Origin of the sequence: Delftia tsuruhatensis NBRC 16741, assembly GCF_001571325.1 — a bacterium.
Lineage (GTDB): Bacteria > Pseudomonadota > Gammaproteobacteria > Burkholderiales > Burkholderiaceae_C > Comamonas > Comamonas tsuruhatensis.
The window spans coordinates 56,308-112,334 of the sequence record NZ_BCTO01000030.1 but is presented as its reverse complement, the minus strand read 5'-3'; the positions used below and the strand labels follow the sequence as shown (position 1 = coordinate 112,334).

At 68.7% G+C, this 56,027-nt stretch carries 50 protein-coding genes and 1 tRNA gene (2 of these 51 only partly in view); 28 read left to right on the top strand and 23 right to left on the bottom strand.

Annotated features, from left to right (window positions below; genetic code table 11):
• The 3 genes from ffh to DTS01S_RS15690 all read left to right on the top strand — a co-directional run.
• Positions 1-479, top strand: the 3' end of a protein-coding gene (ffh, locus tag DTS01S_RS15700; RefSeq protein ID WP_016447993.1) for a signal recognition particle protein. The gene continues 916 nt to the left of window position 1, outside the view; 479 of the gene's 1,395 nt are visible here — the last part of the coding sequence; its start codon lies beyond the left edge, outside the window; its stop codon occupies positions 477-479.
• A 93-nt stretch (positions 480-572) separates the two neighbouring features.
• Entirely contained in the window at positions 573-1,127 is a 555-nt protein-coding gene (locus DTS01S_RS15695) for a C40 family peptidase (RefSeq protein ID WP_016447992.1), read from the top strand.
• Positions 1,128-1,213: 86 nt separating this feature from the next.
• Positions 1,214-1,609 (top strand): helix-turn-helix domain-containing protein, encoded by a 396-nt coding sequence (locus DTS01S_RS15690; protein WP_061288084.1) that lies wholly within the window; start codon positions 1,214-1,216, stop codon positions 1,607-1,609.
• 22 nt (positions 1,610-1,631) lie between these two features.
• Here the strand turns inward: DTS01S_RS15690 and DTS01S_RS15685 are convergent, their stop codons facing one another.
• From DTS01S_RS15685 to modA, 9 genes are all read right to left on the bottom strand, one after another.
• Complete coding sequence (locus DTS01S_RS15685) at positions 1,632-2,306, bottom strand: DUF1266 domain-containing protein (protein WP_061288083.1); 675 nt, start codon at positions 2,304-2,306, stop codon at positions 1,632-1,634.
• Positions 2,303-3,520: a collagen alpha-1(I) chain gene (locus DTS01S_RS15680; RefSeq protein WP_082774921.1), complete on the bottom strand. Its 1,218-nt coding sequence runs from the start codon at positions 3,518-3,520 to the stop codon at positions 2,303-2,305. Before DTS01S_RS15680 ends, DTS01S_RS15685 begins: the two co-directional genes overlap by 4 nt.
• On the bottom strand, positions 3,517-5,805 hold the full coding sequence (locus DTS01S_RS15675) for a hypothetical protein (RefSeq protein WP_061288077.1): 2,289 nt from the start codon (positions 5,803-5,805) through the stop codon (positions 3,517-3,519). Before DTS01S_RS15675 ends, DTS01S_RS15680 begins: the two co-directional genes overlap by 4 nt.
• A 210-nt stretch (positions 5,806-6,015) precedes the next feature.
• The gene (gene miaB / locus DTS01S_RS15670) at positions 6,016-7,344 is read right to left on the bottom strand and encodes a tRNA (N6-isopentenyl adenosine(37)-C2)-methylthiotransferase MiaB (protein ID WP_016447987.1); all 1,329 of its coding nucleotides are present in this window, start codon (positions 7,342-7,344) and stop codon (positions 6,016-6,018) included.
• 156 nt (positions 7,345-7,500) lie between these two features.
• On the bottom strand, positions 7,501-7,902 hold the full coding sequence (locus DTS01S_RS15665) for a hypothetical protein (protein ID WP_016447986.1): 402 nt from the start codon (positions 7,900-7,902) through the stop codon (positions 7,501-7,503).
• Between the two features lie 73 nt (positions 7,903-7,975).
• Positions 7,976-8,896, bottom strand: a complete 921-nt coding sequence (fdhD, locus tag DTS01S_RS15660; protein ID WP_061288075.1) for a formate dehydrogenase accessory sulfurtransferase FdhD — start codon at positions 8,894-8,896, stop codon at positions 7,976-7,978.
• A 52-nt stretch (positions 8,897-8,948) separates the two neighbouring features.
• Positions 8,949-10,079, bottom strand: coding sequence for a molybdenum ABC transporter ATP-binding protein (gene modC, locus DTS01S_RS15655; protein ID WP_061288073.1), 1,131 nt, complete (start codon positions 10,077-10,079; stop codon positions 8,949-8,951).
• The gene (gene modB, locus DTS01S_RS15650; RefSeq protein ID WP_016453156.1) at positions 10,076-10,756 is read right to left on the bottom strand and encodes a molybdate ABC transporter permease subunit; all 681 of its coding nucleotides are present in this window, start codon (positions 10,754-10,756) and stop codon (positions 10,076-10,078) included. Before modB ends, modC begins: the two co-directional genes overlap by 4 nt.
• Positions 10,757-10,846: 90 nt before the next feature.
• Positions 10,847-11,608, bottom strand: a complete 762-nt coding sequence (modA, locus tag DTS01S_RS15645) for a molybdate ABC transporter substrate-binding protein (protein WP_061288071.1) — start codon at positions 11,606-11,608, stop codon at positions 10,847-10,849.
• Between the two features lie 103 nt (positions 11,609-11,711).
• Between modA and DTS01S_RS15640 the strand changes: the two genes are divergently transcribed.
• The 3 genes from DTS01S_RS15640 to DTS01S_RS15630 all read left to right on the top strand — a co-directional run bounded on the left by DTS01S_RS15640 (position 11,712) and on the right by DTS01S_RS15630 (position 13,538).
• Positions 11,712-12,539, top strand: a complete 828-nt coding sequence (locus DTS01S_RS15640) for a TOBE domain-containing protein (RefSeq protein ID WP_061288069.1) — start codon at positions 11,712-11,714, stop codon at positions 12,537-12,539.
• Between the two features lie 216 nt (positions 12,540-12,755).
• Positions 12,756-13,034 carry a hypothetical protein gene (locus DTS01S_RS15635; protein WP_034364236.1) on the top strand — a complete coding sequence of 93 codons (279 nt, stop codon included), beginning with the start codon at positions 12,756-12,758 and terminating at the stop codon, positions 13,032-13,034.
• A gap of 93 nt (positions 13,035-13,127) precedes the next feature.
• Positions 13,128-13,538 (top strand): hypothetical protein, encoded by a 411-nt coding sequence (locus DTS01S_RS15630; RefSeq protein ID WP_016447979.1) that lies wholly within the window; start codon positions 13,128-13,130, stop codon positions 13,536-13,538.
• Between the two features lie 81 nt (positions 13,539-13,619).
• Here the strand turns inward: DTS01S_RS15630 and DTS01S_RS15625 are convergent, their stop codons facing one another.
• Positions 13,620-14,912: an MFS transporter gene (locus DTS01S_RS15625; protein ID WP_016453158.1), complete on the bottom strand. Its 1,293-nt coding sequence runs from the start codon at positions 14,910-14,912 to the stop codon at positions 13,620-13,622.
• Positions 14,913-15,513: 601 nt separating this feature from the next.
• Between DTS01S_RS15625 and DTS01S_RS15620 the strand changes: the two genes are divergently transcribed.
• The 5 genes from DTS01S_RS15620 to DTS01S_RS15600 all read left to right on the top strand — a co-directional run bounded on the left by DTS01S_RS15620 (position 15,514) and on the right by DTS01S_RS15600 (position 23,025).
• Entirely contained in the window at positions 15,514-17,682 is a 2,169-nt protein-coding gene (locus DTS01S_RS15620; protein WP_016447977.1) for a TonB-dependent siderophore receptor, read from the top strand.
• A gap of 249 nt (positions 17,683-17,931) precedes the next feature.
• A complete protein-coding gene (locus tag DTS01S_RS15615; protein ID WP_016447976.1) occupies positions 17,932-19,128 on the top strand; it encodes an imelysin family protein in 1,197 nt (398 codons plus the stop codon).
• 105 nt (positions 19,129-19,233) lie between these two features.
• Positions 19,234-20,745 (top strand): di-heme oxidoreductase family protein, encoded by a 1,512-nt coding sequence (locus DTS01S_RS15610; protein ID WP_061288067.1) that lies wholly within the window; start codon positions 19,234-19,236, stop codon positions 20,743-20,745.
• A complete protein-coding gene (locus tag DTS01S_RS15605) occupies positions 20,745-21,839 on the top strand; it encodes an imelysin family protein (RefSeq protein ID WP_061288065.1) in 1,095 nt (364 codons plus the stop codon). Before DTS01S_RS15610 ends, DTS01S_RS15605 begins: the two co-directional genes overlap by 1 nt.
• Positions 21,823-23,025, top strand: a complete 1,203-nt coding sequence (locus tag DTS01S_RS15600) for a DUF1513 domain-containing protein (protein ID WP_061288063.1) — start codon at positions 21,823-21,825, stop codon at positions 23,023-23,025. Before DTS01S_RS15605 ends, DTS01S_RS15600 begins: the two co-directional genes overlap by 17 nt.
• Positions 23,026-23,131: 106 nt before the next feature.
• On the opposite strand, the gene DTS01S_RS15595 is transcribed toward DTS01S_RS15600, so the two are convergent.
• The 5 genes from DTS01S_RS15595 to DTS01S_RS15575 form a co-directional block, all read right to left on the bottom strand.
• Positions 23,132-23,208 (bottom strand) — tRNA-Met (locus DTS01S_RS15595).
• Positions 23,209-23,337: 129 nt separating this feature from the next.
• Positions 23,338-24,117, bottom strand: coding sequence for an enoyl-CoA hydratase (locus tag DTS01S_RS15590; RefSeq protein ID WP_016447972.1), 780 nt, complete (start codon positions 24,115-24,117; stop codon positions 23,338-23,340).
• A gap of 95 nt (positions 24,118-24,212) precedes the next feature.
• Positions 24,213-26,135, bottom strand: a complete 1,923-nt coding sequence (locus DTS01S_RS15585) for a M61 family metallopeptidase (RefSeq protein WP_061288061.1) — start codon at positions 26,133-26,135, stop codon at positions 24,213-24,215.
• A 121-nt stretch (positions 26,136-26,256) separates the two neighbouring features.
• Positions 26,257-26,967: a DsbC family protein gene (locus tag DTS01S_RS15580; protein WP_034364245.1), complete on the bottom strand. Its 711-nt coding sequence runs from the start codon at positions 26,965-26,967 to the stop codon at positions 26,257-26,259.
• 144 nt (positions 26,968-27,111) lie between these two features.
• On the bottom strand, positions 27,112-28,257 hold the full coding sequence (locus DTS01S_RS15575) for an FAD-dependent monooxygenase (protein ID WP_026062153.1): 1,146 nt from the start codon (positions 28,255-28,257) through the stop codon (positions 27,112-27,114).
• 175 nt (positions 28,258-28,432) lie between these two features.
• Between DTS01S_RS15575 and DTS01S_RS15570 the strand changes: the two genes are divergently transcribed.
• The 7 genes from DTS01S_RS15570 to DTS01S_RS15540 all read left to right on the top strand — a co-directional run bounded on the left by DTS01S_RS15570 (position 28,433) and on the right by DTS01S_RS15540 (position 35,269).
• Positions 28,433-29,299 (top strand): MOSC domain-containing protein, encoded by an 867-nt coding sequence (locus DTS01S_RS15570; RefSeq protein ID WP_034399449.1) that lies wholly within the window; start codon positions 28,433-28,435, stop codon positions 29,297-29,299.
• A gap of 69 nt (positions 29,300-29,368) precedes the next feature.
• A complete protein-coding gene (gene ychF, locus DTS01S_RS15565; protein WP_016447967.1) occupies positions 29,369-30,463 on the top strand; it encodes a redox-regulated ATPase YchF in 1,095 nt (364 codons plus the stop codon).
• 159 nt (positions 30,464-30,622) lie between these two features.
• A complete protein-coding gene (locus tag DTS01S_RS15560; protein ID WP_017404484.1) occupies positions 30,623-31,165 on the top strand; it encodes a CbrC family protein in 543 nt (180 codons plus the stop codon).
• On the top strand, positions 31,162-32,046 hold the full coding sequence (locus DTS01S_RS15555; protein ID WP_139223862.1) for an SMI1/KNR4 family protein: 885 nt from the start codon (positions 31,162-31,164) through the stop codon (positions 32,044-32,046). The genes DTS01S_RS15560 and DTS01S_RS15555 overlap by 4 nt, the downstream gene beginning before the upstream one ends.
• A 68-nt stretch (positions 32,047-32,114) precedes the next feature.
• Positions 32,115-33,065, top strand: coding sequence for an NUDIX hydrolase (locus tag DTS01S_RS15550; RefSeq protein WP_013804059.1), 951 nt, complete (start codon positions 32,115-32,117; stop codon positions 33,063-33,065).
• Between the two features lie 124 nt (positions 33,066-33,189).
• Positions 33,190-34,071 (top strand): carboxylating nicotinate-nucleotide diphosphorylase, encoded by an 882-nt coding sequence (nadC, locus tag DTS01S_RS15545; protein ID WP_016447964.1) that lies wholly within the window; start codon positions 33,190-33,192, stop codon positions 34,069-34,071.
• A gap of 193 nt (positions 34,072-34,264) precedes the next feature.
• A complete protein-coding gene (locus DTS01S_RS15540) occupies positions 34,265-35,269 on the top strand; it encodes a tripartite tricarboxylate transporter substrate-binding protein (RefSeq protein WP_061288059.1) in 1,005 nt (334 codons plus the stop codon).
• Between the two features lie 27 nt (positions 35,270-35,296).
• On the opposite strand, the gene DTS01S_RS15535 is transcribed toward DTS01S_RS15540, so the two are convergent.
• Positions 35,297-36,079: a 3-hydroxybutyrate dehydrogenase gene (locus tag DTS01S_RS15535; RefSeq protein WP_061288057.1), complete on the bottom strand. Its 783-nt coding sequence runs from the start codon at positions 36,077-36,079 to the stop codon at positions 35,297-35,299.
• A 157-nt stretch (positions 36,080-36,236) separates the two neighbouring features.
• Positions 36,237-37,166: a LysR family transcriptional regulator gene (locus DTS01S_RS15530; RefSeq protein ID WP_016453174.1), complete on the bottom strand. Its 930-nt coding sequence runs from the start codon at positions 37,164-37,166 to the stop codon at positions 36,237-36,239.
• A gap of 208 nt (positions 37,167-37,374) precedes the next feature.
• Between DTS01S_RS15530 and mdlC the strand changes: the two genes are divergently transcribed.
• The 10 genes from mdlC (at position 37,375) to DTS01S_RS15485 (ending at position 50,125) form a co-directional block, all read left to right on the top strand.
• A complete protein-coding gene (gene mdlC / locus DTS01S_RS15525; protein WP_217649275.1) occupies positions 37,375-38,943 on the top strand; it encodes a benzoylformate decarboxylase in 1,569 nt (522 codons plus the stop codon).
• Between the two features lie 28 nt (positions 38,944-38,971).
• On the top strand, positions 38,972-39,910 hold the full coding sequence (locus DTS01S_RS15520) for a ketopantoate reductase family protein (protein ID WP_061288053.1): 939 nt from the start codon (positions 38,972-38,974) through the stop codon (positions 39,908-39,910).
• Between the two features lie 42 nt (positions 39,911-39,952).
• On the top strand, positions 39,953-40,927 hold the full coding sequence (locus tag DTS01S_RS15515; RefSeq protein ID WP_017404490.1) for a Bug family tripartite tricarboxylate transporter substrate binding protein: 975 nt from the start codon (positions 39,953-39,955) through the stop codon (positions 40,925-40,927).
• A gap of 68 nt (positions 40,928-40,995) precedes the next feature.
• A complete protein-coding gene (locus DTS01S_RS15510; protein ID WP_016447958.1) occupies positions 40,996-41,994 on the top strand; it encodes a Bug family tripartite tricarboxylate transporter substrate binding protein in 999 nt (332 codons plus the stop codon).
• A 275-nt stretch (positions 41,995-42,269) separates the two neighbouring features.
• Positions 42,270-42,434 carry a hypothetical protein gene (locus DTS01S_RS31060; RefSeq protein WP_174538904.1) on the top strand — a complete coding sequence of 55 codons (165 nt, stop codon included), beginning with the start codon at positions 42,270-42,272 and terminating at the stop codon, positions 42,432-42,434.
• Positions 42,435-42,480: 46 nt separating this feature from the next.
• Complete coding sequence (locus DTS01S_RS15505; protein WP_026062913.1) at positions 42,481-43,689, top strand: efflux RND transporter periplasmic adaptor subunit; 1,209 nt, start codon at positions 42,481-42,483, stop codon at positions 43,687-43,689.
• Entirely contained in the window at positions 43,686-46,859 is a 3,174-nt protein-coding gene (locus DTS01S_RS15500) for an efflux RND transporter permease subunit (protein WP_017407493.1), read from the top strand. Before DTS01S_RS15505 ends, DTS01S_RS15500 begins: the two co-directional genes overlap by 4 nt.
• An 11-nt stretch (positions 46,860-46,870) precedes the next feature.
• Positions 46,871-48,190 carry a TolC family protein gene (locus tag DTS01S_RS15495; protein WP_016447955.1) on the top strand — a complete coding sequence of 440 codons (1,320 nt, stop codon included), beginning with the start codon at positions 46,871-46,873 and terminating at the stop codon, positions 48,188-48,190.
• A 203-nt stretch (positions 48,191-48,393) separates the two neighbouring features.
• The gene (locus DTS01S_RS15490; RefSeq protein WP_026062575.1) at positions 48,394-49,494 is read left to right on the top strand and encodes a sensor histidine kinase; all 1,101 of its coding nucleotides are present in this window, start codon (positions 48,394-48,396) and stop codon (positions 49,492-49,494) included.
• A complete protein-coding gene (locus DTS01S_RS15485; RefSeq protein WP_017406146.1) occupies positions 49,487-50,125 on the top strand; it encodes a response regulator transcription factor in 639 nt (212 codons plus the stop codon). Before DTS01S_RS15490 ends, DTS01S_RS15485 begins: the two co-directional genes overlap by 8 nt.
• A gap of 50 nt (positions 50,126-50,175) precedes the next feature.
• On the opposite strand, the gene DTS01S_RS15480 is transcribed toward DTS01S_RS15485, so the two are convergent.
• The 6 genes from DTS01S_RS15480 to DTS01S_RS15455 form a co-directional block, all read right to left on the bottom strand.
• Entirely contained in the window at positions 50,176-51,837 is a 1,662-nt protein-coding gene (locus DTS01S_RS15480; RefSeq protein WP_026062574.1) for an MFS transporter, read from the bottom strand.
• Entirely contained in the window at positions 51,827-52,270 is a 444-nt protein-coding gene (locus DTS01S_RS15475; protein WP_174538902.1) for a DoxX family protein, read from the bottom strand. Before DTS01S_RS15475 ends, DTS01S_RS15480 begins: the two co-directional genes overlap by 11 nt.
• 23 nt (positions 52,271-52,293) lie before the next feature.
• Positions 52,294-54,192 carry an amidohydrolase gene (locus DTS01S_RS15470; protein ID WP_061288051.1) on the bottom strand — a complete coding sequence of 633 codons (1,899 nt, stop codon included), beginning with the start codon at positions 54,190-54,192 and terminating at the stop codon, positions 52,294-52,296.
• 124 nt (positions 54,193-54,316) lie between these two features.
• Positions 54,317-54,583 (bottom strand): XapX domain-containing protein, encoded by a 267-nt coding sequence (locus DTS01S_RS15465; RefSeq protein WP_016447950.1) that lies wholly within the window; start codon positions 54,581-54,583, stop codon positions 54,317-54,319.
• A gap of 46 nt (positions 54,584-54,629) precedes the next feature.
• Positions 54,630-55,328 (bottom strand): hydrolase, encoded by a 699-nt coding sequence (locus DTS01S_RS15460; protein ID WP_017406142.1) that lies wholly within the window; start codon positions 55,326-55,328, stop codon positions 54,630-54,632.
• A gap of 108 nt (positions 55,329-55,436) precedes the next feature.
• Positions 55,437-56,027: the 3' portion of a pirin family protein gene (locus tag DTS01S_RS15455; RefSeq protein WP_016447948.1), read on the bottom strand. 114 nt of this gene lie beyond the right edge of the window; the window shows 591 of its 705 coding nt (coding positions 115-705); its start codon lies beyond the right edge, outside the window; the stop codon is at positions 55,437-55,439.

The following is a 56,027-nucleotide window of genomic DNA, read 5'->3' as shown; positions in this document are numbered from 1 at the left end:
AGGTCACCAAGGGCGTGGACATGGAGGCCGCCCAGAAGCTGGCCGAGAAGGTCAAGAGCGGTGACGGCTTCGACCTCAACGACTTCCTGGCCCAGATCCAGCAGATGAAGCAGATGGGCGGCCTGTCCAACCTCATGGACAAGCTGCCGGCACAGCTCACCGCCAAGGCCGGCCAGGTGGACATGGACAAGGCCGAGCGCGAGATCCGCCGCAAGGAAGGCATCATCTGCTCGATGACCGCCAAGGAGCGCAAGAAGCCCGAGATCATCAAGGCCACGCGCAAGAAGCGCATTGCCGACGGCGCGGGCGTGCAGGTCCAGGAAGTCAACCGCCTGCTCAAGGAGTTCGAGCAGATGCAGGAGATGATGAAGAAGATGAAGGGCGGCGGCCTCATGAAGATGATGAAGCGCATGGGCGGCATGAAGGCCATGAAGGGAATGATGGGCGGTGGCGGCGGCATGCCCAAGCTGCCGTTCTGAGCGGGCCGGGCCCCGCCGATGGACAGTCAAGCCGCAGCACAGCCTGCGGCTTTTCTTTGGCCGCTGCGGGGCTTTGTGAGAACATGCGGCGCCATGAAGGCTGGCGTTTCGACTTCCCTTGCGGCTTCCCGCGTGACTGCATCGCGGCTGTCTCGCCGTGACTGGGGCCTGCTGGCGGCGGCTGCGCTGCTGGCCGGCTGCTCGTCTGCTCCCCGCAAGGGCGCGGGTCCCGGGCCTGCTCCTTCGCCGCAGGCCCTGAACCTGGATGGCGAGTTGCGCGAGGCCCTGCTGGCGCGCACCATGCTCGTGGTCAACACGCCGTATACCTACGGCGGCAATTCGCCCGACGGCGGTTTCGACTGCAGCGGCCTGATCCAGTGGGCCGTGGGCGGCATTACCGAAAGCCGCCTGCCGCGCACCACGGCCCAGTGGGCGCAGTTCAGCAATCCCGTGGGCAGCCGCAGCTTGCAGCGCGGCGACTTCGTGTTCTTCAACACCCTGGGCTCGCGCTATTCGCACATGGGCATCTTTGTGGGCAACGGCCAGTTCGTGCATGCGCCGTCCAGCGGCGGCACGGTGCAGCGCGTGCGCATGGACAACCCCTATTTCGCCAGGCGCTTCACCGAAGCGCGCAGCATCTTCGCCTGAGCGCCTGCCAGGCAAGGCGCCGGGCTTGGCGCCGGCTCTTGAATCGATGGTCCAATGAGAGCTCCATAGAAATCCAGGGTTTCGGAATGGATAACAAGCTCGAATTCGCACAGCGCCTGCGCCAGGCCATCGAGGCTGCGGGTCTGGAGCCGCGGCCCAGCGTGCTGCTGAATCTGTTCAATTCCAGTTACTGGGGTCGGCCGATTTCGTTCCAGGCGGTTGCGCGCTGGCTCAACGGCGAGGCCGTGCCCGAGCAGGACAAGCTGGTGCTGCTGGCCGAGCTGCTCAGGATCGAGCCCGAAGTGCTGCGCTTTGGCGACCCTGCCCATCGGTCACTGCCGCCTCAGCACGAATGCCAGGAACCGGGCGTGGGCTATCTTGAACGCGAAACCTTCGACGCCTTTCTGAGGCTGCCCGCGCCGCAACGCCAGGTGGTGCGGGAGGTGATCCTGACCTTCGCCAAGGTGCACGGCGAAGGCTGAGGGCCGGGCCACCTGGCAGCCGTCACCGCACCGCCTGCGGCTGCCAGGGCATGGCATGCCAGGGATGGCGCGGATCGGCCACCCATTGCTGCACCTCCTCGGGCGTCACGCTGCGGCCCAGCACGTCGGCCCGGCCACGGGCCAGCCATTGGCTGCGGCCCCGCGCATAGGCCTGGCCGAAGGCCTGCCAGCTGTCAAAGCAATCCCGCGCGCGGCATGCGTTCAGGTGAAGGATCTGCTGGTGCAGGGCCTCGTCCAGCCAGCCCAGCAGCCAAGCACATCGCACGTGGAAGGCCACGCGCGCGCAGGCAAAGGCCATGGCGGCATGGGGATCGTCGCCGGCCTGCAGGCGCTGCAGGTCCAGCGTGAACCAGCGCTGGCGCAGGCCGTCGGGCAACTGGCGTGCGATCTGGGCATCGTCCAGGTCGGTGCGCAGGCCAAGGTGGTGCAGCACCATGGGGCGCAGCTGGGTGGTCAGGGCGTCGTCGGCACCATGGAGCTGCCGGTCTGCAAAGCCGCCCTGGATGGCGTGAAAGGCCATGGGATGGGCCAGGGCCAGGGCCCAGTCCAGCGCCGCATCGCCGCTGCGGTAGCTGCTGAAGTCGCCGCGCTGGCGCGCCGCACGCCTGCGGCGCAGGCCGGCGCGCACTGCCCACCAGACCAATGCAGACAGCACAACAAGAGTGAAGGCGGTCATCGCGGATTTCCTGTCCTGCCCGGCGATCCTGCCCGGCGCCGCGCCAGCTCCAGCGACTGCTGCAGGGCCGCGCTGCGCGGCATGCGCTCGAAGGCGGGCACGGGCACGGTGTCGCGGCGTGCCGCGACCAGCCATTGCATCAGGGGCGACCGGATATCCAGCTGCTCCAGCAGCGCCGGGTGGGACTGCAGCAGCCACAGCTGCTCGGCCTCGGTGTGCAGCTCGCCGGCCGCGCACCAGGCGCCGGTGTGGCCCGAGGCCAGCAGATGCGCCGGACGGCGCACGATGCCCATGGCCAGGGCATCCGCTGGCGCCTCGCCATCGGCATCGAGGTGGTTGAGCAGGGCCAGCACGTCGGCCAGGTAGCGCGCAATCGGCGGGCGGTTCTGCTTGCCCTTGATCTGGTCGATGCGCAGCCGCCCGCCGTCAAGCACCTGGGCGCTGACGGTGATGCGCGGCTGGGCCGTGCCCGTGCGGTAGCTGAACAGGCGCAGCCGGCCCTGCTCGCAGGCTTCGGCGTAGTGCTCGCCGTAGCCGCCGCGCAGTGCGCCGCGCTCGCTGAACTGGCCCAGGCAGTGGCGCATCATCTGGCTTTCATAGGCCATTTCGGCGCGCAGGTCCGGGCTTTGGGCATCGAATTCGACGAAGACACCCAGCTGGCCACGCAGCAGCGGGCGCACGGCGCCGGGTCGGTGCTCGGCCCAGCCGCTTTCGCTTTTTCTGGCGAAGGCCAGGTGCTCCAGCGTCCAGCGCGCCAGGGCCTGCGGGCAGTTGATGCGCTGCAGCTTGCCCTCAAGCGCCGTGCCGCGCCGGGTGGACAGGAACTCCAGCAGCCGGCTTTCCAGCGCCAGCAGCGGGGCGCTGTCAGGCTCCACCCACCACAGCGGTGCGCTGGCGCCGGCCGCAGGGCTGTCCTGTAGCGGTGGCTGGCGGGCCGCATGCGCGCGCAGGCGCTCCAGCGCCCAGGCGGCAGGCTCGGTGCGCCGGTGCAGGCGCAGCAGCTCGGCCTGCGTGGAGATGGGCTGAACGGCCGGCGGATCGGCGTCGAGGTTGCCGATCACGTGGCGGTAGAAGTGGTTGGCCAGCCAGGCCGCGATCTCCTGACTGTCGCCGCGCGCCGCGCTGCGCTCACGTATGCGCTGCTTGATGTCCGGCGCATTGACCACGTCGCGCGGGCGGTAGGCGCTGGCTGCCGTGGCGGCTCCCGGGTTCACCACAGCTTCCACCAGGGCTTGCTGTCCGAGTGCAGCTTGAGGCAGCGCTGGAGGCCGTCCCTGGCCATCTTGTGCTCGGCCTCGCTGTCATCGGGGGTGAGCTTGGCGATGGCCTCGCGGTGCAGGGCCACGGCCTGATCGATGGGGCCGCAGCTTTCCATGGCGCAGGCCAGGCGGCGCAGCGTGTAGCACTCGCCCAGGGCGCGCACTTCGGGCAGCAGGGCCTCCAGGCGGGGGCGCACCACGTCGCCATGGCTTTCGGAGAAGAAGTCGAGCAGGGACATCAGGGCCGCCAGGTAGTCGCGCCGCTGTTCGCGCTGCTCGTCTGCGTCCAGTTCCTCGAACCACTGGTCCAGGCGTTCCAGCCAGATGCCGATCTCGCCCGCGCGGCCGAGCTGGTAGAGCGCCAGCGCCACGCTGGGGAAGTAGTCGGTGGGGCAGTGGCGGCTGTAGCCGTAGTCCTGGGTGAAGTGCCACAGCTGCTCTGCCGCCGTGACGATGCCGGGTCGGTCGTCACGGCGGATGGCACACCACAGCAGGCCGTCATGGTGCTCGGCGAAGGGGCTGCTGGACAGTCCCTTGTGGTGCAGGGCTGCAGCCTCTTCATAGCGCTGCTGCGAGCGGTACTTGATGGCAAGGTTGTTGCAGAGCATGGAGTAGACGTGCAGGTGCGCATCCTTGTACCGGCCCTGGCCGGTGGCCCAGAAGGCTTCGAAGCGGGCCAGGCCCTCTTCGTAGTAACGCTGCACCAGCGGCTCGCGCACCTCGTCGCCCGGCACCTGCCGGCCTTCGCCCATGATGGCGGCCAGGTCGTCCTCGTCATCCAGCGTCACGCCCGCCGCATAGCACCAGTGGGCGCCGAAGCCCTGGGGAAAGGGCCGCTGCAGCGCCTGCGCGGCCGGCAGCGCGGCAAAGCGTGCGGCCCAGAGCATGGGCAGCAGTTCGGAGTTGGCGTGCCGGGGCTGCTCGCCCACGCCGCGCTCGAGCAGCGGCAGGGCCTGTTCCCATTGGTGGTTCCTGGCCAGGCGCCAGCCGTCGATCATGTCCAGCAGCGGATGGCCGGGCGCCTGGACACGCGCCAGGGCCAGGTAGTCGTCGGCGCTGCGCGCAGCAGCCGGGCTGTCTTCCAAGATCTCCTGCATGTCGGAGTCCAGGCCGGCCCAGGCCAGGATCAGCGCCCAGGCGGGGGCGTGGGCGGTGTCGCTGTCCACCATGCGCAGTGCCAGCTCATAGCCCTGGCGGGCCGATCCGGGGCGGCTGTGCAGCACGCTCTCCAGCGCCAGGTCCGCCGCATCGGCCAGGCGGCCCGCCTCTTGCAGCCATTGCAGCACCAGGCCGCTGAAGGCGTCGTCGGAGTCGTCCACCAGGCCGAAGCGGCCCAGCTCGGCCAGCTGCAGCGCGGCCTCTGGCTGGCCCATGGCATGGCAGGCCATGGCCTGCAGCCGTGCCTCATGGACCTTGCGGTGCGCGCGCACCGCCTGCGATGCGGCGGGGCTTTCCGTGCGGGCCAGGTGCTGCTGCGCCGCCATCAGCACGGCCGGGACGCTTTGCGGGGCCAGCGGCAGCACTTCGCGCGCAAGGTGCAGCCAGTCGTCGAAGTCCACGTTCTTGTCGGCGTCTGCCAGGGCCAACTGCGCCGTGGCGGCCTGCACATGGCGCACGGTGGCCGGCACATCGCCGCGCAGGCGGGCCAGCTCGGCCTTGCGCAGGCTGGCACGCGCGTCGCGGCGCGCGGGGGATGCCTCGCCGTCGGGGTCGCTGCGCTCGTGGTTGCGCTGCAGGTCCACGCCTTGCTCGGCCAGTTCCCAGGCCTGGGCCTCGCGGGCCAGGTAGTGCCAGCCATTCCAGTAGCGATAGGGCTCGCCGGTGTGCGGCAGCCGGCCCATGAGATCGGCGGCAGGCGCGAGCAGGGCCACGCCGCCTTCGCGGTCAAAGCGCAGCCGGCTCTGGATGTCGCTGAGCGCCAGGCTGGCCGTGGCCAGCAGGTGGTTGTCGCCCTGCAGGTGCTGCAGCGTGGCATCGCGGTGCTCGCGCAGCAGGGCGTTGGCGGTCTCGGGCCGTTCCAGGTCGAGCCAGAGATCGTGCAGACGCTCCAGCTCGCTCACCGTGGCCGGCGCGAAGCGCTGCTGCGAGAGCAGCTCCATGACGGCCGCCTGGCGTTCGGCCGGGGCGATGGGGCTGGTTTCATCTTCCTGTTGCAGCAGGTCGTGCGCCTGGTCCATGAAGGCATGCAGGGCTTCGCCCTCAAGGATGGCCTGGGCGTTGGCGGGCTGGGAGGTGTTCATGGAATCGATAGCAAGCAAGCGAAGCTGGAAAAGCCATGCAGGCCGACAGACCTCAGGGCGGCAACCCGCGATGCTAGCGGGCCGGCCCGCGCCAGGCCAGTGTGGCCGGGATGTTTTCACGTCCTGTTACATGCAAAAAGCCCGGCATTGCCGGGCTTTCGTTACGCAAGAGGTCGCTGGGCCACCGGGGCCGCCGGGATCAGGTTGGTATCAGTGGCGCACCACGACCTCGCCGCGCAGCGTGAAGGTGCGTGCCTCGGTGATCTTCACATCGATCATCTGGCCGATCAGGCGTTCGTTGCCCGGGAAGTTGACCACGCGGTTGCACTCGGTGCGGCCCATGAGTTCGCTGCCATCGCGCTTGGACAGTCCTTCCACCAGCAGGCGCTGCACCGTGCCCACGCGCTCGTCGCTGATGTCCTTGATGTTGTTGTTGATCACGGCCTGCAGCTCCTGCAGGCGGCGCAGCTTGACCTCGTGGGGCGTGTCGTCGTGCAGGTTGGCGGCCGGCGTGCCGGGGCGGGGGCTGAAGATGAAGCTGAAGCTGTTGTCGAAGCGCACGTCGTGGATGAGCTTCATCATCTTCTGGAAGTCTTCCTCGGTCTCGCCGGGGAAGCCCACGATGAAGTCGCTGCTCATGGCCATCTCGGGCCGGATGGCACGCAGCTTGCGGATGGTGCTCTTGTATTCCATGGCCGTGTAGCCGCGCTTCATGGCCATGAGTATCTTGTCGCTGCCGTGCTGCACGGGCAGGTGCAGGTGGCTGACCAGCTTGGGCAGCCGAGCGTAGGCCTCGATCAGGCGCGGCGTGAATTCGTTGGGATGGCTGGTGGTGTAGCGGATGCGCTCGATGCCGGGGATCTCGGACACGTATTCCAGCAGCAGGGCAAAGTCGGCGATCTCGGCCGTGTCACCCATCTTGCCCAGGTAGGCGTTCACGTTCTGGCCCAGCAGCGTGACCTCCTTCACGCCCTGGTCGGCCAGGCCCGCGACCTCGACCAGCACGTCCTCGAACGGGCGGCTGACTTCCTCGCCGCGCGTATAGGGCACGACGCAGTAGCTGCAGTACTTGGAGCAGCCTTCCATGATGGAGACAAAGGCCGAGGAGCCTTCCACGCGCGCCGGTGGCAGGTGGTCGAATTTCTCGATCTCGGGAAAGCTGATATCGACCTGGGGCTTGTGCCTGGCGGCGCGTGCATTGAGCAGCTCGGGCAGGCGGTGCAGGGTCTGCGGGCCGAAGACCACGTCCACATAGGGCGCGCGCTTGATGATTTCCTCGCCCTCCTGGCTGGCCACGCAGCCGCCCACGCCGATGAGCACGCCGCGTTCCTTCAGGTGCTTGTAGCGGCCCAGGTCGCTGAACACCTTCTCCTGTGCCTTCTCGCGCACCGAGCAGGTGTTGAACAGGATCAGGTCGGCCTGCTCCGGGTCGTCGGTGGACTCGTAGCCCTGGGCTGCGCCCAGCACATCGGCCATCTTGTCCGAGTCGTACTCGTTCATCTGGCAGCCGAAGGTTTTGATAAAGACTTTCTTGGACATGGTGGGGTTCCGTCAGGCAGCCGCCGCACTGCAAGCGGCGGTCTGCAAAAAAAGAAGATGGCCGGGCCAGGGCGGGCGCTGTGCTCCCTGGCCCGAGCCGCTGCGCCCCGCAAGCTGCGGGCCGCATCCATCGTGCGCGTGCGGTGTGCGCCGGCCTCAGTTGAAGAAGCGGTGCAGCATCGACTTGGGCTTGTAGTGCTTGTCGGCCTCGGCCTTGGTCAGGATCCAGGCCTGGTGCAGCCACTGCGTCTGCGGCTCGATCACATAGCCCACCACGAGCTTGCTGCCCTGGTAGTTGATGGCCTGCACCAGCGTGCGCTCGGGGCTGAACAGGCGAAAGCCCGGGCTGGTGCGAATGGTCTTGCCGTCGATTTCGACCACGGGAAACTGCGCGGTCACGACCAGCTCGCCGAACTGGGCCTGCGGCGGGAAGTTGCGTGTCTCGTTGGAGGGCAGGCCCTGCGCGGCCGCGCCCAGGCTGGCGCAGGCCAGGCCGGCGAGCAGGGCGCCGGCGCACAGGCGGCGGACGGCGGAGAAATGGGGCTTGCAGCGGTTCATGGTGTACATCCAGGGGCTGAACCCGCGATTCTACGAACTTGCCGCTGCGCGGGCGCGGCACTCGGGCATTGGGTCAGGCGCGGCCCGGCGCATACAGCACGGCCTTGGGCGGCCGGCACAGGCCCCAGAAGCGCAGGCCGGTCAGCTCGGCCATCTGCACACCCATGGCCGTGGGGGCGGAGATGGTGGCCAGGGCGGCGATGCCGACCCTGGCGCATTTGCGCACCAGCTCATGGCTGCCCCGGCTGGAGAGCACGACAAAGCCGGCCTCGCCCAGGCGGCCGGTGCGCGAGAGGCGGCCGACCAGCTTGTCCAGCGCGTTGTGGCGGCCCACGTCCTCGAGCACATCCGTCAGTTGCCCGTCCAGCCCTGCCCAGCCTGCGGCATGCACGGCGCCGGCTTCGGCGTTGAGCCGCTGCAGCGGCGGCAGGGCATCGATGGCAGCGCACACCGTGGTGGCATCGACACGGGCGATCCAGTCGTGCGCGGGCAGGGGGTCGAAGGACAGGTCCAGCGCCGCGAAGCTGTCCACGCCGCAGACGCCGCAGCCCGTGCGCCCGCTCATGCTGCGGCGCCGGTCCTTGAGGCGCGTGAAGCAGCGCGAGGCCACGTCCAGCTGCACCTCGATGCCGTCCATGCCGGACGGAAGGCCTGCCGCTTCGGCGGCCACGGCCCGCACCTCGATGCCGTAGCAGTCGGCGCCGCTGTCCAGGATGCCCTCGGTGAGCGCAAAACCCAGCGCAAAGTCTTCCAGGTCCGAGGGCGTACCCATCATCACGGCATGCGAGATGCCATTGAACACCAGGGCGATGGGGACTTCGCTGGCCAGCACCTGGGGTTCGGGCTGGAGGCTGACGGCGCCGCCATCGGCGATCCGGTGGCGCACCACCGCATGCGTGCGCAGTGCGGCAATGGCGGGCGCGATGGCGCAGGCAGCATCTGCCGGGCCCGAGTCCGGGGCGGGTGCGGGAGCGTGTTCGGTGGTGGCGTTCATGGCGTGGGCCGCGCAGGCGGCCTGCGCATGATATCGGTGCCGCCGCGCAGCTTCAGTCCAGCAATGCCATGCCCTTGATCTGGGCGAAGACATGCATGCCCGGCGCAATGCCCAGCTGCCGGGCGGAATGCAGGGTGATGCGCGCCAGCAGGCGGGACGTGCCCAGCTGCAGCGAGACCATGACCTGGCCCGGGCCGTCCTCGCGCAGATCCTGCACGGTGGCCGCCAGGATGTTGAGGATGCTGCTGTCTTGCGGGTGCTGCAGGCTCAGGCTCACATCGCGCGCCTGCACGCGCAGCTGCACGCTCTCGCCGATGGGGCGCGGGCGGGCCATGACAAGGCGAAGGCGCCCGCCGTCGAAGGACAGCGTGCTCAGGTGGGTATCCGGATCGTGCTGCCGGATCTGCGCACTGAGCATGGCCGCTGCCGTGTCGCCCATGCTCAGCGGCAGGTCCAGCCGTGCCAGCAGTTCGCTGGTGGCGCCGGCCGCGACGATGCCGCCTGCCTTGAGCAGCACCAGGTGCTGGGCCAGGCGCGCTACCTCGTCGATGGAGTGGCTGACATAGACCACGGGAATGTCGAGTTCACGGCGCAGCTGGTCCAGGTAGGGCAGGACCTCGGCCTTGCGCTGGGCGTCCAGCGCGGCCAGCGGTTCGTCCATGAGCAGCACGCGGGGGCTGGTGGCCAGGGCGCGCGCAATGGCCACGCGCTGGCGCTCGCCGCCCGACAGGGTGGAGGGCATGCGGTCCATCAAATGGCCTATGCCCAGCAGGGACACGGCCTGCTCCTGGGACACCTTGCGCCGCTCGGCGGGCGTGCGCCGCATGCCGTAGTCGATGTTGCGCTGCACGCTCAGGTGCGGGAACAGGCTGGCTTCCTGGAACACATAGCCCAGAGCGCGGCGGTGCGTGGGCAGCCACTGGCTGGCCGCATCGTCCTGCCAGACCTCGCCATTGACGACGACACGGCCCCGTGCGCGCTCCAGCCCCGCCAGCGCGCGCAAGCAGGTGGTCTTGCCGCAGCCCGAAGGGCCGAACAGGGCCGTGACGCCGCGCCCGGGCAGCTGCAGCAGCACATCGAGGCGGAAGTCGGCACGCTCCAGCGCCAGCGCAGCAAGGATTTGCGAAGGGCTCGCGGCGGGCACGGCGCCGGCCGAAGCAACGGGAGAGAAGTCAGTCATCATGCGCGGCGCTCCTCGCGCGGCTGCAACAGGTGCAGGGCCAGCAGCACCAGGAAGGAGAACACCACCATGCCGCCGGCCAGCCAGTGGGCGTGGGCGTACTCCATGGCCTCCACATGGTCGTAGATCTGCACCGAGACCACGCGCGTCACGCCGGGGATATTGCCGCCCAGCATCAGCACCACGCCGAACTCGCCCACGGTGTGCGCGAAGGTCAGCACGGCTGCGGTGATGAAGCCCGGGCGCGCCAACGGCAGCGCCACGGTGAAGAAGCGGTCCAGCGGCCCCGCGCCCAGGCTGGCCGCGGCCTCCATGGGGCGCGTGCCCAGCGACTCGAAGGCGCGCTGCAGCGGCTGCACCGTGAACGGCAGGGAATAGACTAGGGACCCGATGACCAGGCCTGCAAAGGTGAAGGGCAGGGTGCCCAGCCCCAGCGCCTGCGTCAACTGGCCCACGGGGCCATTGGGCCCCATGGTCACCAGCAGGTAGAAGCCGATCACCGTGGGTGGCAGCACCAGGGGCAGCGCCACCACGGCGCCAATCGGGCCGCGCCAGCGCGAGCGCGTATGGGCCAGCCACCAGGCCAGCGGCGTGCACAGCGCCAGCAGCAGCACCGTGGTCACGCTGGCAAGTTTCAGCGTCAGACGTATGGCGGCGTAGTCGTCGGCGGTAAGAATCATGCTGGAAGAATTCAGTGGTTCGCAGCGCTGGTGTCGTCCCCCTACCGCGCAGCGAGAGAGGGGAAGGCGCGTCAGCGCCTCAGGGGAAGCCTAGAGCCCGTAGCCGTAGGAGCGGATGATGGCACGCGCTTTGTCAGCACGCAGGTACTTCATCAGCTCGGTGGCGGCTTCGTTGTCCTTGCCGCTGTGGAGCACGATGGCGTCCTGGCGGATGGGCTCGTGCATGGCGGCGGGCACCTGCCAGGCCGAGCCTTCGCGCAGCTTGCCGTTTTCCATCACCTGCGACAGGGCCACGAAGCCCAGCTGGGCATTGCCCGTGGCCGCGAACTGGTAGGTCTGGGCGATGTTCTCGCCCATGACGATGCGCGGCTGCACCTGGGCCGTGATGCCCAGCTTGTCCAGCACTTCCATGGCGGCCGTGCCGTAGGGCGCGAGCTTGGGGTTGGCCACGGCGATGTGCCTGTAGTCGCCGGTCTTGAGGACCTCGCCCTTGTCGTCCACATAGCCGGGCTTGGGGCTCCACAGCACGAGCTGGCCGATGGCGTAGGTGAAGCGCGAGTCGGGCAGGCCACGGCCTTCCTTGACGATCTTTCCAGGCGTGGTGTCGTCGGCGGCCAGCAGGATCTGGAAGGGCGCGCCGTTGACGATCTGCGCGTAGAACTTGCCCGTGGCGCCGAAGGACAGCAGGGCCTTGTGCCCGGTGTCCTTCTCGAACTCGGCGGCGATCTTCTGCATGGGCGCCGTGAAGTTGGCGGCAACGGCCACCGACACTTCGGCAGCCTGCGCAGCGACACCGCCCAACAGGGCAAGGGCGGCAAAGGCGGTGGCACGCAGGGGCTGGTTCACGTTCATGGGTCTCTCGCTATTCCGTTGGTGAATAGCGCAGTGTAACGACCTGAAAATGCGCATGCAGGGTGCAGGCGTTTTGCTTGGCGGGAAATAACGCTTGGCGGGCATGATGTCGCGCATGACTGCCGACGCTCCTGCTTCACCCTCCGATCTGGCGCCCGCGCTGGGCCATGACCTGGCTGACCGCCGCCTCGCCATCCTGCACCATATCGCAGCAGGGCATTCGATTTCACAGGCGGCGCGCGAGGCCGGCGTCAGCTACAAGGCGGCATGGCAGGCGCTGGATGTGCTGACCAATCTCGCGGGCTGTGCCCTGGTGGAGCGCTCGGTCGGCGGCGCCGGCGGCGGCGGCGCGCGCATCACCGCAGCCGGGCAGTCCCTGCTGGCCATGGCCGATGCGCTGGAGCAGGCCCGTGCACAGGTGCTGCAGCGCTTTGGCGGGCCGGCCGGCGTTTCCTCGGCGGCTCCCGGACTGGGGCTGGGCCTGCGCACCAGCATGCGCAATCTGTGGCCTTGCCGGGTCGGGGCCCTGCAGGCGCAGGGTGCCCAGGTCCGCGTCTGGATGCTGCCCGATGGCGGTGGCGATGCACCAGGCATTGCCGCACGCATCACCGCCGAAAGCGCCCAGTTGCTGGGCCTGGCCCCTGGCCTGCCCGTGATGGCGCTGTGCAAGGCCACTGCCGTCCAGGTGCTGCCAGTGGCGCCGCTGGCCGGTGCGCAGGGCCTGGCCAATGCCTGGCCTGCCAAGGTGCAACGCCTGGCCCGTGCCGAGGGGGACGGACCGCGCGAAGTGGTGGCCAGGCTGCCCTGGGGCGGCAGCGGCGTGGGGTATGCGGCGCAGCAGGCGCAAGGCGAGCCCTGGACGCTGCGCACAGGACGCAAGGTCTGGCTGTCGGTGCCGGAGTCCGCCGTGGTGCTGGCCGTGGCCGACTGACACGACTGACCTGACAGGGTCGATTGAGCTGATTGGGCCGATTGGGCGTCGAGAAGGCCGCAGCGCGTTGCGCGTGCGCTGCAGTGGCTGCAGATTCGGACGGGTCTTATGGCGCATCCCGGGCGGGATACGAAAAATTGTGCCGCAGCGCAACCTGCGCGCTCCGGTGGCGCAGGCTTTCCCGGCGACCGATCCATCGAAACCTCCCTGGCCCCCATGAGCATCCTGAAATTGCGCAGGCAAGAGAAAGTGGCGTTCTACACCGCCTTGCTGTGTTCGTCCGTCGCGGCGTTCATCTTCTTCGCGTCCAAGGACGTGGCGGACAGTCTGGAGCAGCGGCTGGGTGCGCTGGCCATCTGCATCGTCATCGGCGCCGTGGTGACCCTGTTCAATCACTGGTGGTTCAGAGTCTGGGGCTGGCACCTGGTGCCGGTCACCCTGCTCCTGTTCTATGGCGGCACGCTGGTCGCAGGCTGGCTGTTTGGTGGTCGATGATCGCGATGGTGCCGAAGGGGAACCTGCCGCAATGCTTTGCGTCGAAGAGCCTTTGCGACTGCCTCCCAGGCCTCACACGGCCTTGCCCCTGCCATGAAGACCACCCTGTCCGCCGCCCTGATCTGCCTGTTCCTGTCTGCCCCGGCCCTGGCCCGTCCGCTGGACCCAGCGCCGCTGGATGCCTCGCAGTTCAACCTGGGACTGGTCGGCCTTGCCGGCGAGATTTCGCCAGCGGAGCAGCATCTGGAGGCCATGCTCAGGCGGCCCGAGGCCAATGCCGTCCTGCTGTCGGTGATCGACGATCCGCGAAGCTCGCCCGTGGCCAAGCTCTATGCGCTGTGCGGGCTCAAGCGCATGGGCAGTGGCGGCTACGAGGCAGCGCTGGTCAAGCTGCGCGGCTTCGAGGGCCAGGTTTCCGTGATGCTGGGCGACCAGATGTTCCAGGAAGACATCCGAGAGGCGGCAGACCGCATCGAAAACCTGGAATGCAGCGAGGGCGGCTGAGCCCCTAGCCGGCCGGTCCCGGGACAAAAAAAGAGCTGCCATCGGCAGCTCTTTGCATGGCAGGGCCGTTGCACGCACCACTCAGGACAGCTCGCGACCCTTGAGTTCGGGGATCAGAAAGGCCGTGGCCAGCATGTCCAGCACATAGATGGCCGCCAGCAGGGCGATCGCCACCTGGAACGAATAGCTCATGGCCAGCGCACCGATCACCACCGGGCCCAGTCCGCCCACGGCGCGGCCGATGTTGAACAGCACGTTCTGCGCGGTGGCGCGCGCCTCGGTGGGATAGGCCTCGCTCATCACGGCGCCGTAGCCGCCCATCATTCCGTTGACGAACAGGCCCATGAGGGCCCCCGCCCAGAGCATGGCCGCAGGGTCGGACAGCTGTGAATAGAGCACGACCATAATGACCGAGCCCAGCTGGAAGATCAGGAAGCTGGGCTTGCGGCCGATGCGGTCGGCCAGCTGGCCGAAGACCCAGATGCCGACCATCATTCCCACCACGGTCACGGCAGTCCATATCGAGGACTTGGTCAGGCTGAAGCCCAGTTGCTTGGACAGGAAGCTGGGCATCCAGATCATGATGCCGTAGTAGCCGAAGTTCTGGACCGAGGTCAGCACGATCACACCCAGGCTGACCTTGGCCGTGGCGCGGTCCTTCACCAGCAGCTTCAGGCTTTGCAGCACCGGCACGCGGGCCGACGGCGTGGCGGACTGCTGGCGCTTCACGAAGACCTCGGGCTCGTGCAGCTTGTTGCGGATCACCCAGGCCACCACGGCCGGGATCACGCCCACCAGGAACATGCCGCGCCAGCCTATGAGGGGCAGCAGCAGCGGCGTCAGCAGCGCCGCACCCAGCACACCCATTTGCCAGCCCAGGGCCACGTAGGACGAGACGCGCGCGCGGTGGCGGGCAGGCCAGGCCTCGGCGGCCAGTGCCATGCCGATGCCGAACTCGCCGCCCAGGCCGATGCCCGCAATCGTGCGGTAGGCCAGCAGGTCCCAGTAGCCCTGCGCGAAGGCGCACAGGCCCGTGAAGACTGCGAACAGCATGATGGTCCAGGTCAGCACGCGGATGCGCCCGTAGCGGTCGCTGAGCAGGCCGAAGAAGATGCCGCCGAACACGGCACCGATCAGCGTCCAGGTCACCAGCGAGCCGGCCTGGCCCGGCGTGAGGTGCAGGTCGGCCGAGATGGCCGACAGCATGAAGCCCAGGATCAGCAGGTCGAAGCCGTCCATGGCATAGCCGACGGCCGAGCCGGCCAGGGCCTTCCAGCTGTAGCCATTGACCTGGGTGGCATGGGCGCCGGCATGCGTGTCTGTGCTGGCGCCGGCAGCATGGGCTGCGAGCGCCCCGGAGGAAGTGGTGGTCACGTGAAGATCCTTGAAAGCCAGGACGGCGCGCGCTCTCGCTGGGGTGCGGCACCGCGCAAAACGCCTGCGCCGCCGGCTGAGCCGGCGTGCGGGCACGCTGCGCGTGTGCTGCATCCTGGGAAGGCGATGGGCACGGGAGTCCTGGTGGGAAAACAAGCTGGGCGGCCGGCATGCCGGAGCATGGCAGGGGCTGCGCGCAAAGACAGAGCGCAAGGTGCAGCGCCAAAAGACCGCTTCTGCAAAAAGCGAAAGCCCTGAATCGGCTGGGCGATCAGGGCTTGGAGGCTGCGGGCAGGCCCGGTGAAAAGGGCGCTCCCATGCGGGCGGGCGCAATGGTAAGGGAAGTGGCCGGACAAGGCAAGTAGGGCAGTCTTGCCAGACAGCTTCTACGGCATGGACGGCTGGTACTGCCCGGCGGGCGCGGGACGGATTCGGGTGTTGCGCGGATGCAGCAGCCCCTGTGCTGCCGATGGCCCAGACAATTGAAGAAACGATAATGAGAACAAATCGCATTCGCTTTCTCTTCGTGCCCTTCGACCCATCGGAGGGCATGGCGAGGAAGTTTTTTTATTGCCGTATTGCTGTTCTCCCGGAGCTTTTCATGCCACTGCATCGCCTTCAACCCGGCCATCGCCCTGCGCCTCTTGCGCTGGCCATCTCCCTTGCCATCGGCGCCCTGTCCGCCCAGGCTCAGGCATTGCCGGACACGCAGAACCCGGCCACGCTGCCCACGGTCAACGTGATCTCCAACCAGTTGGGCGAGGTGACCGAAGGCTCGGGCTCCTATACGCCGGGCACCATTGCCACAGCCACGCGCATGGTGCTGACGCCGCGCGAGACGCCGCAGTCCATCAGCGTGGTCACACGCCAGAAGATGGATGACTTCAACCTCACCTCCATCGACCAGGTGATGGAGCACACGCCCGGCATCAGCATCGTCACCTATGACAGCGAGCGCACCGAGTACTACGCCCGCGGCTTCGCCATCCAGAACTTCCAGTACGACGGCATTCCGATGATGCGCGACTCCGCGTACTCGGCCGGCAACACCCTCAGCGACATGGCGATCTATGACCGCGTCGAGGTGCTCAAGGGCGCAACCGGCCTGCTCACGGGCAGCGGCACTCCGGGCGCGACCATCAACCTGATCCGCAAGAAGCCCACGCGCGATTTCCGCGGGCATGCGTCCATCTCTGCGGGCAGCTGGAGCAACTACCGCACCGAGGTGGATGTGGGCGGCGCACTCAATGCAAGCGGCAGCGTGCGCGCGCGTGGCGTGGCCGCCTACCAGGACAAGGACTCGTTCATGGACCGCTATTCGCGCAAGACCGCGACGCTCTACGGCATTGTGGAAATGGACCTGACGCCACGCACTTTGCTGACGCTGGGCGGCGATGCGCAGAACAACCGTCCGGTCAACTCCACCTGGGGCGGCATTCCCCTGCTCAATGCCGATGGCCAATTCAATGACATGCCGCGCTCGCACAACAACGGCACGCGCTGGAGCCGCTGGGACCAGTACACGCGCACGGCCTTTGCCACGCTGGAGCACAGCTTCGGCAACGGCTGGGTGGCCAAGGCGCAGTTCAACCACCAGATCAACGGCTACAACGCCAACCTGGGCGCGGCGGCTGCGGGCTTCCCCAACCCGGCCGACGGCTCCGGCGTGTCGCTGTGGCGCGGCCAGTACATAGGCCGCACCACCAGCAATGCGCTCGATGCCTACGCCAGCGGGCCCTTCTCGCTGGGCGGGCGCGAGCACGAACTGGTGCTGGGCGCCAGCGTAGCGAGGCGCCACTGGAAGAACGATGGCTACTGGCAGCTGCCCGCCGACTATGTGTCCACGGTCAATGACTACTACCACTGGAATGGCGATTCGCGCCTGCCGGTGTGGGGCGCCTCACCCGACTACGTGAACAGCGAAGTGACCAAGGAGCAGGGCTTGTACACGGCGGCGCGCTGGAACCTGGCGGCCGACCTCAAGCTGATCACGGGCGGGCGCTGGTCCAACTATCGCAACCAGGTGCAGGGTCAGCGCGAGACCGGCGTTTTCGTGCCCTATGTGGGCGCGATCTACGACCTCAATGGCAACTATTCGGTCTACGCCAGCTACACCAGCATCTTCAGCCCGCAGTCCAAGCAAAACGAGAGCGGCAAGGCGCTGGACCCGCTGCGCGGCAACAACGCCGAGGTCGGCGTCAAGGCGGCCTTCATGGACGGCCGCCTCAATGCATCGGCGGCGCTGTTCCAGCTTCAGCAAGACAACTTCGGTATCGAGACCGGCGGCCTGACGCCCGGCGGCGCCACGGCCTACCGGGCCGTCGATGGCGTCAGGACGCGCGGCTTCGAGGCGGAGATATCCGGCCAGATCACGCCCGCCTGGCAACTGCAGGCCGGTTTCTCGCATGCCATTTCGCGCGACCAAGGCAAGCGCGTGGCCACGCTCACGCCCTCCAACCAGTTCAGCCTGCACACCAGCTACAGGCTGGACGGCCCGCTTTCCGGCCTGACGGTGGGCGGCGGCGCGCGCTGGCAGGACAAGACCTGGGGCGACATCTCCACGCCATCGGGCGGCACGGCCGTTCACACCGTCAAGGGCTACTGGCTGCTGGACATGATGGCGCGCTACGAGTTCAGCAAACAGCTGTCGGCCACCGTCAACGTGCGCAACCTGCTGGACAAGAAGTACTACACCATCTTCAGCTACTACAGTACCTACACCTGGGGCGAGCCGCGCTCGGTGAATGTCAGCCTGAACTACAAGTTCTGAGGCCGGGCCCGCGCTGCGCCAGCGCGGGGTCTTTGGCCCTGGCGCCAAGGGCGCCGTGCTAGGCTGGCGCCCGCTGCGGCCCGTGCGCCGCAAGCGCTCCCATTGCCGTCCGTTCACTGCCCGTTGGCCGCCCGGGTCCGTCTATGACCTTGCGGTGCAGTGCGGCGATATCTCGCAGGTTTTGCCAATAAAAACAATTCTCATTACAGTTTGGCATTCCGAGTTCTCCAACCTCCGATCCTTTCTGCCATGCATCCCATCCTGATTGCAGCCGCCCTCGCTTTGGGCGCGGCCGCCCCGATGAGCCAGGCCGCAGCCGCCGGCACCGTTCAACAGCCCGTGAAGAAGAACCTCTCCGTTGCAGAGGTGGTCAAGCATTACGGCACCCTGGTGCACGCCAATTACTCGGATTCCATCAGCTCCGCCAAGACCATGCAGAAAGCCATCGGGGCCTTTCTCGCATCACCCAGCGAACAGGGCCTGAACAATGCGCGCAAGGCCTGGCTGGATGCACGCGAGTACTACGGCCAGACCGAGGCCTTCCGCTTCTACGCCGGTCCCATCGACAACGATGAAGGACCCGAAGGCCAGATCAACGCCTGGCCCATGGACGAGTCCTATGTGGACTATGTGGAAGGCAACCCCAATGCCGGCATCATCAACAACCGCAAGGAAGCCATCACCAAGAAGCGCCTGGCCGAACTCAACGAGCATGACGGCGAGGAGAACGTTTCCACCGGCTGGCACGCCATCGAGTTCATGCTCTGGGGCCAGGACCTGAATGACAAGGGACCGGGCGCGCGTCCCTACACTGACTTCGTCGATGGCAAGAAGTCCAACGCCGACCGCCGCCGTGAGTACCTGAAGGTGGTGACCGAGTTGCTGATCGAGGATCTGCAGTCGGTGGCCGACCAGTGGAAGCCCGGCTCGGCCAAGAATTTCCGCGCCCAGTTCGAGAAAAAGCCCGACGACGCGCTGCGCCGCATCTTCGTGGGCCTGGGTTCGCTGTCGCGCGGCGAGCTGGCCGGCGAGCGCCTGGAAGTGGCCCTGGCCAGCCGCGACCAGGAAGACGAGCACTCCTGCTTCTCGGACAACACGCATCGCGATGCCGTGACCAATGCCCAGGGCATCCTCAACGTCTGGCAGGGCAGCTACAAGCGCCTGGACGGCAGCGAGCTGCAAGGCCCGGGCATCAGGGACTGGGTGGCTTCCAAGGACAGCGCGCTGGCCGACAGGACCACGCGCCAGATCACGCAGTCGGTGCAGGCGGCCCAGGCCATTCCCGCGCCGTTCGACCAGGCCATCCAGGGCGCGCGCGACTCGGCCTCGCGCGCCAAGATCCAGGCCACCATCGACAGCCTGGTCCAGCAGAGCAAGGACCTGGTGGAGGCGGCCAATGCCGTCGGCATCACCCAGCTCAACCTGGTGGACCCCAAGGCCAACTAAAAGAACATTCACCCCAAGCGTCCAACCCCTCTCACGCCCATGCGCCAAGGCCGCCGCCCCCGAAAGGGTTCGGCGGCCCTGGCTTTTCCAGGGACGTCCCCACCCATGAATCTCTCCCCCTCGCTGCTGGTCGCTGCCTCCCTGGTCCTGATGGGCTGCTCGGCCCAACAGCAGGACACGGTGGCTGCCGCTCCAGCGCGCGCGCCAGCACCGCAGCCTGCTCCCGATCCAGCTCCCGATCCAGTTCTTTTGTTCGCGGCACCCGGCGAGCCCCTGCCCCCGGGCGGCCAGACCACGGTCCACGCCACGGGCCGCAACGCCTTCTCGCTGCCTGCCGCCAACCTGGACGATGCCGAGCGCACGCGCTTCGTCATCGGCAACTCCTTCTTCAAGCGCAACTGGGTGCAGGCGCCGGCCTCCACCACGGCGCGCGATGGCCTGGGCCCGCACTTCCTGGCGCGCTCCTGCGGCGGCTGCCATGTGCAGGACGGCCGTGCCCAGCCGCCCGACTTCCACAACCCGCTCAAGCCCCAGCCTTTCGCGGGCCTGCTCATGCGGCTGTCCATTCCAGGTGAAGGCCCGCACGGCAGCCCGGTGCCGGACCCGGTCTATGGCGACCAGTTCAACACCGAGGGCGTGCTGGGCGTCAGGGGCGAGGGTCAGCTGCGCATCCGCTATGAACAGGTGCATGGCCGCTTTGCCGACGGCACGGCCTACACGCTGGAAAAGCCGGTCTACGAGCTGGCTGCGCTCAACTACGGCCCCCTGGCTGCCAACCTGATGACCAGCCCGCGCATTGCGCCCCAGGTCATCGGCCTGGGCCTGCTGGAGCACATCCCGGAGTCCGAGATCCTGGCCAACGCTGCCGCCCAGGCGGCCCTGGGCGGCCCCATCAAGGGCCAGCCCAACTATGTCTGGGATGCCTACGGCGAACGCATGATGCTGGGCCGCTTCGGCTGGAAGGCCAACGTGGCCTCCATTGCCCACCAGACGGCTTCGGCCTTCCTGGGCGATATCGGCATCACATCGAAGCGTTTCCCGCACCAGACCTGCACGCCCGCGCAAAAGGACTGCCTGGCCGCGCCCAACGGCAACGGCGCCGAGGGCGTGGAGATCGAGGACCGCGTGCTGGACGACGTGATCTTCTACCAGGCCACGCTGGCGCCGCCTGCACGGCGCAACGCCAGCGACCCTGCCGTGCGCCGTGGCGAGGCACTGTTCCACCAGGCCCAGTGTGCGCAGTGCCACCGGCCCTCGTACAAGACGGGCGGGGCGCTGTTCCCCGCGCTGTCTCCGGCGCTCAGCAGCCAGGCGCTGTCCGGCCAGACCATTGCGCCCTACACCGACCTGCTGCTGCACGACATGGGCGAGGCCCTGGCCGATGGCCGGCCCGACTTCAAGGCCTCAGGCCGCCAGTGGCGCACGCCGCCGCTGTGGGGCATAGGCCTGCTGCCCGATGTCAACAACCACCAGCGTCTGCTGCACGACGGCCGTGCGCGCGGCGTGCTGGAAGCCATCCTCTGGCACGGCGGCGAGGCCGAAGCCGCGCGCGAACAGGTGCGCCAGTTCAGCGCCGAAGACCGTGAAGCCCTGGTCAAATTTGTGGAGTCCCTCTGATGCAAGGCATGTGCATGACCCCTCGCCAAACCCTTTGTGCCGCCGCGCTGGCGCTGCTGGCCACCACCCCAGCCCAGGCCCAGGAAGTGGAGGCCAACATGGCCATCCCCTTCTACAACACGGCCCATGCCGTGCAGGGGCTGTATGGCCAATGGTTCTCGCCCCAGGCCAAGGCCGCGCAGGCATCCGCCCAGGCGCTGAGCCAGGCGCTGCGCGCGCACTGCGCAGCACCTGCGGCACCTGCGGGATCGGCTGCCGCCACGCTGCAGACGGCGCGCCAGGCCTATGTGCAATCGTCGCGGCAGTGGAGCAGCCTCTCGGCCGTGGCCCTGGGGCCGCTGGTGGAGCGCCGCTCGGCACGCCTGGTGGACTTCCGCCCCATGCGCCCGGCCCTGCTCAAGAAGGCCATACAGTCGGCCCCCGCCGATCTGGCCGCCATGGAGCGCATCGGCGCACCCGCCAAGGGATACCCGGCGCTCGAGAACCTGCTGTGGACCCAGCCCGTGGAGCCGCAGACGCCGGCCTGCGCCTATGCCACCCTGGTGGCCGAGGAAATCGGCGCCGAGATGGGCATCCTCCGCAATGGCTTTGCCAAGCTTGCCGCCCAGGACTGGTCCGAGGACGGCGATGCCACCACCGAAGCCATGGCCGAGTTCATCAACCAGTGGGTCGGCGGCCTGGAGCGCCTGCGCTGGGCGGACATGGAAAAGCCCTTGCGCAGTGCGGGCAGTGCAGGCAGCAAGCCCCCCGCTTGGGAGCACCTGGCCAGCGGCAGCACCGTCGAGGTCTGGCGCGCGCACTGGCAGGGCCTGCGCACGCTGGCCGTGAGCGTGGACCGCAAGGTGCCCCGGCCCGGCGTGGACATCGTGCCCATCGAGTCCTACCTGCGCGGCCGTGGCCTCAACCCGCTGGCCGACCGCTGGCTCAAGGCCGTCAACGAGGCCGATGCCGGCATGCGCGCCCTGACCGAGCCGAGTGCCAAGGCCGTCGATGCCGCGACCAAGCCGCTGTCGCGCCTCAAGCGCCTCATGGAAGGCGAGGTGGCGCCTGCGCTGGAAGTCAACATCGGGTTCTCGGATGCCGACGGGGATTGAGCAGGCGCTGAATCGCCGCCGCTGGCTGCAGGGCCTGGGTCTGCTGGCTGCCATGCCGCTGGCAACCTCCCATGCGGCCAGGCCGTCTGGACCGGCACGGTCGCTGGCTGCGGCCTGGATGCAGGGCGAGCAGATGCGTGTCGGCATCGTGCAGGCCCGTGCGCAGGTGGACAGGCCGCTGCAGGTGCTGCAGGCCCTGGATGTGCCCACGCGCGCCCATGGCATGGCCGCGCTGCGCGACGGCTCCGTGGTCTTCGCCAGCCGCCGCCCCGGCGACTGGCTGGTGCGCCTGAAGCCCGGACAGGCCGCCGAGGATGCGCAATGGCAGTGGATAGAGCCCGACCGCTTCTTCAACGGCCATGTCATCGAAAGTGCCGATGGCCGCCATCTCTACACCACCGAGACCGACCTGGAAGATGCCCAGGGCCTGATCGGCGTGCGCGATGCCATCACCTTGGAGAAGATCGCCGAATGGCGCACGGGCGGCATGGACCCGCACCAGCTGCTGCTGGACGCCGACGGCACGCTCATGGTCGCCAACGGCGGCATTCCCACGCAGTCCGAGACCGGCCGGCGCAAGCTGCAGCTGGACCACATGGACTCGTCCATCGCGCGGCTGTTGCCGGCAGAAGGCGGCGCCCGTGCCGGCCTGTGGAAGCTGGACGACAGCCGCCTGAGCCTGCGCCACCTGGCCTGGGGCCCGCAGGTCGCCCACGCGCCCGCGCGCCGCTGGCTGGGCATTGCGCTGCAGGCCGAGCACCGCGACACCGAAGCGCGCGCCGCCGCGCCCGTGCTGGCCCTGTTCGATGGCCACCGTTTGCATGCCGTGCCCCTGCCCGAAGGGCGCGAGCCCCTGGCCGGCTATGGCGGCGACATCGGTTGCGACGGCCAGCTCTTCGCCGTCAGTTGCCCGCGCGTGAACACCGTCACCTGGTGGCAGGTGCCCGGCAACGGCCAGGCCAGCGGACGCTGGCTGCGGGGCGATGCCATGCCAGGCGTGTACTGCGTGGCCAACGCAAGCGTCTCGCTCGATGCCAACGGCCGGCCCCTGCCTGCCGAGCCCGCGCTGTGGATGGGCGGTGCGCGCCAGGCCCAGCTGCGACAACGCGGCCAGGTGTTGCGCACGGTGGCGGTGCCTGGAATGGCGCTGGACAACCACTGGATTGAGCTGAAGAGCCGCCGCTAGCAGCCGGGGGAGGGCGCCGAGCAGGGTGCGCTCCCGGCGTGCCCGCGCTCTGTTCGTCGGGCAAGAAAAAAGGGTCTACGCTTGCACGTAGACCCTTTTCTTTGTTTGGTGGCGCTTCACGGACTCGAACCGCGGACCTGTGGATTATGATTCCATCGCTCTAACCGACTGAGCTAAAGCGCCGTAAGACCTAAATTATATGCAGAATTTTTGGTCGATCCGGGAAGTTGTGCAAATTTCTCGAAATTTCTTTGCGAGAGGCCTGCAGTGCCTTGCCGGAAGACGCGCATTGTAGCGTGTCTTTCAGCAGGTTCAGAGATGTTTGAAGTTTGCGGGGCGCTTGTTGACAAAGGCGTCCATGCCTTCCTTCTGGTCCTGCGTGGCGAACAGCGCGTGGAACAGGCGGCGCTCGAACATGACGCCGTCAGCCAGCGAGCCCTCGAAGGCGCGGTTCACCGATTCCTTGGCCGCCATGACGGCGATCTGCGAGAAGCCGCTGATGATGATGGCGGCGCCCAGGGCTTCGTCCATGAGCTTGTCGAAGGGCACTACGCGGCTGACCAGACCGGCGCGCTCGGCCTCGGTGGCGTCCATCATGCGGGCCGTGAGGGCCATGTCCATGGCCTTGGACTTGCCCACGGCACGTGGCAGGCGCTGCGTGCCGCCGGCGCCGGGGATGACGCCCAGCTTGATTTCCGGCTGGCCGAACTTCGCGTTGTCGGCGGCGATGATGAAGTCGCACATCATCGCCAGCTCGCAGCCGCCGCCCAGGGCAAAGCCGCTGACGGCGGCGATCACGGGCTTGCGGATGCTGCGGATGGTCTCCCAGTTGCGCGTGATGTAGTCGCCCTTGTAGGCGTCGGCAAAGCTGTACTTGGCCATGGCGCCGATGTCGGCGCCGGCTGCAAAGGCTTTCTCGCTGCCGGTGATGATCATGCAGCCGATGGCCTCGTCGGCATCAAAGGCCTGCAGGGCCTGGCCCAGCTCGTTCATGAGCTGGTCGTTGAGCGCGTTGAGCTGCTTGGGGCGGTTGAGCGTGATGATGCCGACCTTGTCGGCTTCGACGCGAACTTCAATCATTTCGTAGGCCAAGGGAGTCTCCTGCTGGGGTTGTCGTCGTGATGCTCAAGAATAACCGGCCAGGGGCGCGGGTGCGCATGTGTGCATGTGCGCGCGTGCACCGCGTTTCACGGCGTGCCGGGAGCCTGCGGGCTGTCGGCGCGGCCGCCCAGCCAGCGTCCCACGGCCTCTTCGTCGGTGATTTCCAGGGCGAGGTTGCTGGGAGACGGGGGCTGTGTAGCGCTGGAGATGGCAGCTTTTGCATCGCCGTTGTCCGTTTTCTCGACCATGGCGGCCTCGCTCAGCAGGGCCGAGCCCCAGGGCAGGGTGAAGGCCAGGATCTGGCGGTCGCGGGCCACCCAGGCCACGACCTCCAGCGCCGTGCCTGCGTACAGCGCCACATCGTCCAGGCGGGTGATGCGCCAGCGTGCGGGCTGTGCATCCTCGGCCCCGGTGGGCAGCTCGATGGCCAGCCATTCGTCGCCGGCCATGAAGCCTGCGCGCTCGGCCAGGCTGCCGCGCAGCACGGTCTTGACGGTGATGCCCTGGCTTTCCTGTACGCGCAGGCCCAGCCGCTGGGCAGTCTGCGCCGGTTCGGCCTTGGCCTGCACGCCCTGGGCGGCCAGCAGCTCGGCCAGCGGCAGGTCGTCGGTGCCGTGCACCCATTGCGTGATCTCGGGGGCGAAGCTGCGCCCGCCCAGCTCCTGCAGCACGGCCAGCACATCGGCCTCGCGCATGGGGCCGCCCTGGCAGCGCTGCCACAGCGCGCGCATCACGTCGTCCAGCGTGCTGCGGCCTTCGCGGCGCAGTTGCAGGTCCAGGGCCAGCGCGACCAGGCAGCCCTTGGTGTAGTAGCTGACGGTCTGGTTGGGCGTGTTCTCGTCCTGGCGGTAGTACTTGACCCAGGCGTCATAGCTGGCCTGGGCCACGGACTGCAGGCGGCGGCCCGGTGTCTGCAGCACCTGGTTGATGGTGCGCGTGACCAGCTTGAGGTACTGGGCGTTGTCGATCAGGCCGGCGCGGCGCAGCAGCAGGTCGTCGTAGTAGCTGGTGAAGCCTTCGAAGAACCACAGCAGCTCGGTGTAGTTCTCCTGCCCGTAGTCGTAGCGTGCGAATTCTGCGGGGCGCAGGCGCTTGACGTTCCAGGTGTGGAAGTACTCGTGGCTGATCAGGCCCAGCAAGGTGGTGTAGCCCTCGGCGGCCTTGCGCTCGCCCACGCGCGGCAGGTCGCGCCGGCCGCAGATCAGGGCCGTGGAGTTGCGGTGCTCCAGGCCCCCATAGCCGTCATCGACCACGTTGAGCATGAACACATAGCGCTGCATGGGCGCGGGCGTGGCCTGCTCGCCCGTACCGTGCCAGAAGGCCAGCACGGTCTCGCAGATCCTGCGTGCATCGGCAACCAGGCGCGCGCCGTCGAAGCTGGGCGCGGCGCCCGCAACGACGAAGCTGTGGGGCACGCCCGCGGCCACGAAGTCGCCACGCCAGAAGCTGCCCATCTCCACGGGGCAGTCCACCAGTTCGTCGTAGTGGGCAGCGCGGTACAGGCCCCAGCCGCGCGCATCGGCGTCCACGGCGTCCAGGCCGGTGGCCACCTGCCACGATGCCGTGGCGTCCGATGCAAGCAGCTGCAGCGTATGCGGCGTGTCTTCCTGGCCGTGCACGCGCAGGCACAGGCTGGTGCCGTTGAAGAAGCCGCGGCGGCGGTCCAGCCAGGCCGTGCGCACCGAGCTGTCGTAGGCGCAGAACTGGTAGCTGAGCACCAGCGGCACGCCGGCTGCGCAGTCGACCTGCCAGAGGTTCTTGCCCTGCTGGGCCAGCGCGACGGGACGGCCGTCCTGCTCGGCAGACAGGTCCTGGAGGTTCTTGGAGAACTCCCGCACCAGATAGCTGCCGGGAATCCAGACCGGCAGCGACAGGGTCTGGCCGGCGGCCGGGCGGGCGATGTGCAGCTGCACGCTGAACAGGTGCGCATCCACATCAAGGGCCTGCACGCGGTAGTGGATGTCCGCTGCGGCAGTGGCAGCGGCGGTGGCGGCGAGGGGAGAGGTCATTCGGGCTCCTGCAGGTGTGGCCTGGAGGCTGCCCGGGCCCGCTGCGGCGGGCTGGAGCCGGGAAGCTCCGGCCAAGGGGAATCAGAGGGGCGGGCCCGGCATCAGGCCCGCGAGGCGGCGATCAGCGTGCGGCTGCGGCCAGGTTCTTCTCGACTTCCTGGGCGCTGATGGCGCCAGGCACTCGGGTGTTGTTGGTGAAGATGACGGTGGGCGTTCCCGTGATCTTGTACTTGCGGCCGAAGGCCAGGTTGCGCTGCACGGCCGAGGTGTCGCATTGGGCAGCGGCCGGTACCTTGTCGCGCAGCATGTGGTCGGCCCATGCACCGGCCTGGTCCTTGGCGCACCAGATGTTGCGCGATTTCTCGGCCGAATCGGGGCTCAGGATGGGGTACAGGAACAGGTAGATGGTGACGTTGTCCACGTTCTGCAGGTCGCGTTCGAAGCGCTTGCAGTAGCCGCAGTTGGGGTCCTCGAACACGGCCATCTTGCGTTCGCCCTTGCCGTGGACGATGGTCACGGCGTCCTTGAGCGGCAACTGCTTGAAGTCCACCGCCGTCAGCTGGTTCATGCGGTCTTCGGTGAGGTTGCGGCGTGCCTTGGTGTCGATCAGCTCGCCCTGGATCAGGTAGTTGCCCTTGGCGTCCGTGTAGAACAGATCCGTGCCGATGCGCACCTCGAACAGGCCGGACATGGGCGTGGGGCGGATTTCGTCGATCTTTTCCAGCTGGGGAATGCGCTCGGTCAGCGTCTTGCGCAGGTTGGCGTCCTGGGCGTGAACACCGAGGCTCCAGGTCAGGCTGGCAGCCGTCAGCAGGCAGGCGAAGAGTTTCATGGCAATGCGGAGGTGGGCGGGGCCGCGTTCAGGCCGGCCGCGCCGTGGTTGAGGGGGGAGTGCGCAGCGCAGGGCGCCACGGAGCACGGGTACGAGTCGCAAATCGGCAAAGGGTTCAACGGCAAGCATTCCTGCATGCCGGGCTCAGGCGCCGCTGCGCGGGTCCAGGCCCATGGCCTGGCGCGCCATCCAGTCCTTGAGCGGGCCGAAGCGCTCGAAGCCCTTCATGCCCCAGTTGCGCAGCATCTGCACCGGCACCTCCGGTCGGCTGAACAGCTGCTGCAGCCCGTCCATGGCCAGGCCCATGGGCGCCAGCGCGGCCTTGCGCTCGCGTTCGTAGCGGCGCAACAGGCGCAGATCGCCCGTGCTGCGCCAGTAGCCGCGCTCCTGCAGCACGCGGGCCAGCGCCTGCACATCGCCCAGGCCCAGGTTCAGGCCCTGGCCTGCCAGCGGGTGCACGTTGTGGGCCGCGTCGCCCACCAGCACCCAGCTGCGGGCCGAACGTGCATCGCCGTCAGGCATGGAGCCGCACCAGTGGTCGGCCACAGCCTGCTGCAGCGGCCAGGCCATGCGCGGTGCGCTCAGCTCCAGCCGGCCCAGTGCGCCCTGGCTGATGGCTTCCAGCCGCGCCGTGAAATCCTGCGTGTCGGCGGCCAGCCAGCCATCGGCCAGCTCGCGCGCAATGGACCAGACCACGGCCACGCTGTGGCCTTGGGGGCCTTCCAGCGGAAGCAGGGCCAGGATGCCTTCGGGCGTGAACCACTGGCGCGCCACCTGGCCGTGCGGCAGCTCGCAGTGCAGCCGGGTGGCGATGGCGTGCTGTGCATAGGGCGTGACGGCGAAGTCCACGCCGAACTCGCTGCGCGTGCGGCTGGCACGGCCTTCGCAGATGGCCGTCAGCGGCGCGGCCACGGGCTGGTGCACCACCTCGACCATGGGCTGGTAGCGCACGGCCTCGGCCAGGCGCTGCTCCAGCGCGGGCACATCGACGATCCAGGTCAGGGCGTCGACGTCCTGGCGGGCAGCGTCGAACAGCACGTGGCCGTCCAGGTCGCCAAAGACTTCCATCTGCGTCACGGGCGTGGCGTGCTCGTCGTCCGGCCAGCAGCGCAGGCTGTCCAGCAGGCCGCGTGCGCTGGCATTGAGCGCGTAGGCGCGCACATCGGGCGCGTTGCCGGTGGGAGCGGCCACCACCAGGGCCACGCGCAGCCGTTCCCGGGCCAGCAGGAGAGCCAGGGTCCGGCCTGCGATGCCGGCCCCGCGTATACATACATCAAAGGTTTGCGCCATGGCCGGCATTGTAGGAGTCCGGGCCATGCCGGGGATTCCAACTGGCGCAAACTCCGGCTTTGGCGTGATGTGCCGCAGCCTGCGTCGCCATCTGGCATATTGCCGCCCATCGCATGGCGCCATTCGCGCCATGGATGGCATACACACTCCAGATTTCCCCAAAAAGAGCTATCCGATGTTTGACCAAGAAAGAGACGTGCAGGGCCGCATTGCCCAGTTGTGGGTATATCCCGTCAAATCCTGCGCGGGCATCGCGCTGCAAAGCAGCGGCGTCGGCGCCACGGGCCTGGCCTGGGACCGCCATTGGATGGTGGTCGATGCCAACGGCGAATTCCTGACCCAGCGCGACCATCCGCGCATGGCCTGGATACGCCCCGAGCTGGAGGCCGGCCACCTGGTCCTGCATTTCCCCCAGCTCCCGCCCCTGCGCATCCCGCTGCAGGCCACGGGCCCGGTGCGCCAGGCGCGCGTCTGGTCGGATGGGGTCCAGGCCTGGGACATGGGGCCGGAGGCAGCGCGCTGGCTGACCCAGGCCCTGGGCGCGGATTGCGCCCTGGTGCGTTTCGACCCGGCCGCGCCGCGCCGCACCAGCGAGCGCTGGACAGGCGGCGAGGCCGCGCCCGTGCACTTTGCGGACGGCTACCCGCTGCTGGTGCTGAGCCAGGCGGCCGTGGATGAGCTCAACCAGCGCCTGCAGGCCGCCGGCCAGCCCGCCGTCGATGCCCGCCGCTTCCGACCGAACATCGTGATCGAGGGACTCGAGGCCCACGACGAGGACCGGGTCGACGGGTTCGACGTGCTCGATGCCCGGGGCCTGCGGCTGCGCATGGCCAAGCCCTGCACACGCTGCCCCATTCCCGACATCGACCCCGTCACGGCCGTGCAGGGCACCGCCGTGGGTGATGCCATCCGTACCTACCGCCAGGACGACCGTGTCGATGGTGCCATCACCTTCGGCATGAATGCCGTGCTGGAAGGCCTGCACGACGGGGCTGAACTGGCTGTTGGCCAGTCCGTGGCCGGCGACTGGCAGTTCGCCTGAAACGACAGGAAATGCCCGGTTGACTAAAATACGGGGTTTGTCCCCAGAATCCCTGTAGAAAGCCCTGCCATGAGCCTCAAATGCGGCATCGTGGGCCTGCCCAATGTGGGCAAGTCCACTCTCTTCAACGCGCTGACGAAGGCCGGCATCGCCGCCGAGAACTATCCCTTCTGCACCATCGAGCCGAACACCGGCGTGGTGGAAGTGCCCGATCCGCGCCTGCAGAAGCTGGCCGACATCATCACGCCCGAGCGCATCGTCCCGGCCATCGTCGAATTCGTGGACATCGCCGGCCTGGTGGCCGGCGCCTCCAAGGGTGAAGGCCTGGGCAACCAGTTCCTGGCCCACATCCGCGAGACCGACGCCATCGTCAACGTGGTGCGCTGCTTCGAAGACCCGAACGTCATCCACGTGGCCAACAAGGTGGACCCCATCGCCGACATCGAGGTCATCCAGACCGAGCTGTGCCTGGCCGACCTGGCCACCGTCGAGAAGGCGCTGAACCGCTACAGCAAGGCCGCCAAGTCGGGCAACGACAAGGAAGCGGCCAAGCTGGTGGCGCTGCTGACCCCCATCCAGGCTGCCCTGGACCAGGGCAAGCCCGCACGCACGGTTCCCGTCTCCAAGGAAGACGCGCCCCTGCTCAAGCAGTTCTGCCTGATCACCGCCAAGCCCGCCATGTTTGTGGGCAACGTCAGCGAAGACGGCTTCGAGAACAACCCGCTGCTCGACAGCCTCAAGGCCTATGCCGAGGCGCAGGGCGCTCCCGTCGTGGCCATCTGCGCCAAGATCGAGGCTGAAATGGCCGAGATGAGCGACGAGGACCGCGACATGTTCCTGCAGGAACTGGGCCTGGAAGAACCGGGCCTGAACCGCCTGATCCGCGCCGGCTTCGGCCTGCTGGGCCTGCAGACCTACTTCACGGCCGGCGTCAAGGAAGTGCGCGCCTGGACCATCAAGGTCGGCGACACCGCCCCCCAGGCCGCAGGCGTCATCCACGGCGACTTCGAGCGCGGCTTCATCCGCGCCCAGACCATCGCCTTCGACGACTTCATCGCCTTCAAGGGCGAGCAAGGCGCCAAGGACGCGGGCAAGATGCGCGCCGAAGGCAAGGAATATGTCGTCAAGGATGGCGACGTAATGAACTTCCTGTTCAACGTCTGAGGCAACGGATGCCGCGGCAGAACTGCTGAAAAGCAGTTCTCGCCCACCTCAGGAAACCGCGCTTGTGCGCGGTTTTTTCATGTCTGGATCGATTCGGTCCCACGCACCGAACGTCCATGGACAATGGCGCCTTTCCATTGGGGAAAGAGAGACCTTGAAATGGACCGCCCGCATTTCAGATTCCATCCCGGTGCCTATGAAACCGTCTTCGAGCAGGAAGAGGGTGTGTGTTCCTGCTGCGGACAAAACCGCAGCCTCAAGTACGAAGGCCCGTTCTACAGCCAGCAAAGCCCCGATTACCTGTGTCCCTGGTGCATTGCCAGCGGGCAGGCTTGCGAGACATACGACGGCGAACTTGTGGGATACACCGATATCGAAGGCGTGTCGCCTGATCCGGCAGACCCGGAGCCCGCCATCGCCAGGGAACTGCTACTGGAGATCGCGCTGCGCACGCCCGGCTACAGGGCCTGGCAGCAGCCCGTGTGGCTCACGCACTGCAACGAGCCCTGTGTCTTCCTGGGTCACGCCGACAGGCAGGCCGTAGAGCCTTTCCTTGCTGAAGTCCTGCCCGACATGGAAGGCATCTACAAAAAGGATGCCCAGTGGATGCTGGAGCGGATGTCCAAGGACGGCATGATTTCAGGCTGCCTTTTCCGGTGCGTGCGTTGCGGCGAGCATAGGCTGCATATGGATGTGGGATGAACCCGATGATCGACTACGAAACGCTCTCCACCCAGACCGGCATTGCCTTGCCGCCACTGTTGAAGGAATTTCTGGCATCGGGAAAGACCCACTATGGCCCGGATTGGGCTGATACCTGGCGCCAGCGCTGCCTGCAGGACCCGCCCTTGTTCATGAGTTGGCAGGACTTCGAATGGATAGACGCCGAAGCCAGCCGGGAAGTCATCGAGGGCTGGCTTCATCCTGGCGCACAGAACGGCCGGAGCTTTCTGCCATTCGCCCAGTCGGGCGCCGGCGATGCCTGGTGCCTGACGCCGCTGGACACGCATGGCGTGGGCGTGGCGCTGGTGTTGCACGATGACGAGGCCAGCAGCCTTTCGCACGCCTGCTTCGATGACTTTGTCTGCGCGGGATTTCTGCAGGCCTTTGCGGACCTGAGCCATCACCTCGATGACTTCACGCAGCAGGAGGCTCTGCAACTGTTGCAGGCCGATGTGACCCGGGCCACGCGCTGCATGAAGGGGGCGCTGGGCGACTATCTGCAGGATTTCTGCCGGCGTCCCTTGGAGATCAGGCCTTGGCGCGACGGGCCCCGGGCGCGTGTTCGCCAGGTGGCTTCATTGATTTCACAAGATGAACTGGCGGCCGAACTGGACCGGCTGCCCGCCGTGGACCTTTCCTTTCCCGTCGTGGCGCGCTGGGAAGTGTGTTCATCGGACGAGGGCAGCACGCAGCCCGGCCTGGTGCCAGAGCCCGCAAAGATCGACTGGCGCACCCTTGCCGCCGATCCCCTGCAGAAGATGGCGGCCATCAGGGCCTGCCAGAGTGAGCATGGCTGCAGCCTGGGACAGGCCAAGGCCATGGTGGACCAGTACATCGGAAGCTTGGACCGCCATGCCTGAACGCGGGCAACCCCGCCCCTTCAACCCACCATAATCACCCATCCCGCCAACCGACCTCCCTCACCTTCGTGCCCCACCCCACCAGTCCCGCAGCCTCTCCCATCCATGCCGAACTCGTTGCCGTGCTGGCGGCGGTGACCCAGGGCACGCCGCGCGTGCTGACCACGGCGGACGGGCAGTTGCTGCCGGCGGGGCCGTTCGAGGTGGGGCACCGTTCGCTGCAGGCCGGCCTGCGCGCCTGGGTGGAGGAGCAGACCCATCACCCGCTGGGCTACATGGAGCAGCTCTACACCTTCGCCGATGGCGATCGCACCGATGCCAGCGGGGCGCGCGTGATCTCGGTCAGCTACCTGGGGCTGACGCGCGAGTCTGCCGACCGCAGCGCGGGGCAGGCCGTCTGGCAGGACTGGTACCGCTACTTTCCCTGGGAAGACTGGCGCGGCGGCGAGCCGGCCCTGCTGCGCTCCCACATCGCTCCGCGCCTGCATGCCTGGATGGCCGAGGCGCGCGGCGCCCAGCGTGCGCTGCGGCGCCAGCGCGCGGACATCGCCTTCGGCCTGGACGGCGGGCCCTGGAACGAGGACATGGTGCTGCAGCGCTACGAGCTGCTGTACGAGGCCGGACTGGTGCAGGAGGCGGCCCACCGCGTCCATGGCGCGGCCGCCATGCTGCCCGGCGAGGCCATGCACCACGACCACCGCCGCATCCTGGCCACGGGCATGGCGCGGCTGCGCGCCAAGATCAAGTACCGGCCCGTGGTGTTCGAGCTGATGCCGCCCGAGTTCACGCTGCTGCAGCTGCAGCAGACGGTGGAGGCGCTGGCCGGGCGCGGGCTGCACAAGCAGAACTTTCGCCGCCTGATCGAGCAGCAGGATCTGGTCGAGGAGACCGGCCAGCTCACGGTGGGCTCGGCGGGCCGGCCGGCCAAGCTGTTCCGCTTTCGCAGCGATGTGCTGCTGGAGCGGGCCATCTCCGGCAGCAAGCTGCCGCTGGCCAAGGGCATCGACGGTTCCCCCTGAGCTGCACGGCACTTGCCCGATTGTGACAATGGCTTGACAGCACTTATGCTCGTATCTAGCATAAGTTCCTCGCTCAAGCCCGCAAGGCCGCGCGCCACATTTTTTTGACCTACATATACTCAAAATGAGCATTAATATTGCCAATGCCCTCAGTGCCCGCCTGCCTGTGCCGCCGCTGCCCGACCTGATGCTGGAGCCGCTGGTGCGCTCGGCCCTGCTGGAAGACCTGGGCCGCGCGGGCGACCTGACCACGGATGCCATCGTCCCTGCCGACGCGCAGGCCGAACTGCGCCTGGTGGCGCGCCAGGAGGGCGTGCTGGCCGGGCTGGACATGGCGCGGCTGGCGTTCCGTGCGCTGGATGCGCAGTCGCGTTTCGAGCCGGTGCTGCGCGATGGCAGCGAACTGGCGCCCGGCCAGGAGATCGCGCGCATCCACGGCAGCGCGCGCGCCATCCTCACCGCCGAGCGCGTGGCGCTCAACTACCTGTGCCACCTGAGCGGCGTGGCCACGGCCACGGCATCGATCGCGCGGGCCATCGCCGACACGGGCGCACGCGTGACCTGCACGCGCAAGACCATGCCGGGCCTGCGTGCGCTGCAGAAGTACGCGGTGCGCGTGGGCGGCGGCAGCAATCACCGCTTCGGCCTGGACGATGCCGTGCTGATCAAGGACAACCACATCGCGCTGGCCGGCGGCGTGGCCGAAGCCCTGGCCCGGGCGCGCGCGGGCGTGGGCCACATGGTGCAGATCCAGCTGGAGGTGGACACGCTGGAGCAGCTGGAGGTGGCGCTGTCCCTGGGCGTGGAAGTGGTGCTGCTGGACAACATGGACCTGGACACGCTGCGCACGGCCGTCTCCATGGCGCGCGGGCGCGCGGTGACCGAAGCCTCGGGCCGCATCACGCCCGAGACGGCGCGCGCCGTGGCCGAGACCGGCGTGGACCAGATCGCCGTGGGCTGGATCACGCACAGCGCCCGGGTTCTCGACATCGGCCTCGACACCTGAAATGAGGCACCCCCTGAGCCGCTGCGCGGCTTCCCCCGTGTGCACGGCGCCCTCTCTCGCTGCGCGGGAGGGGGGCGTCCGGGCAACCGGCGACACCCTGGCTGCGGGCGGCGCGGCCGGCTCAGGCCCTTGCTCGGTGTCCCTGAGTTGGGCTGCGCCGGTTTTTTGCACCTAGCCCAGTGGAGCAGTTGCCATGTTTTTTGAAGGGTGTACCTTGAAGCGACGGAGACTCTGGACGCTGGCGGCCTGCGCGCTGCTGGCGGGCGCATCGGGGCTGTGGCTGGCGGCGCCGGGCAAGGCCGGCACGCGCCTGGAGCGGCCCATCACCATCGTCGTGACCTTTCCGCCGGGTGGCGGCACGGACCTGCTGGCGCGGCGGCTGGGCGAGCAGCTGCAGCAGCGCCTGGGCCAGCCCGTGGTGGTGGAGAACCGGCCCGGCGCCAGCGGCAACATCGGCGCCCATGCCGTGGCCCAGGCCGCAGCGGACGGCAGCACCTTGCTGATGGCCAACAGCTCGTTCGCCATCAATCCCGGTGTCTACGAACGCCTGGATTTCGACCCGCGCAAGGACTTCACGGCGGTGTTCAACGCAGGCTCCATCGCCTCGGTGCTGGTCGTGCCTGCGGACAGCGCGCTGCAGACGCTGGAGGATGCGCTGGCCCAGGCGCGCCAGGAACGGCCGCTGCTGTTCGCCTCCTGCGGCAACGGCACGCCCCAGCACCTGGCCGGCGAGATGCTGGCCCGGGAGGCGAAGCGCTTTGTGCAGCATGTGCCCTACAAGGGCTGCGGCCCGGCCATCACGGCCGTGGCGGCAGGCCAGGTGGCGGCGGGCATGGTCACGGCCAGCAGTGCTGCGGCCATGATCGCTGCAGGCCGCGTGCGCGCCCTGGCCGTCACGGCGCCGCAGCGACTGCCGCAGCTGGCCGGCGTTCCCACGGTGGCCGAGCGCGGCCTGCCGGGCTTTGCGGTGGAGCAGTGGCATGGCCTGCTGGCACCTGCCGCCACGCCCCGGGCCACGGTGCAGGCATTGCATGACACGCTGGGGCAGGCGCTGGCCGATCCCGCCGTCAGCGCTGGCTTGCGCGACCAGGGCTACACCCTGGCGCGGCAGACACCGGGCCAATTCCAGGCGCTGATCGCGGCCGACATCGACCGCTATGCGGCCGTGACCCGGGCGCTGGGCCTGAAGGCCGATTGAAGGCCGATTGAGTGGCCGACTGGCGACTTACTGCATGAACCAGCCGTGGCTGACCACCAGCGACTGGCCGGTCAGCGCATTGCTGGGGAAGCCCGCGAACAGCAGGGCCACGCGGGCCACGTCCTCGGTGGTGGTGAACTCGCCGTCCACGGTTTCCTTGAGCATCACGTTCTTGATGACCTCGTCCTCGCTGATGCCCAGCGTGCGGGCCTGCTCGGGAATCTGCTTGTCCACCAGCGGCGTGCGCACGAAGCCCGGGCAGATCACATTGGCGCGCACGCCGTGCTTGGCGCCTTCCTTGGCCACGGTCTTGGCCAGCCCGATCAGGCCGTGCTTGGCCGTGACATAGGGCGCCTTGAGCAGCGAGGCCTCCTTGGAGTGCACCGATCCCATGTAGATCACGCTGCCGCCGCGGCCCTGCGCATACATGTGCTTGAGGCAGGCGCGCGTGGTGAGGAAGGCGCCGTCCAGGTGGATGGCCAGCATCTTCTTCCAGTCGGCAAAGCTGAATTCCTCCACCGGATGCACGATCTGTATCCCGGCATTGCTGACCAGGATGTCGATGCCGCCGAAGGCCCGGGCGGCCTCCTCGACCGAGGCGTTGACCTGGGCCTCGTCGGTCACGTCCACGGCCACGCCCATGGCCTGCGCTCCCGTGGCGCGCAGCTCGGCCGCCGTGGCGTCGGCTGCCTCCATGTTGAGGTCGGCAATGACGATGCGCGCGCCCTCGCTGGCGAACAGCGTGGCGATCTCCTTGCCGATGCCGCTGGCCGAGCCGGTGATGAAGGCGACCTTGTCCTTGAGTTGCATGGTGAGTCTTTCCTGGAGAGTGGATGAAACAGGCCGGTGCCCATCTTCGGCGGGGCCGGCCGCGTGCCCTTGTCGGCGCAGGGACCAGTCTGGCGCCGGTTTCTTAGACGAAACTGAGTCGGCAGGCCCGCAAGTCATGGCCGTGACGGCCGGCCCTTCAGGGCGCGGCGGCCTCGCGGTGCCGGGGCTGCTGGAACAGCTCGCAGACCAGCTCGCGCAGCCAGCGCTTGGCCGGTTCCTGCTCGAAGCGCCAGCTCCAGTGCAGCGACACGTCGAAGCGGTGATCGGGCAGGTCGGCATCGCGCACCGCATAGCCGCCGCGCTCGACAAAGCCGGCCGCGATCTCGGCCGGCATGATCACCGCCAGGTCGGTCTTGCCCACGATGGAGGGCACGGCCATGAAATGCGCGGCCGACAGGCGGATGCGCTCATCGAGCCGCAGCGCCTGCAGGATGCGCAGCGTCTCCGAATGCGAGCGCACCGCCGCGAAATCCAGCTGGCGCAGCGTGGCCAGCGCCAGTGGCGCGTCTTCGGGCAGGTGCGCCAGCGCGGGGTGGCCGCTGCGCAGCAGCACGCCGTAGTGGTCGGACAGCAGCACGGTCTGCCGGGTCCGCGTGCCACCCGGCAGAAAGCCGATGGCGATGTCCAGCGTGCCCCGGTCCAGCGCATCGGCGATGCCGTCCAGCGGCATGGGCAGGGTCTCCAGCTGCACATGCGGGGCGCGCTGGTGCAGCGCCTGCATCAGGGGCGGCAGAAAGCGCGCCTCGCCGATGTCGCTCAGGTGGATGCGAAAGCGCTGGCGCGCCTGCAGCGGCTCGAAGCTCTGGGCCTCGGACATGGCGACTTCGAGCACCTCCAGCGCCTGGCGCACGGCCAGCGCCAGGCGCTCGGCACGCGGCGTGGGGCGCACGCCTGCGTGCGCGCGCTCGAACAGCGGATTGCCCAGCAGCAGGCGCAGCCGCGTCACGGCCTGGCTGGCGGCGGGCTGGGACATGCCCAGCTCCTCGGCCGCGCGGCTGACGCTGCAGTGGCGGTACACGGCGTCGAAGACGCGCAGCAGGTTGAGGTCCAGGTTCTTGATATCCATTTGGTGAATATCTCTTAGATAGTTTATTCAATTGCTGGAAATCATAAGCGCCTGCACCATGGGCACCGACTTCCATGGCCACCGCGCGGCACGCACCGGGCGGCCGGCCCATTTCCCAGGAGACCCCATCTTGCAAGCACCCACCACACCGCGCAGCCAGCCCGCCGAGGCGTCCCCCTCCACCGCGACCTCCACCGCGACCTACACCGTGCGCCATGCCGTGATCGCCATGCTGCGCGAGCTGGGCATGACGCGCATCTTCGGCAACCCGGGCTCGACCGAGCTGCCGCTGTTCCGCGACTACCCCGAAGACTTCTCCTATGTGCTGGGCCTGCAGGAAACCGTGGTCGTGGGCATGGCCGACGGCCATGCCCAGGCCACGCGCAATGCCAGCTTCGTGAACCTGCACTCGGCCGCGGGCGTGGGCCACGCCATGGCCAACATCTTCACGGCCTTCAAGAACCGCACGCCCCTGGTGATCACGGCGGGCCAGCAGGCGCGCTCGCTGCTGCAGTTCGACCCCTTCCTGCACTCCAGCCAGGCCGCCGAGCTGCCCAAGCCCTATGTGAAGTGGAGCTGCGAGCCCGCGCGCGCCGAAGACGTGGCCCAGGCGCTGGCGCGCGCCTACTACATCGCCATGCAGGAGCCGCGCGGCCCCGTGCTGGTCTCCATTCCCGCCGATGACTGGGACAAGCCGGCCGAGCCCGTCACGCTGCGCCATGTGGGCTTCGAGACGCGGCCCGATCCGCGCACGCTGGACCTTATCGGCGATGCGCTGGATGCGGCGCGTGCCCCGGCCCTGGTCGTGGGCGCGGCCGTGGACCGGGCCCAGGGCTGGGATGCCGTGGTCGCGCTGGCCGAGCGCCACCAGGCCCGCGTCTTCGTGGCCCCCATGAGCGGGCGCTGCAGCTTCCCCGAGGACCATCCCCTGTTCGCCGGCTTCCTGCCCGCCATGCGCGAACGCATCGTGCAGCTGCTGTCCGGCCATGACGTGGTCTTCGCCGTGGGCGCGGCCGCCTTCACCTACCACGTGGAAGGCGAGGGCCCGCACATCCCCGAAGGCACGGCGCTCTACCAGCTGATCGAAGACCCGGCCATTGCCGCCTGGGCCCCCGTGGGCACGGCTGCCGTGGGCAATGTGCGCATGGGCGTGGAGGAGCTGCTGCAGCGCCCCGCACCCGCACCGCGCCAGGCGCCCGCACCCCGGCCCGCAGCGCCCGTGCCGGCCGCGCCCGCCGCAGGCGAGCGCATGTCGGTGGCCTTTGCCATGCACACGCTGGCCCAGGTGCGAGACCGCCACAGCATCGTGGTGGAAGAGGCGCCCAGCTCGCGCTCCACCATCCAGACCTACCTGCCTATCTTCCATTCGGGCACCTTCTACACCATGTGCAGCGGCGGCCTGGGCCACAGCATGCCGGCCGCCGTGGGCGTGGCGCTGGCAAAGCCCGAGGCCAAGGTGGTCGCCGTCATCGGCGACGGCTCGGCCATGTATGCCATCCAGGCCCTCTGGAGTGCAGCCCAGCTGCGCCTGCCCATCAGCTTCGTGATCCTCAAGAACCGCCGCTACGCGGCGCTGCAGGATTTCGCCCATGTCTTCGGCTACCGCGAGGGCGAGAAGGTCGAGGGCACGGAACTGCCCGACATCGACTTCGTGGCGCTGGCGCGTGGCCAGGGCTGCGACGGCGTGCATGTGGAGAACGCCGCCGAGCTGTCCGATGTGCTGGCCCGCGCGCTGGCCCATCCCAAGCCCATCGTGGTCGAGGTCGAAGTCGCCTGAGGCGAAGCCCCCTGCAGGAGACAAAGCCATGGAAAACACAAGAAGCATAGGCATCCTCGGCGCAGGCGCCATGGGCACCCTGTTCGGGGCGCGGCTGGCCCGCATCGGCCTGGACGTGACCCTGGTCGACGTGAACGACGAGCTGCTGCAGGCCCTGAACCGCGATGGCGCGCGCTGCCACGCCGATGAGGGGCTGCTGCAGGCCCGCGTGCAGGCCGCGCGGGCCGAGCAGCTCACGGCCGGGCCCGCGCTGTGGCTGGTCTTCACCAAGTCGGCCCATACGCGGGACGCGCTGCAGGGCATTGCCCATCTCATCGGGCCGGACACGCATTTCCTGAGCCTGCAAAACGGCATAGGCCATGCCGATGTGTTGCGTGAAATGGTGCCGCTCGAACGCATCGCCGTGGGCGTGACCACCTGGCCTGCGCGCGTGGTGTCGCCGGGCGAGGTCAGCTCCATGGGGCAGGGCGGTATCCGCTTCATGCCTTGCGACGGCCAGCGCAGCGCGGTCTTCGACCTGCTGGCGGACGACCTCAACCGCGCAGGCATGCATTGCCGCATCGACCCGCAGGTGCAGGAAGCCATCTGGGAAAAGCTGGCCTTCAATGCCGCCTTCAACGGCGTGTGCGCCGTGACGCGCCAGACCGTGGACGGACTGGCCAATCCGCAGGGCGAGGCCCTGCTGCAGCGCGTGCTGGACGAGGTGCTGTCCGTCGCCCATGCCCATGGCGTCGCTGCCAGTGCCGAGCGCGTGGGCGCGGCCGTGCGCGATGCGCTGGACCACCACCGGGGCCACCAGCCCTCGATGCTGCAGGACCTGCTGGCCGGCCGTGCCACCGAGACGGGCGCCATCCACGGCGCCGTGCTGCAGGTGGCCGACCGCCTGGGCATTGCCGTGCCCGTGACGCGCACGCTGCATGCACTGGTCAGCCTGTCGGAGAACGCGGGCGCCGTCGCACCGCGCTGAACGCGCTCAAGGCAAAACGAGCCACTACAAGAAGGAGACAAGATGCTGCGCAGACAAGCACTCAAGGCCGCACTGGCCATAGGCGCCCCGCCCCTGCTGGGCATGGGCACGGCACACGCCCAGACCGGCAAGCCCGTCGAATGGGTGGTGGGCTTTGCCGCAGGCGGCGGCTCGGACGCCGTGGCGCGCGCCGTGGGCGAGTCCTTTGGCAAGGCCCTGGGCCGCACCGTGGTCGTCATGAACAAGCCCGGGGCCGGCACCAACATCGCCGCCGAATACGCGGCGCGCACGCGCGAACTGGGCAGCCTGGTCTTCACGGCCGACTTCGCCACGCTGGCGGCCAACCCCCACCTGTTTCGCAAGCTGGCCTACAACGCCGAGAAGGACTTCGTGCCCATCGGCCTGCTGGCGCGCTTTCCGCTGTTCCTTGTGGTCGGCAACCAGCTGCCGGTGCACAACCTGCAGGAGTTCACGCAGTGGGTGAAGGCCCAGCCAGGCCCCGTCAGCTACGGCAGCCCGGGCCTGGGCACGCCCCACCACCTGGCCACCGAACTGCTGGCCCAGCGCCTGGGCGTGAAGATGTCCCATGTGCCCTATCGCGGCGCGGGGCCGGCCCTGATCGATGTGATCGGCGGCCAGATCCCGTTCATGCTGGCCGACAGCGCGGCGGCGGCCCAGCACATTGCGGCCGGCAAGCTGCGCGTCATCGGCGTGGCCAGCGCCGAGCGTCTCAAGAGCCACCCGGGCGTGCCCACGCTGGCCGAGCAGGGCGTGAAGGATTTCGAGGCCCATGCATGGCAGGGCCTGGTCGCACCCGCAGGCACGGACGACGCCACCGTACAGGCCTGGTCCGTGGCGCTGCAGCAGGCGCTGCGCTCGCCTGCCGTGCTGGCGCGCTTCGAGGCGCTGTCGCTGGAGCCGCTGCCCGGCACGCCTGCGCAGATGCGCGACTACTGGCGCAGCGAAAGCCGGCGCTGGGGCCAGGTCATCGAGTCGGCGGGCATTCGGCTGGACTGATTGCAGCCCCGCCGCCGCCGGGCTCCCATCACGCTTTCAAGAATTCACAACCCAAGGAGACACAGTTCATGCACAAGACAACCCCCTTCAGCCGCTGGCGCCGCCTGGGCCTGCTGGCCCTGCTGGGCGCGACGGCCTCGGTCCCTGCGCTGGCGCAGAAGGCCGGCGACAAATGGCCTGAGCGCCCCGTGCGCCTGGTGGTGAACTTCGCGCCCGGCGGCGCGGCCGATGTGCTGGCGCGCGCCATCACGCCCACCATGTCCCAGGTCCTGGGCCAGTCGGTGGTGGTGGACAACAAGCCCGGCGCGGGCGGCAACATCGGCATCAGCGAAACCGTGCGCGCGCCCAAGGATGGCTACACGCTGCTGCTCAGCTCGGGCGGGGCCATCACCATCAACCCGATGATCTACAGCAAGCTGGCCTTCAATCCCGAAAAGGATTTGACGCCCGTGGCTGCCGTGGCGCGCGTGCATGTGTTCCTGGAGACCAATCCCGCCGTGCCCGCCACCAACGTGGCCGAGTTCATCAAGCACCTGAAGGCCAACCCCGGCAAGCTGTCCTACGGCTCGCCGGGCCAGGGTAGCTCGCCGCACCTGGCCGGCGAGATGTTCAAGCGCATGGCCGGCGTCGATGCCGTGCACGCCCCCTACAAGGGCGCGGGCCCGGCGCTCAGCGACGTGCTCAGCGGGCAGCTGCAGTTCTGGTTCGACCCGGGTCCGGGCCTCAAGCAGGTCGAGGCCGGCAAGCTGCGCCTGCTGGCCATCGGCAGCCCGCACCGCTCGCCGCAGTACCCCAACGTGCCCACGCTGGCCGAAAGCGGCCTGCCGGGCTTTGATGCGGACACGCTGTTCGGCCTCTACGCGCCCACGGGCACGCCCGAGTCTGTGATCGAGGCCGTTCGCACTGCCGTGGCCAAGGCGCTGGAGCAAAAGAACGTCAATGACGTCATCCTCACCCTGGGCGCCACGCCCGCGCCGCTGAGCCGCAAGGCCTTCATCGACCACCACGCCACCGAGCGCGAGCGCTTCGGCGAACTGGTGAAAGCCATCGGCCTGAAAGTGGACTGACCTTTCCTGCAGGCCATCGCCCGCAAGCCGCCCGCTCCGCGCTGGCGGCTTTTTGCTTTCCGGGCCGGGCTGGGCCGGGCCGAGGGGGGCCTTGTGCCGGCCATCTTCTATACGAAGGTATATCCCGCATCCACCAATGAACAGGCCAGCCTTCCCAACAAAGGCTGGCCGCAGGCACTTTCGCCTTTGATAATTCCGGGCACATATTGCACTGCAGCAAACAGGGCTCCCGGCCTGCACGGGGACTGCGCCACCCACACGCAAAGGAGTACCCCATGGCCCCCGATCCTGATTCCGATCCCGATCCCGATCCCGATCCCGATCCCGATCCCGATCCCGATCCCGATCCTGCCAGGCGCTGCCGCGCCGTCCCTTTCCGCCTTTCCCTTCTTCCATTTCTTGATCTGCCCGGACCTGGGCGGAGGCCTGTGATCGCCTGAAGGTGCGAGAGGTCTGCGCGGGTCTATGGCACCCGGAGACCTCAGGATGACCCGCTTTCTCGCTTCTGAACGACCAGGCCGACCCCATGGCCGACCCCATGGCCTGCACCAGCGCCATCCCTTGCTGGCGGCCGCCTGGCCTGTGGGCGGGCTGCTGATCAGCGTGGCCATGGCCGCCTGCAACGGGCCGGCCGAGCCCACGGCAGCCACGCATGCAGCCACCACCGCTCCGCAGCCGGCTCCCGTGCGCCGCGAAGGCAACCTCATCGTGGTGCCCGAAGGCTCGCCGCTGCGCGAGCGCCTGCAGGTGGCCGAGATCGCCCTGCAGCCGCTGCAGACCCGCCTGTCGGCCCCCGCCACCATCGAGGCCGAGCCTGAAAAGCTGGTCCGCATCACGCCGCCGGTGGCGGGCCGCCTGGTGCGCCTGCACCACCAGCTGGGCGATGCGGTGAAGGCCGGCGATGCGCTGATCACCATGGACTCCTCCGAGATCTCCAGCGTGCGTGCCGAGCACGCCAAGGCCCAGGCCGCGCTGCTGCACGCGCGCCAGGAGTTCGACCGCCAGAAGCTGCTGTTCGATGCCGAGATCGCCGCGCGCAAGGACTACGAGGCCGCGCAGCAGGCGCTGGCCGCAGCAGGTGCCGATGCGCGCGCCGCCTCCGATCATCTGTCCCAGCTGGGTGCGGCCGTGCAGGAAGGCTCGCGCGGCAGCTACGTGGTCAAGTCGCCCATCAGCGGCCGCGTGGTCGAGATGGCGGGCTCGCAGGGCGGCTACTGGAACGATGTGAATGCCTCCGTCATGACCGTGGCCGACCTGCGCAAGGTCTGGCTCAGCGCCAGCGTCAGCGAGCGCGACCTGGCCCATGTGGACGTGGGCCAGCAGGCCCACATCGCGCTGGCCGCCTATCCCGACCTGCAGCTGCAGGGCCGCGTGCAGTACGTGGGCGAGCTGGTGGACACCGCCACGCGCAGCGTCAAGGTGCGCGTGGCCGTGGACAACCCCGAAGGGCGGCTGCGCCCCGGTATGTTTGCGCGCGTGGGCTTCGACGCCCCGGCGCGCCAGGCCGTGATGGTGCCGGCCGCGGCCCTGCTGCAGGGCCAGGTCAGCACGCGCGTCTTTGTGGACAAGGGCGGCTGGCGCTTCGAGCCGCGCGACGTGCAGGTCGGCGCGCAGCAGGACGGCCAGGCCGAGATCCTCTCGGGCCTGGCGGCCGGCGAGCGCGTGGTGGTCAACGGGGGAGTGCTGCTGCAATGATCGAGCGCATCGTCAACATCGGCTTTTCGCGCCGCGGCGTGGTGTGGCTGGTCTTTTGCTTCGCGGCCCTGTATGGCGTGTTCAGCTGGAAGCAGCTGCCGCTGGAGGCCTATCCCGACATTGCCGACGTGACCTCGCAGATCGTCACCCAGGTGCCAGGCCTTGCGGCCGAGGAGATAGAGCAGCAGATCACCATCCCGCTGGAGCGCGCCCTGCTGGCCACGCCCGGCATGCACGTGCTGCGCTCGCGCAGCCTGTTCGCGCTGTCGCTGATCACCGTGGTCTTCGAGGACGGCGTGGACGGCTACTGGGCGCGCCAGCGCCTGAAGGAGCGCATCGACGAGGTCACGCTGCCCTATGGTGCCCGCGCCGGGCTGGACCCCTACAGCTCGCCCACGGGCGAGGTCTACCGCTACACGCTGGAAAGCCCCGTGCGCAGCCTGCGCGAGCTGTCCGAGCTGCAGCAGTGGGTGGTGATCCCGCGCCTGAAGAAGGCCCAGTCCGTGGTGGACGTGACCAACTTCGGCGGCCTGACCACGCAGTTCATGCTGGAGCTGGACCCCGCGCGGCTGCTGCAGTACGGGCTGGCGCTGTCCCAGGTGGTCGAGGCCATCAATGCCAACAACGCCAGCGGCGGCGGCAGCGTCATCGACCGGGGCGATGTCTCCTATGTGGTGCGCGGCGTGGGCCTGCTGGGCTCGCTGGACGACATGGGCAACGTGGTCGTCAAGACCACGGACAGCGGCACGCCCGTGCTGGTCAAGGACCTGGGGCGGCTGACCTACGGCAACGTGGAGCGGCGCGGCATCCTGGGCAAGGACGGCAACTCCGACACCCTGCAGGGCATCGTGCTGCTGCTCAAGGGCTCCAACCCCTCGCAGGCGCTGGAGGGCATCCACGCCGCCGTGGAGGAGCTCAACGGCAAGCTGCTGCCGCCCGACGTGAAGGTCGTGCCCTACCTGGACCGCACCACGCTGATCGAGCGCACCACCCACACCGTGGGCAAGACCCTGGCCGAAGGCCTGATCGTCGTCACCCTGGTGCTGCTGGTCTTCCTGGGCAGCCCGCGCGCGGCGCTGATCGTGGCGCTGACCATTCCCATGGCGCTGCTGCTGGCCTTCATCTTCATGCACCACGCGAAGATTCCGGCCAACCTGCTGTCGCTGGGCGCCATCGACTTCGGCATCCTGGTGGACGGGGCCGTGGTCGTGGTCGAGAACATCCTGCGGCGCCGCGAGGCCGACCAGAACCGGCCGCTCACGCCCAGGGACGCCATCACGGCCACGCTGCAGGTGGCGCGGCCCATCTTCTTCGGCATGTGCGTGATCGCGGCCGCCTACCTGCCGCTGTTCGCCTTCGAGCGCATCGAGTACAAGCTGTTCTCGCCCATGGCCAGCGCCGTGGGCGCGGCCCTGGTGGGGGCGCTGGCCGTGGCCCTGCTGCTCACGCCGGCCCTGGCCTGGCTGGCCTTCCGCAGGCCGCGCAGGATCTTCCACAACCCCGTGCTGCACCGGCTGGGCGTGGGCTATGACCGCTTCCTGGGCGCGACCGTGGGCCGCGTGCGCTGGCTGGCTGGGGCCGTGGCGGCCTCGCTGCTGGCGCTGGGCGTGCTGGCCGGCACCATGGGCCGCGACTTCCTGCCGTACCTGGACGAAGGCTCCATCTGGCTGCAGGTGCAGATGCCGCCCGGCATCACGCTGGACAAGGCGCGCGACATGGCCGACGCGCTGCGCAGCGCCGCACTGGAGTTCCCCGAGGTCTCCTACATCGTCACCCAGACCGGGCGCAACGATGACGGCACCGACTACTGGACGCCCTCGCACATCGAGGCCAGCGTGGGCCTGCATCCCTATGGCGAATGGAAGTCGGGCCTGACCAAGCAGCAGCTGATCGCGAAGATGGCCGCGCGCTTCGACCAGTTGCCCGGCTACTCCGTGGGTTTCATGCAGCCCATGATCGACGGCGTGCAGGACAAGCTGTCCGGCGCGCACAGCGACCTCACGGTGAAGGTCTTCGGCCAGGACCTGGCCGAGGACCGGCGCGTGGCCGATGCCCTGGTGGCCGTGCTGGAGAAAGTGCCCGGCGCGGCCGACGTGGCCGTGGACGTGGAGCCGCCGCTGCCCAACCTGCGCATTGCGCTGGACCGCGCCGCTGCCGCGCGCTACGGCATCAATGCCTCCGAGGTGGCGCAGCTCATCTCCACCGGCGTGGGCGGGGCCTCCATCGGCCAGCTCTACGTGGGCGAGCGCAGCTACGACATGGCCGTGCGCTTCACACCCGACACGCGCAGCAGCCCCGAGGCCATCGGCGCGCTGCGCCTGTCGGCCGCCAATGGCGCCCAGGTGCCGCTGGCCGACGTGGCGCGCATCACCACCACCGTGGGCCAGAGCGTCATCGTGCGCGAGGGCGGGGAGCGCCACATCCTCGTCAAGCTCAATGTGCGCGGCCGCGACCTGGCGGGCTTCCTCAAGGATGCGCACACCGCCATCGACCAGCACCTGGACTACGACCGCCAGAAGCTGCACATCGAGTGGGGCGGCCAGTTCGAGAACCTGCAGCGTGCCGAGGCGCGGCTGCTCATGATCCTGCCGCTGACGCTGGGCATCATGCTGGTGCTGCTGTTCGGCGAGTTCGGCAACCTGCGCCAGCCGCTGCTGGTGCTGGGCGTGGTGCCGCTGGCCATGATCGGCGGCTTTGCGGGCCTGCACCTGCGCGGCATGACGCTCAACGTCTCCAGCGCCGTGGGCTTCATCGCGCTGTTCGGCGTGGCCGTGCTCTCGGGCGTGCTCATGGTCTCGCAGATCAACCGGCTGCGCCGCGAGGACGGCCTGGGCCTGCGCGAAGCCGTGCTCGAAGGCGCCTCCAGCCGCATGCGCCCCGTGCTGATGACGGCCACCGTCGCCGCCTTCGGCCTCACGCCGGCCATGCTGGCCACGGGCCTGGGCAGCGACGTGCAGCGGCCCCTGGCCACGGTCGTGGTCTGCGGCCTGTTCAGCGCCACCTTGCTGACCCTGCTGCTGCTGCCCAACCTCTACTACGTGATCGAGGCCCGTGCCGTCCGCGCGGCCGAGCGCCGCCAGCGTCGTGCCGCTGAACGCGGTGAGAGCGGCGATCCGGATGCCGCCGAGGACGAGGGCGGGCATCGCACCGCAACGAGCCAACCCCATTGATGCGAGTCGCCATGCAAACGACCCCTTTCTTCCCCAGGCAGGCCCTGGCCCTGCTGCTGTGCCTTGGCGCCGCAGCCCAGGCGCAGACGGCGCCGTCCGCTGGCCTGCGCTTTTCCGACTACCTCAACGCCGTGGAGCAGCACAGCCCCCTGCTGCGCTCGGAGGAGCAGGGCGTGGAATCCGCGCGTGCCGGCATCGGCATCGCCGGCATACGCCCCGACCCCAGCCTCACGCTGGGCGCCTCGCGCGAGCAGGTGCGCACCGGCCAGCCCCGGCCCACCACGCGCAACTACGAGATCAGCATGGAGCTGGAGACGGGCGGCAAGCGCGCCGCGCGCATTCAGTCCGCACGCAGCCAGGTGCGCCTGTCCGAGGCCGGCCTGGAAGGCGTGCGCAGCCAGCTGTTCTCCGATGCCGCCCAGGACTACACCCAGGCCTGCCGCGACTCGCTGGCGCTGGAGCGCAAGCAGCAGACGCTGAAGGCGCTGGGCGATGTGGTGCAGGCCAACGAGCTGAGGCGCAAGGCCGGCGACATCGGTGGCGTGGAATGGCTGCAGTCGCGCGTGGAGCGCGACCGCTTCCAGGCCGAGGTGGTGCAGGCGCGCGCCGAGGCGCAGACCGCACGGCTGGCGCTGTCCGTCCCGCTGGGGCGCCGCCTGTCCGAAGTCTTTGCCAGCGACACGCTGCAATGCGGCTTCATGGAATTGGCCGAAGACTCGGGACTGGAGGATGCCGACGCCCTGGTCGCCCAGGCGCTGCAGTCGCGCGCCGAGGTGCGCATCGCCCAGGCGGCGCTGGAGCATGCGCGCGACAACGCGGGCCTGGCCCGGGCCAACCGCTGGGTCAATCCCACGCTGGCCGTGGGCATGGCCGCCGTGCCCGCCACGGCCGGTGGCACGGACGCCCAGGGCAATCCCTTCGATGGCGGCGGGCGCTCGCGCACGCTGTCGGTCTCGGTCAGCGTGCCGCTGCCACTGTCGCGCCTGGACCGGGGCGACCTGGTGCAGGCCGAGGCGGCCGTCACCCAGGCCATGCTGGCCCTGCAGCAGGCCCAGAACCGGGCCGAGGCCGATGTGCGCGCCGCCCGCTTTCGCCTGAGCGCCGCGCGCGAGAACGTGCAGCGCTACCGCGACGGCGTGCTGCGCGATGCGCAGCGCGTGCTCGAAGGCATGCGCCTGTCCTACCGGCATGGCGAGGCTTCGCTGCTGGAGCTGCTGTCCGCCCAGCGCTCGGCCGACGAGGCCTACCTGGGATCGCTGGAGGCAGAGACCGAGCTGGCCAAGGCCACGGTGGAGCTGCAGCTGAGCGTGGGCCGCCGGCCAGTGTTGTGAACCCCCTGAGCCGCTGCGCGGCTTCCCCCTCTCTCGCTACGCGGGAGGGGGACGACACCTTCGGTGCGGGGCGTCCCTTCCTCGGTGTCCCTTGTTTTGGGTCGCGCCAGTATCGTACGGTTCGGGTATAGCTTGCATTCAGGTGCAGCGCCTTCTTGAATGAGAATTGGCAGCTGACAGTCCATTCCTTTTCCCTGCACGCCATGACCACCGCTCTGCGCCGCTTTCCCCATTGGCCCCGGGCCCTGATCCTGGCGGCCATGGGCGTCGCCATGGCCGCGATCTTCGCGCTGGACACGCTGACCGACTACGCCGTGGCGGCCGCCGTGTTCCACACCGCCATCATCCTGGTGGCGGTGCGCTGGTTCAGCCCGCGCGTGGTCATCGGCCTCACGGCGCTGTGCATCGTGCTGACCCTGGCCAGCTTTGCGCTCACGCCTGCCGGTGCCTATCGCACCGGACTGATCAACATGGTGATCAGCATCCTGGCCATTGCCATCACGGCCTATCTGGGCCTGAAGATGGTGGCGGCCCAGAACGCGGCCCATGCGGCGCGCACCCAGCTGCTGCGCATCACCCAGGCCACCAGCCTGGGGCAGTTGACGGCCTCCATCGCCCATGAGGTCAACCAGCCGCTGGCGGCCATCGTCACCAGCGGCAACGCCTGCCAGCGCTGGCTGGCCCAGGAGCCGCCCAACCTCGCCAAGGCCGGCCAGGCGCTGGAGCGCATCCTGGGCGATGCGCAGCGCGCCAGCGATGTCATCGCCCGCATCCGCAGCATGGCACGCGGAGACGCACCCAGCCGGCAGTCCTTCGACCTCAACGAGGCCGTGCGCGAAATGGCCCGCCTGTCCGTCGCAGAGCTGGACCGGCGCGGCGTGGCCCTGGACCTGCAGCTGGCGACCGCGCTGCAGCCGGCCTGGGCCGACCGCGTGCAGATCCAGCAGGTGCTGGCCAACCTGCTGCTCAATGCCATGGACGCCATGCAGCACACACCGGCAGCGCAGCGGCGCATCGCCATCGCCACGCAGGCCCTGGGCCAGCAGCTGGTGCTGACCGTGGCCGATGCGGGCGAAGGCCTGTCGCCCCTGGCCCGCACCCACCTGTTCGACGCCTTCTGGACCACCAAGCCCGACGGCATGGGCCTGGGCCTGAACATCTGCCGCCACATGGCCGAGGCCAACGGCGGCCGCATCTGGGCCACGGACCGCGAGGACGGGCGCGGGGGCACGGCTTTTCACGTCACCATCGCCTGCGCCCCGGCCACGGGCGCCAGGCCTTCCGCGGGATTGCGCCATGGCTGAACCCTCCACCGCCGAAGCCGAGGCACTGGTCTACATCGTCGATGACGACCCCTCGGTGCGCGCAGCCATCGAGGACCTGCTGGCCTCGGTGGGCCTGTGCGTGCGCGCCTTCGGCGCCACGCGCGAGTTTCTGGACGACTGGACGCGCAATCCGCCGCAAGGTCCGGCCTGCCTGGTGCTGGACATCCGCATGCCCGGCCAGAGCGGCATGGACTTCCGGCGCCAGATGCTGGAGCTGGGCCTGAAGCTGCCCACCATCTTCATCACCGGCCATGGCGACATTCCCATGAGCGTGGAGGCCATGAAGACCGGCGCCATCGAGTTCCTGACCAAGCCCTTCCGCGACCAGGACCTGCTCGACGCCATCCAGCAGGGCATTGCCCTGGACCGCCAGCGCCGCGCGCTGGACGCCGGCGAACAGGCGCTGCGCGCCTGCTGGCAGTCGCTGTCGCCCGGCGAGCAGGAAGTGGTCGTGGGCGTGGTGCGCGGCCTGCTGAACAAGCAGATCGCGGCAGACCTGGGCGTGAGCGAAATCACGGTCAAGGTGCGCCGCAGCCAGGCCATGCGCAAGATGCAGGTGCGCACGCTGGCCGACCTGGTGCGTGCGCTGGAGCGGCTGGATATCCGCTGAGGTGTCCTGGCAGGCCGGGCGCAGGCCAGGGGCAGGCCTGCCGCAACGCTTCAGTGGGCGTGGCCGTGCGCCGGTGCCTGCGCAGGCCCGCTGGCGGCACTGGCAGCACTGGCGGCATCCAGCGCCAGGAAGTGGTGGACCACGGGCCGCTCGGGGCCGATATGAAAGCGCAGCGCCTGGGCCTGCAGATCGGCATCGGCCCTGGACACGCGCTGGTGCTGGCGCAGATGCTCGGCCCAGGACTCCACCAGGAACCACTCGATCACCCGGCCCGGCTCGCCCGTGTGCTCGGCAATGCCCCAGGCATAGGCGCCGTCGCGCCGCCGCTCGCGTGCCACATGCTGCATGGCCTCGATGAAGGCTGGCAGGTCGTCGCGGCGCACCTGGTACTCCACCTGGATCATTACCGGGCCACGGTCATGGGCCACCGGTTCGGCCAGCAGCGGCTCGGGCCAGTGGTTGGAGGCCTGCAGGTCCGCCTCGCCCGTGGGCAGCTTGATGCGGTGGAACACCAGCGAGATGGCCACCAGGCCCGCCGCGCCGATCAGCAGCGCCGTGGGAATGCCCACGCCCTGCGCGAACAGCCCCCAGGCCAGGCTGCCGCCCGCCATGGCGCCGTTGAACACCATCAGGTAGATGGCCAGTCCCCGGCCGCGCACCCAGTTGGGCAGCACCGCCTGGGCCACGCCGTTGAGCGTGGTCAGCGCAATGATCCAGCCCAGGCCCAGCACCAGCATCAGCAGCACGGCGGCCCATTGCGGCGGCGCGGTGGACAGCGCGGCCATCACGGCGGCGCTGAGCACGGAGGACAGCAGCACCAGGCCATCGGCATCCAACCTTTTGCGCAGGCGCGGCAGCAGCAGCGCGCCCAGGATGGCGCCTGCGCCCACGGCGCCCAGCATCACGCCGTAAAAGCCTGCCGAGCCGCCCAGCATGCGCCGCGCCACCAGCGGCAGCAGGGCCCAGACCGAGCTGGCGAACAGGAAGAACACGGCGGCGCGCAGCAGCACCACATGCAGCTCGCGGCTGGAGCGGGCATAGCGCAGGCCAGCGCGAAAGGCGCCGAAGAACTGCTCGTTCAGGGCCGATGCCTCGGCCTTGGGGCGCTTCCACCAGACCAGCGCGGCGATCACGAACACGTAGCTGGCCACGTCCGCACCGTAGGCCGCCGCCGCGCCGAAGCTGGCCAGCAGCAGGCCGCCGGCCGCAGGGCCCAGGGCGCGTGCGATGTTGATGCCCAGCGAGTTCAGCGCCACCGCGTTCTTGAGGTCGCTGCGCGGCACCAGCTCGGGCACGATGGACTGCCAGGTCGGCCCCATCAGCGCCGCGCCTATGCCGCCCACGAAGGTCAGCGCCACCAGGTACTCCACGGTCAGCGTGTTGGTGCGTGCCAGCAGCAGCAGGCTGGCGCTGACGGCGGCCAGCAGGATCTGGATGCCGATCAGGAAACGCCGGCGGTCCAGGATGTCGGACAGCACGCCGGCCGGAATCGCCAGCAGGAAGATGGGCAGCGTGGCCGCCGTCTGGATCAGGGCCACGGCGGCCGGGCTGGCCGACAGTTCGGTCACCATCCAGGAGCTGGCCACATCGCGCATGAAGCTGCCGATATTGCCCAGCACCGTGGCCGCCCACAGCACGGCGAACACGGGCTGTCGCAGCGGCGCGAAGCTGCCGGAGGCGGTGGTTGCGGGTGCGCTCGAATCAGCGGTCATGGCGCTCTCCCAGGTCATGCCAGGCGACGAACAGGAAGCCGCCGACCAGGCCCAGATGCTCGAAGAAGGAATTGGCCGCCATGAAGCGCTCCTGCCCTGCAGGAAGCTCCCAGAAGCGCAGCGCGACGAAGGTGGCCAGCAGCGTGAACGCGGCCAGCGCCAGGGCGCCCAGCCAGCGCAGCCGGCCGGTGATGATCATGGCCGAGGCGCCCAGCTCCAGCGCGATCACCAGGACCGCGAACAGCGGTGCCGGCGACAGGCCGAAGTGGGCCATCTCGCCCAGCGCACCGGGAAAGTCGGTGAGCTTGACCAGGCCGCCCTGCAGATAGGCGGTGCACAGGCCCAGGTAGGCCACCAGGCGCACGGCCTGGCTGCCGAACACCGGGCGTGCGGCGGCCGCAAGGCGGCCGGAGAACGTACTGGCTTGGGTCATGGCGGGTGTCATGCGTGTGCTCCTCAGGCCATCCAGCAGGAGCAGCCCAGCGCGCCGAAGAAGCTTCGGGGGTCCGAGGTCGGCACGTTCGAGGCCCATGCGTCGGCATGGCTGTGGCCGTGCATGCCGCAGCTGGTGCCGCAGCCGCAGGCCGCGGCCAGGCTGCGGTAGCGCGCGGGGTTGAGCGAGTTCCTGCCAGCGCCCTCGGGCTCGCCCCAGGCGCCGTAGCCGCCAAAGCGCCGCACGGGCGACCAGTCGGGCATGGCCGGCGGCAGCGGGTTGTCGTCATGCTGCTGGAAGGGGCCTGCGCCATAGACCACGCGGCCGCCCACCACGGTGAGGTCGGAGGTGAGGAAGGAGATCTCGTCCTCGGGCACGGCGAAATAGTCCTTGCTGGGCACGATCATGTCGGCCAGCTGGCCCACCTGGATGCGGCCGCGCAGGCCTTCCTCGTTGGAGAACCAGGCCACGTTCTCGGTCCACATGCGCAACGCGGTCTCGCGGTCCAGCAGGTTGCGCTGGGGGTACATCTGCAGGCCGCCCACGGTCTTGCCCGTCACCATCCACGACAGCGACACCCAGGGGTTGTAGGACGCCACGCGCGTGGCGTCCGTGCCGGCCGAGGTCTTCACGCCGCGCTCCAGGATCTTCTTGACGGGCGGCGTGGCCTCGGTGGCGCGTGCGCCGTAGCGTTCGGTGAAATACTCGCCCTGGTAGGCCATGCGGTGCTGCACGGCCACGCCGCCGCCCAGGGCCGCAATGCGGTCGATGGACTTGTCCGAAATGGTCTCGGCATGGTCGAAGAACCAGTTCAGGCCGTCGATGGGCGTGTCGCGGTGCACCTTCTCGAACACATCGAGCGCGCGCGAGATGGTCTCGTCATAGGTGGCGTGCAGGCGCCACGGCCATTGGTTCTGCACCAGCACGCGCACCACTTCCTCCAGGTCGCCCTCCATGCTGGGCGGCATGTCGGGGCGCGGCTGGCGGAAGTCCTCGAAGTCGGCGGCCGAGTACACCAGCATCTCGCCCGCGCCGTTGTGGCGGAAATAGTCGTTGCCCTGCTTGTATTTCACGCTCTGCGTCCAGTTGAGGAAGTCGGCCTTCTCCTCCTTGGGCTTTTGCGTGAACAGGTTGTAGGCCAGGCGCACGGTGATCTGGTTGGCCTCGCTGAGCTTCTGGATCACCTCGTAGTCGTCGGGGTAGTTCTGGAAGCCGCCGCCCGCATCGATGACGCCGGTCACGCCCAGGCGGTTGAGTTCGCGCATGAAGTGGCGCGTGGAGTTGACCTGGTAGTCCAGCGGCAGCTTGGGACCCTTGGCCAGCGTGGCATAGAGGATGGTGGCGTTGGGCTTGGCCAGCAGCAGGCCCGTGGGGTTGCCGTTGGCATCGCGCGTGATCTCGCCGCCTGCGGGCTCGGGCGTGTCGCGGGTGTAGCCCACGGCGCGCAGGGCGGCCGCGTTGAGCAGGGCGCGGTCATACAGGTGCAGCAGGAACACCGGCGTGTCGGGCGCGATGGCGTTGATCTCCTCGATGGTGGGCAGGCGCTTTTCCACGAACTGGTGTTCGGTGAAACCGCCGACCACGCGCACCCACTGCGGCGCGGGCGTGTTGGCCACCTGGCGCTTGAGCATGTCCAGCGCATCGGCCAGCGAGCGCACGCCGTCCCAGCGCAGCTCCAGGTTGAAGTTCAGGCCGCCACGGATCACGTGCGTGTGGTTGTCGAACAGGCCGGGCAGCACGCTGCGGCGCTGCAGATCGATGCGGCGCGTGCCGCTGCCGGCCAGGGCCAGCACCTCGGCGTCCGTGCCCACGGCGATGAACCGGCCGTCCTTCACGGCCACGGCGGTGGCCGTGGGCTGGGCCTTGTTCAGGGTGGTGAAGCGGCCGTTGTGGAAGACGACTTCGGGCGTGGAATCGGACATGGAGGCTCCTTGGCGAGCGTTGGTGGTGCAACCCAGCAGTCCACCCATGGCAAGGGTGGCTGCGGAGCCCAGGACTTTTCTGCGCGTGGTCATGGTGCAGTTTTCTTGAAGGTTTGGGGAGAGGTCAGCCGTGCTGCCGATCGGCATCGGTGCTCTTGCGACCGGGCAACTCGCCCAGCACATGCTCGGTGGCCTGCGTCTTGCTGCAGGCGCTGCGCAGGTCCATGCCCTGCAGCAGGTGCCGGCCCACGGGCACGATCTGCTCGCCGGCCAGGATGCCCAGCAGGCCGACCAGGGCCACCAGCGGCGGTGCGGGCGAGCGCACCTGCAGCAGGCTGTAGACCACGCCGACCAGCAGGCCGGCTCCTAAGGAGAGTGCGTAGAGCTTCATGGTTCGACTCCTGAGAAGGGACTTGCCTGCTGGCGCGTGCTGACGCTCAGACCTTGGCGGGGTTGGGTCCCACGGTCTCGCCATGCTGCACGCGCTCGGCGGCCTTGTGCACCATGGTGTAGGCATAGTCCACGCCCATGCCGTAGGCGCCGGAATGCTCGCGCACGATGTCCATCACCGCGTCATAGGTCTCGCGGCGGGCCCAGTCGCGCTGCCATTCCAGCAGCACCTGCTGCCAGGTCACGGGCACCACGCCGGCCTGCACCATGCGGTCCATGGCGTAGTTGTGGGCGTCCAGCGACGTGCCGCCCGAGGCGTCGGCCACCATGTAGATCTCGTAGTCCGTGTCATGCAGGGCCGAGAGGGCGAAGGTGGTGTTGCACACCTCGGTCCACAGGCCGGAGACCACGATCTTCTTGCGGCCCTGGGCGGCGTTGGCGGCCAGCGCATCCCGCACGTTCTGGTCGTCCCAGGAATTCATGGAGCTGCGCTCCAGCAGCCTGTGCTCGGGGAACACGGCCAGCAGTTCGGGATAGGTGTGGCCGGAGAAGCTGCCCGTCTCCACCGTGGTGATGGTGGCGGGAATGCCGAAGGCCTTGGCCGCCTTGGCCAGGCCCACCACATTGTTCTTGAGCACCTGGCGGTCGATGGACTGCACGCCGAAGGCCATCTGGGGCTGCTGGTCGATGAAGATGATCTGGCTGTTGGCGGGGGTCAGGACTTCGAGGTACTTGCGGTCGGTCATGGTGATCTCCTGTGAGGCAGTGGGTTGGGTGAAGGAAGGGACAGCGGAAATTCGGAAAGACAGTTGGGGCAGGTGGGCCCCGGCCGGAGCCGGGGCGGCAAGGGCGCTTCAGCGCGCCGTGTCGACGAGCACCAGCTCGGCGTCGGTCAGGGCCGTGACGCGCAGGGTCTCGACGTCGCTGATGGCGGCGCCGTCGCGCTCCTGCAGCGTCACGCCGTCGATCTGCACCGAGCCGCTGGCCGGCACCAGGTAGCCCAGGCGGTCGCGGCCGATGCGGTACTCCGTGCTCTCGCCGGCCTTGAGCGTGGCGCCCAGCACCCGGGCGGCCGTGCGGATGGGCAGGGCGTCCTCGTCACCGGGCAGGCCGCTGGCCAGGGCCACGAAGCTGCCCGAGCGCTCGCCCTTGGGGAAGGGCTTGGCACCCCAGGACGGGGGCTGCTGGCCGCGCTCGTCGGGCATGATCCAGATCTGGAAGATCCGCGTCGTGCCCTTTTCCTGGTTGTATTCCGAGTGGCGGATGCCGGTGCCCGCGCTCATTACCTGCACGTCGCCCGCTTCGGTGCGGCCCTTGTTGCCCAGGCTGTCCTGGTGGGTGATGGCGCCTTCACGGACATAGGTGATGATTTCCATGTTGGCGTGGGCATGGGGCGGGAAGCCCGTGCCGGCGGCGATGGTGTCGTCGTTCCACACCCGCAGCGC

Excerpts from the sequence above, each read along its gene's own strand:
- modA (WP_061288071.1), bottom strand. The coding sequence starts at position 11,608 with ATGAACGTGAACCAGCCCCTGCGTGCCACCGCCTTTGCCGCCCTTGCC.
- nadC (WP_016447964.1), top strand. The coding sequence starts at position 33,190 with ATGAGCATTAATATTGCCAATGCCCTCAGTGCCCGCCTGCCTGTGCCG.
- DTS01S_RS15615 (WP_016447976.1), top strand. The coding sequence starts at position 17,932 with ATGCATCCCATCCTGATTGCAGCCGCCCTCGCTTTGGGCGCGGCCGCC.
- DTS01S_RS15690 (WP_061288084.1), top strand. The coding sequence starts at position 1,214 with ATGGATAACAAGCTCGAATTCGCACAGCGCCTGCGCCAGGCCATCGAG.
- DTS01S_RS15620 (WP_016447977.1), top strand. The coding sequence starts at position 15,514 with ATGCCACTGCATCGCCTTCAACCCGGCCATCGCCCTGCGCCTCTTGCG.
- DTS01S_RS15495 (WP_016447955.1), top strand. The coding sequence starts at position 46,871 with ATGCAAACGACCCCTTTCTTCCCCAGGCAGGCCCTGGCCCTGCTGCTG.
- DTS01S_RS15505 (WP_026062913.1), top strand. The coding sequence starts at position 42,481 with ATGACCCGCTTTCTCGCTTCTGAACGACCAGGCCGACCCCATGGCCGA.
- DTS01S_RS31060 (WP_174538904.1), top strand. The coding sequence starts at position 42,270 with ATGGCCCCCGATCCTGATTCCGATCCCGATCCCGATCCCGATCCCGAT.
- DTS01S_RS15515 (WP_017404490.1), top strand. The coding sequence starts at position 39,953 with ATGCTGCGCAGACAAGCACTCAAGGCCGCACTGGCCATAGGCGCCCCG.
- fdhD (WP_061288075.1), bottom strand. The coding sequence starts at position 8,896 with ATGAACGCCACCACCGAACACGCTCCCGCACCCGCCCCGGACTCGGGC.
- DTS01S_RS15460 (WP_017406142.1), bottom strand. The coding sequence starts at position 55,328 with ATGACCGACCGCAAGTACCTCGAAGTCCTGACCCCCGCCAACAGCCAG.
- DTS01S_RS15500 (WP_017407493.1), top strand. The coding sequence starts at position 43,686 with ATGATCGAGCGCATCGTCAACATCGGCTTTTCGCGCCGCGGCGTGGTG.
- DTS01S_RS15510 (WP_016447958.1), top strand. The coding sequence starts at position 40,996 with ATGCACAAGACAACCCCCTTCAGCCGCTGGCGCCGCCTGGGCCTGCTG.
- DTS01S_RS15490 (WP_026062575.1), top strand. The coding sequence starts at position 48,394 with ATGACCACCGCTCTGCGCCGCTTTCCCCATTGGCCCCGGGCCCTGATC.
- DTS01S_RS15585 (WP_061288061.1), bottom strand. The coding sequence starts at position 26,135 with ATGACCTCTCCCCTCGCCGCCACCGCCGCTGCCACTGCCGCAGCGGAC.
- DTS01S_RS15530 (WP_016453174.1), bottom strand. The coding sequence starts at position 37,166 with ATGGATATCAAGAACCTGGACCTCAACCTGCTGCGCGTCTTCGACGCC.
- DTS01S_RS15665 (WP_016447986.1), bottom strand. The coding sequence starts at position 7,902 with ATGAACCGCTGCAAGCCCCATTTCTCCGCCGTCCGCCGCCTGTGCGCC.
- DTS01S_RS15640 (WP_061288069.1), top strand. The coding sequence starts at position 11,712 with ATGATGTCGCGCATGACTGCCGACGCTCCTGCTTCACCCTCCGATCTG.
- DTS01S_RS15555 (WP_139223862.1), top strand. The coding sequence starts at position 31,162 with ATGAACCCGATGATCGACTACGAAACGCTCTCCACCCAGACCGGCATT.
- DTS01S_RS15610 (WP_061288067.1), top strand. The coding sequence starts at position 19,234 with ATGAATCTCTCCCCCTCGCTGCTGGTCGCTGCCTCCCTGGTCCTGATG.
- DTS01S_RS15535 (WP_061288057.1), bottom strand. The coding sequence starts at position 36,079 with ATGCAACTCAAGGACAAGGTCGCCTTCATCACCGGCTCGGCCAGCGGC.
- DTS01S_RS15695 (WP_016447992.1), top strand. The coding sequence starts at position 573 with ATGAAGGCTGGCGTTTCGACTTCCCTTGCGGCTTCCCGCGTGACTGCA.
- DTS01S_RS15630 (WP_016447979.1), top strand. The coding sequence starts at position 13,128 with ATGAAGACCACCCTGTCCGCCGCCCTGATCTGCCTGTTCCTGTCTGCC.
- DTS01S_RS15685 (WP_061288083.1), bottom strand. The coding sequence starts at position 2,306 with ATGACCGCCTTCACTCTTGTTGTGCTGTCTGCATTGGTCTGGTGGGCA.
- DTS01S_RS15540 (WP_061288059.1), top strand. The coding sequence starts at position 34,265 with ATGTTTTTTGAAGGGTGTACCTTGAAGCGACGGAGACTCTGGACGCTG.
- DTS01S_RS15485 (WP_017406146.1), top strand. The coding sequence starts at position 49,487 with ATGGCTGAACCCTCCACCGCCGAAGCCGAGGCACTGGTCTACATCGTC.
- DTS01S_RS15605 (WP_061288065.1), top strand. The coding sequence starts at position 20,745 with ATGCAAGGCATGTGCATGACCCCTCGCCAAACCCTTTGTGCCGCCGCG.
- modC (WP_061288073.1), bottom strand. The coding sequence starts at position 10,079 with ATGATGACTGACTTCTCTCCCGTTGCTTCGGCCGGCGCCGTGCCCGCC.
- DTS01S_RS15480 (WP_026062574.1), bottom strand. The coding sequence starts at position 51,837 with ATGACCGCTGATTCGAGCGCACCCGCAACCACCGCCTCCGGCAGCTTC.
- modB (WP_016453156.1), bottom strand. The coding sequence starts at position 10,756 with ATGATTCTTACCGCCGACGACTACGCCGCCATACGTCTGACGCTGAAA.
- DTS01S_RS15600 (WP_061288063.1), top strand. The coding sequence starts at position 21,823 with ATGCCGACGGGGATTGAGCAGGCGCTGAATCGCCGCCGCTGGCTGCAG.
- ychF (WP_016447967.1), top strand. The coding sequence starts at position 29,369 with ATGAGCCTCAAATGCGGCATCGTGGGCCTGCCCAATGTGGGCAAGTCC.
- DTS01S_RS15570 (WP_034399449.1), top strand. The coding sequence starts at position 28,433 with ATGTTTGACCAAGAAAGAGACGTGCAGGGCCGCATTGCCCAGTTGTGG.
- DTS01S_RS15580 (WP_034364245.1), bottom strand. The coding sequence starts at position 26,967 with ATGAAACTCTTCGCCTGCCTGCTGACGGCTGCCAGCCTGACCTGGAGC.
- DTS01S_RS15520 (WP_061288053.1), top strand. The coding sequence starts at position 38,972 with ATGGAAAACACAAGAAGCATAGGCATCCTCGGCGCAGGCGCCATGGGC.
- DTS01S_RS15475 (WP_174538902.1), bottom strand. The coding sequence starts at position 52,270 with ATGACCCAAGCCAGTACGTTCTCCGGCCGCCTTGCGGCCGCCGCACGC.
- DTS01S_RS15635 (WP_034364236.1), top strand. The coding sequence starts at position 12,756 with ATGAGCATCCTGAAATTGCGCAGGCAAGAGAAAGTGGCGTTCTACACC.
- DTS01S_RS15575 (WP_026062153.1), bottom strand. The coding sequence starts at position 28,257 with ATGGCGCAAACCTTTGATGTATGTATACGCGGGGCCGGCATCGCAGGC.
- DTS01S_RS15560 (WP_017404484.1), top strand. The coding sequence starts at position 30,623 with ATGGACCGCCCGCATTTCAGATTCCATCCCGGTGCCTATGAAACCGTC.
- DTS01S_RS15675 (WP_061288077.1), bottom strand. The coding sequence starts at position 5,805 with ATGAACACCTCCCAGCCCGCCAACGCCCAGGCCATCCTTGAGGGCGAA.
- DTS01S_RS15465 (WP_016447950.1), bottom strand. The coding sequence starts at position 54,583 with ATGAAGCTCTACGCACTCTCCTTAGGAGCCGGCCTGCTGGTCGGCGTG.
- miaB (WP_016447987.1), bottom strand. The coding sequence starts at position 7,344 with ATGTCCAAGAAAGTCTTTATCAAAACCTTCGGCTGCCAGATGAACGAG.
- DTS01S_RS15470 (WP_061288051.1), bottom strand. The coding sequence starts at position 54,192 with ATGTCCGATTCCACGCCCGAAGTCGTCTTCCACAACGGCCGCTTCACC.